A 57671-nucleotide genomic window follows, 5' to 3' on the forward strand; every position below is an offset into this window, starting at 1 on the left:
GACGCGGTGATCACGCCGCGCCCGAGCGCCTCGGCCGGAATATGCGCCATCTTGTTGTACGCGCCGCGCAGCTTGAACGAGAACACCGGCTGGTTGTCCTCGCGCTTCAGGTACACCGGATTGCGCAGCCGCGTCGACAGGTTCGGCGCGTGTTCGAGTTCGGTCTCGCGCGCCACGTCGTAGACGCGCGCGGTCAGGGTCTTTTTCAGGTAGTCGTGGGAAAGCGCGACGCGCTCGGCCGCTGCGGCGGCCACTTCGAGTTCGTTCAACAGCAAGGCAGGCTCCTCGGTGGCAACAACGAATCAACTGCGATCGATAGCAACTGATAGCGATCGGCAGCAAGTTCGCCAGGAGGCAGGAAAGCGGACATAAAAAAACCCGCCTCGTGTGGCGGGTTAGTTTGATACTGCGTTTGTCTCTGCGATCCGACGTGCGCTAACCCACCATTCGATGAATGATGCTAATAATCAGCGCAATACGGATGTCGAGGCAGTTCATGGAGACGATCTTCGTCGAGTTGGCGGGCTTTGTCAATCATTGAAGGCCGCGCGTGTTGGGCGCAAATGAAATGTCCGGTTCACCGACTGCAGCAGACCGGTGAAGTCAAACGGGCGAAAACACGCGACAAACATCGCAAGAAGCTCGAGCGTGGGCCAGACGATTGCTCGTCACGGCCTGTTCTGCGCGCTGTACACCGATCGCGGCAGCCATCACTTCCATACGCGGCGCAGGCCGGCGGCAAGGTCGACTGGTCCAACCCGACGCAGTTCGGCCGGGCGCTGGCGTAACCAGGTATCGAACACATCGCGACGTACTCGCCCGAGGCGCGTGGACGCTCGGAGCACCAGGAAAATGTCTGGTCGATCACCCGACCACGCTTTAAGTCTCGCGAGCAAGCCGAGCCAGAGCCTTGAGCGCAGATTCGATGCGTGCATCGAACGGCATGCCGTAACTGAGTCGCAGGCAATCGGTAAACTTGTTCGTGTTCGAGAAGATCGAACCCGGACAGATCCGAATGCCTTCGCACAACGCGCTTTCGAACAACCTGTCGGCGTTCAGCTCGCCGGGTAAGCGTATCCACACCAGTAGCCCCGCTTCGGGCCGTGTCACTTCGGTGCCGGCGGGGAAATGCTTGAGTATGGCTTCGACGAACTGCGTGCGCTGCTGTGTCAACAACGCGTTCAACCGTCGCATGTGCCGGTGGAATGCACTACCGGCCATGAAGTCCGCCACGACCAGTTGCGACATTTCTTCTCGATGGCGCGACACTGCATACATCAGCATTTCGATCTTCTTGTGCCATTTCCCGCCAATTAGCCATCCAACTCGCAAGCCAGGTGAAAGAGATTTATTGAGCGAGCTGCAATAGATCACATTGCCGCTCTTATCCCATGCCTTAACGGGCTTTGAATTCGCCGGACTCGGCAAAAACGCGCCATATGTGTCATCTTCAATTACGGCGATATCATGCTTTTCACATAGCTCGGCCAGCTTCGCTTTCATCGCATCCGGCATTACGCTGCCGAGCGGATTTTGCACGGATGGCATGCATACGACCGCCTGAATGCTGCCCATGTGCGTAATCGCAAATTCGAGCGCGTCAACTGATATACCGGTGTGAGGATGCGTGGGAATCTCGATCGCTTTCAAACCGAGAGATTCGATTACCTGAAGTATCCCGAAATAGGTCGGAGATTCGATTGCGATCACGTCACCCGGTCCGGCGACCGCCCTTAAGGCAAGCGAAAGTGCCTCGCTGCAACCGTGCGTGACCAGGATCGCATCCGAGTCGACGTGCATTCCGCGGCTCACCGAAAAACGCGAGATCGCCTCCTTCAGTTTGCGCACGCCATCCGGTCGCGGGGCGGAATCGTACAAGCTCGACCTCGCGCGGAGGATGCGCAACATGTTGTCGCGCAACGCAGCGCCTGGATACAGAGCGGGCGCACATACCGCCCCAGCCAGATCGACTTTCAGGGGATTCTGAAGACCCCGGGCGAGCGTGACCGAAATGCGTTCATGCACTCCGACATAGTCCGCCGGATCGATTCGCTGACCGGTTTCGTGCGCGTCCTTTTCTAGTACTCCTCTCACCCGCGATTGTGCTTGCATTGGACCGCGAACGAAATAGCCGACTCGCGGCTTCGCTTCAACATAGCCCAGTTTTTCGAGCACCCGACACGCCTCGACCGCCGTTGAAATGGAGACGCGATGCAGAGTCATGATATCTCTCAACGAAGGCATTCTCGCCCCTTCTCCAAGAGAGCCGCTGGTGATGGCTTTCACATAATGTTCTGCAATCAACCGATATTTCTTGTCCACGTTCTATATCTCAAAATAACAAATGCAGTTCACGCTAACTATACCGGAGCAGCCGTTCAGAATCAGGCACTGTACCTATCGATTTTCTAATTTCTTGTGTCTATCAAACAGAAAGAAAAACTACGACCATGATGAACTCATTTGACACAAGGGGAACCAGGATGTGCAAGTCTTTGCAGAACCCCGCGTGATATGGCCTTCGTTTCTATGCGAGGTACCACGCTGGACAGAATGAACGTCCGAATTCGCCCGCGACGAAGACGCGTTTTCGGATCAGGCAGTTGCCGCTGCCTGATGCCGCTCGACCGGGTAGGTAGCGCCCTCTTCGTCTAATGGTAGTCAGGTTCTGTACTCGTCGGCACTCTGTTGCTGAGCGGTCATGGGGTGAGGTTCAAACGCGAGTCGACACGACTGCGTGGAATGCAACGACGCTCGACAAACGCGGCCAGATTGTTCACAACTGCCGAGAGCGGCGCTCACAAAAGTTAGAGAACCGAATTGTCTATATCTGGAGGAATTTTGGACGCAGAGAAATTCAAAGCCTATAACGCCAAGTCGATTGCCAGTTCTCCGTATTGGTCGCGTGTTCCGCAGGACGTAAAAGACGCACTCGCATCGGTATCTAAAGTGTTACCGTTCAGAACAAACGAATACGTATTGCGCGAATTGATCGACTGGGACCGCGTGCCGGACGATCCAGTGTTCCGTCTGACGTTTCCGCACCCCGACATGCTGCCGCCCGAGGACTACCGCAGGCTGTGCCAACTATTGTCGAGTCCGTCGAGTGAAGCCGCCGCCGCTCAATTTATCGCCATGCTGCGTCACAGGATGAATCCCCATCCGGCCGGGCAGATGACGCACAACGTGCCGACGCTCGACGGCCGGCCGCTACCGGGGCTTCAACACAAATACGAAGAGACCGTACTGTTCTTCCCCGCAGCCGGTCAGACCTGTCACGCTTACTGCACCTTTTGTTTCCGCTGGCCGCAATTCATCGGCTCGGAAAATATGAAGTTCAATACGCGCGAGTCGGCCGAGCTGAGCCAGTATCTCTTGCGCCATCCAGAGGTCACCGATGTGCTGATCACCGGCGGCGATCCGATGGTGATGAATGCCGAATCGCTAGCCAGTTATATCGAGCCGCTACTGGCGATCCCTCACCTGCAGAACATCCGGATCGGAACGAAGTCGGTGTCGTACTGGCCGCAGCGCTTCGTGACCGATAAGGACTCCGATGCGGTTCTGGGTCTATTCGAACGTATCGTCGGTCACGGCAAGAACCTGTCGATCATGGCGCACTACAACCATCCGGCAGAGCTACGTCCTGAAATCGCCCGGCGCGCTGTGAAACGGATCACTGGAACTGGCGCGACGGTGCGGATTCAATCACCAATCGTGCGTCACATCAACGATTCGCCCGAATCTTGGCAGGAATTGTGGACGACAGGCGTGCGTCTCGGCGCGATTCCATACTACATGTTCGTTGAACGCGACACGGGTCCACAGCGTTATTTTGAGCTACCGCTCGCCGAGACCTACGACATCTTCAAGGCGGCGTATCAAGGCGTGTCCGGGCTGTCGCGCACGGTGCGTGGACCGTCTATGAGCACGCTATACGGGAAGGTGTTGATCGACGGCGTCGCGACGATCGCGAACGAAAAGGTGTTCGTTCTGCAGTTCCTGCAGGCGCGCGATCCAGACTGGGTCCGCAAGCCGTTTTTTGCGAAATTCGACCCAGTCGCGGTGTGGTTCGACGATCTCCAGCCGGCTTTCGGCGATTCCACTTTCTTCTTCCAGGACAAGGATGAATCGGTGTCGCGAAAACCGATCTATCTGCGCCGCGAAAATCCATCCGAACACCAACTCGTTACTGCGAGCTAACACGATGAATAAATCCGTCCAGGCGGAACTGCTCTATGAGCTCTGCGAAAGAGCCGCGGTCGAACGCGGTCTGAACGAACAGCATGCGATCTGGTTCGCACAAGGGCTGATCCGCACGTCGCTGATGGGGATCGACACGCACGGCGTGCGGCTGCTGCCGCTCTATCTGCGCGAGCTCGACGAAGGTCGCAGCAACGTACGTCCGAAAATACAGACGATCCAGCAGTTTCACGGGACAGCGCTCGTCGACGCGGATTCGGCTCTCGGCGTCGTCGCCGGCGCATATGCCGCCAACCTCGCGAATGAACTCGCACGTGAGTATGGGGTCAGCGTGGTCGCCGTCGCGAATTCGAATCACTTCGGTGCGGCGTCTGTGTACGGCGAGCGGATCGCGTCGCAAGGGTTGGTCGGTATCGTAACGACGAGCGCCGCCGCGCGGATGGCGCCCTTCAACGCGAAGCGCGCAATGTTCGGCACCAACCCGATCTGCTTCGCCGCTCCGGCACGCGGCACCGACCTGTACCTTCTCGACATGGCGACGAGCCAGATCTCGTACTCACAGGTCAAGCACTTCCGCCGCAACGGAGTCGAGCTACCGCCCGGTTGGGCGCTCGACCGCAACGGCCGGCAGGTCAGCGACCCCGCGCTCGTCGAATCGCTCGCGACGCTCGGCGGCTACAAGGGCCAGGGCCTCGCGATGATGGTGCAGATCCTCAGTTGCCTGCTGACGTCGATGCCGTTCGATCACCGGCTGTCGCATCTGGATGCCGAACCGTATGACCGTGGTCGCCAGATCGGCCATTGCCTGATCGCGATCGATCCGGCGCGCTTCGGCTCGCTCGACGACTTCACCGCCGGCGTATCCGAGCTCATGCAGACGATCCGTGAGACGCCCGCCGTCGACGGCGAGTGCGTGCAGGTCGCCGGCGATCCGCAGAAGGCGTCGATCGCCCGCCGCACTCAGGAAGGTATTCCACTGAACGACGACGAGTTGCACGGCCTGTCCCAGGAAGCACAGCGTCTTGGCCTCACCCACATTTTTCCGCGCGACGAAGCGCTGTATAAGGAGTTCGCATGACAGGCACCCTAACCGTTCCGTTCGACCAACGCGAAGGACATATCTGGCTCGACGGAGAGTTCGTCGAATGGAAGGACGCGAAGATCCACGTACTCACACACGGGCTGCACTACGCGAGTTGTGTGTATGAAGGCGAGCGAGTCTATTCCGGCAACGTGTTCCGGCTGCGCGAGCACACGGACCGCTTGTATCGCTCTGCGCAGATTCTCGACTTCGATATACCGTATTCGAAGGACGAACTCGAATCGGCGACAACCAGGCTGATCGAACTGAACGGCATTGTCGACGGCTATGTGCGGCCGGTCGCATGGCGCGGTTCCGAACAGATCTCGACCTCGGCACGTGCGAGCCGCATCCATGTCGCGCTCGCGTGCTGGAGTTGGCCGAGCTACTTCGATCCTGCAGCGAAGAAGCGCGGTATCACGCTCGAAACCGCGTCGTGGCGCCGCCCGCCGCCTTCATCGAGCCCATATCAGGCGAAAGCGTCGAGCCATTACATGATCGCGACGCTGAGCAAGCACCACGCGGAAGCGAACGGCTATCAGGATGCGCTGATGCTCGACTGGCGTGGCTGGATCGCCGAAGCGACAAGCGCGAACGTTTTCTTCGCGCGCGATGGCGAACTGCATACGCCGACGCCCGACTGCTTCCTCGACGGCATCACGCGGCAGACGGTAATCGAACTCGCCCGCGAACAGAATATCAAGGTGGTCGAACGCGCGATCATGCCCGACGAGTTGGACTCGTTCAAAGAGTGCTTCGTGACCGGCACCGCGGCCGAGGTGTGCCCGGTAAGCCGTATTGATCAGCACGCTTTCACGCCGTCGGCGATCACGTTCGATCTGATGAGCGCGTATTCGGACCTCGTACGCAATTTTCAGGGAGCCTCCATCCATGAGTAACGCGATTGCTTTCGATATGGCCGATACCGCCTCGCTGTTTGACGCGACCTGCGACGAACTGGACCGGCAAGGGTGGACCGTGCTACCGCCGCAGGCGCTCGGCAACGGTGTGAGGGTTGCACTCGAACGGTTCGGCAAGATCGTTCCGCAGTACAACGGCGAGGACACCTGGGAGGTGAAGGTGAAACCCGGCTTCGAGAAGGTGCCGTATTCGCAGAGCCGGAACGGCATCGGTCCGCACACCGAAGTACCGGTCGGCTCGCCACCTCCGCGTTACCTTGCGCTGCACTGCCACCGCCAGGCGCGCTGTGGACAGGGCCATACGCGTCTCGCGGACGGAGTCGCGTTCTGTCGCTCGCTTGACGCGGAGTTGCAGCGATACATCCACGAGGTACCGGTACGGTTCGCCGCCACGCTGGTGCCCGGCGCGACGTCCCGGCAGACGCTGTCCGTGCCGATCCTGAGCGACGAGAACGGCCGATCGATCTTCCGCTTCAGCTACAACCAGTTCCTTTACGGTGACGTGAATCCGTCGGAGGCCGCGTTGAACGACGCATCGGGGCAGTTCGACCCGAACGATCCGCTCGCGCGTCTCGCGACGCTCGCGGCCGCCTATTTCGAATCGGACGCCGCGCCCGTGCTGATACCGGACGGCCATCTGCTGGTTTGGGACAACCACCGCATGATTCACTCACGGAGCACGTTTTCGGACCACGCACGCCATCTGACACGCTACTGGGTGCAATCAAGCTAATTGAAGGACCGTGCAATGACGAATGCAAACAAGGCGCTGATCGCGCAACTGAACAACGCCTGGCCCCGCCGCGCAACTGTCTGCGACATGGAGAGATTCCGCGTGGACGGCGAGTTCGACGCCGGCAGGCCGGATTATCCGGTCACGCTCGTGCCGTTCTTCACGCACGAAGGCGTCCAGCGGCTCGACGATCCCGTGAAGCAGGACATTCTCACATGGGGCTGGATCGGCTATAACCGCCGCACGGTCGCAGCCGAAGACCATGTGGTGAATCCGGCGCTGAACTATCTGGCAAGCGACATCCTGCCCGGCGAAGACTGGATCTTCACCGAATCGATCCGGCAGACTCTGATCGATGAGCACTATCACACGCTGATGCACCTGAACGCGATCCAGCGTACGCGACGCCAGCGTCGGATCGACGTCGACATGGAGCTGCCCATGTCGGTCACCTACCGCGAACTCGAGAAGCTGAAGCAGCAACTAGTCGAGCCTTGGGAAAAGCAGCTCGCGGCGGTCGCGTTCGCGACGGTCGCGGAGATCAGCGTCAACGCTTTCCTTGACATCCTCGCCGACGACCAGACGATCCAGCCACAGAATCGCAGCGTCGCGCAGTTGCACAACCGCGACGAGTACGCGCACAGCAAGACGCTCGGTGAGATCGGCAAGGTCGTATTCCATCGTCTTACGCCAAGTCAGAAGACTTTTTTCGTCACTACGCTGCCGGTCGCGCTGCGCGCGTTCGTCGCGCAGGACTTCTCGATGTGGGAAGCGATTCTGCGGCAATTGAATGTGCCGAACGCGGCCAACATCATTCGGGACTGCCAGCAATCCGGCAAGGGAAGCGCGCTGACCCGCGATTACAGCGGGTTGCGCCGGCTCGCGGACGAGCTCGGCATTCTCTGCGAACTGGACTTCGATTTCAGCGACAGCACGACGAGCACGGGCCGTGCGACAACCGCCGCGAACACTGTAGCCGCACAACACGCGCATTGACACCAGCATCGCCCAATCTCTTTCGGAAATCTATACATGACCGACATGGCAACGCCGCTGTACGAGGTGTACGCGCTTCGTATCGGCAGCAACGCGCAGCGCACAGCACGCGAAAATTTCTTCTTCGACGCTTGTTGCGGCCCGCCCGACGCGTCGATGCCGCTCGACTACTTCTTCTGGGTGATCCGCGACGGTACGCGCACGGTCGTCATCGACACCGCGTTTCCAGTGTCGACAGGCGTGCGCAGAGAACGGCAGATGGTCCGCTCGACCGCCGACGCGTTGGCTGGGTTGAATATCGATCCAGCGAAGGTGACCGACGTGATCGTCACTCATCTGCACTGGGACCACGCGGGCAACCTCGACCTGTTTCCGAATGCGCGCGTCCACTTGCAGGGTGCCGAACTACGCTTCTGTACCGGCGCGGATATGCAGCATAAGCAGTTGCGCAAGATCTACGAGCGCGACGACGTGATGCAGGCCGTCGCCATCCTGTACGACGGCCGGCTCGTTGTGCACGAAGGCACGACGACGTTCGCACCGGGCATCGAGATGTGCCTCGTCGGCGGTCATACCCCAGGCAGCCAGGTGGTTCGCGTCGCAACGCGACGCGGCAATCTGGTGCTCGCCGCCGATGCCGCGCATTTGTGGGCAAATGTGCGCGGACGGCGCCCATTCCCAATCTTGCACGACCTCGCGAAGATGCTCGACGCGTTCGAAACGATCGACGCGCTCGCCGACAGTCCCGACCACGTGATCCCTGGTCACGATCCGCTCGTCGCGACAGCGTTTCCGCGTTTTGGCAACGATCCGAACACGTTCTGCCTGCACGAGGATCCGCTCCCCGGCAGCGGCGCCCGATCGGTGCGGAGGGACAACTGACATGACCGATACCGTCATCCGCGGCCAACTGTTCGATTACAGTCGATACCGAGGCCATTTCGCCGCCGTTTCGGAGGAAGCGGTCGCGTGGTCGTGGCCCGACATCGCCGCTGAACTCGCCTCGACACAACACGGAGAGCGAGGCACGTTCACGCTGTCGAAGGACGGCGCAGCGGCCGGCTGCGAGATCCTGCCCGGCATGGCCGTCAACGTTCAGGTCGTTCAGGCCGGCGCATCGACGCGGCCGCATGCGCATGCATGGTGGCATCTGTTCGTCGTGCAGTCCGGCAGCGGTACCGCCTACCTCGGTCCTGACCGCGACCCGGTGCGGCTCGCCTCGCGTGACCTGCTGCTCGTGCCTGCGTGGTGCGAACATGCATTTCACTGCGATCCGGACGATACGCTGATCCTGTTCAGCGCCAGCAACCTGCCGCAGCAAACCAGGCTCGGTAACCAGATTGCCAGCGAGCCCATAGGCGAACCGTCGCGCACAGGACACCACTCATGAGCGTAACAAATCATTCGCCCATCGATCTGCCACGGAACCGCAGCAACAGGTACCGCTGGGTCGTGCTTGGCGTTGCCGCGCTCGCGCAGACGACAGCGTCGATTACCGCGCAAGGCATTTACACGCTGATTCCGTCCCTCCAAAACGCGTTTCGTCTGTCCGAGGCAACCGCGGCTCTGGCGGTCTCTGCGCTGAACGGTGGCCAGGTTGTAACGATGCTGATGCTCGGCTGGCTGATCGATCGTTTCGGAGAGCGTTACGTCGTCGCATTCACGATGGTACTGATGGGCGGCGCGGCGCTCGCCGGTTCTGTCATATCGACGAGCTTCCCGGTATTGCTGCTGTTCTTCGTCCTGGTCGGTACCTCGTATGCGTCGGTGCAGCCGGGCGGCACGCGGGCGATCGTCCGCTGGTTTCCGCCGCACGAGCGCGGTATGGCGACCGGCGTGCGACAGGCTGGCCTGCCGCTCGGCACCGCGGTTGCCGCGATGGCGCTGCCGCTGATCGCGACAACGTACAGTTGGAGCGCCGCGCTTGCGGTGCAGGGCGCGGTCGGCATCGCCGGTGGCATCCTGTTCGGCCTTATGCATCGTGACGAGCGGGGCATGCAGGGCCTGCCCGCCTCTGCGCCGCCGAATCTCGTGAAGGCCGTCAAGCTCGTTGCCGGATATTCGGCACTGTGGCCGGTGATGCTGGCCGGTGCGGTGATGGTCACGTTCCAGTACACGTTCGCGACGCATGCGATTCCGTTCGTCGCCGCGCGCTTCCACTACTCGGTCGTCACCGCCGCACTGCTATTCTCAGCGTCGCAATGGCTCGGCATTCTAGGACGCGTCGGTCTCGCGTGGATCAGCGACCGTTTTTGGCCGAATCGCCGAGTACGCTCGCTTGGTTTCAGCATGGCCATTTGCGTCGCCGCGACGATATCGCTGCTGGTATTGCCGACCAGCACGACGAACGCCGCACTAACCGCAATCTTCTGCGTGATCGGACTGTTCGGCGTCGGCTGGTATCCGCTGTATCTGCTGCAGATCGCGGAGATGGCACCGAAGTCGGCGGTCGCTTCGACGATTAGCTTCTCGATGACGATCAACATGATCTCAATCTGCATCATGCCGCCGCTCTTTGGCGTGATCGTTGACCGCTTCGGCTACAGCCCTGCGTGGATCGTGCTTACGCTGCTGGTTGTAACCGGTATCCTGGTCCTGTGGAAAGGCGCGGCACATGCGGAACGCGCTCGCGCAAATAACTGAACCTCGACGAAGCACGGACGTTCCATCAACTGCGGACGGCCCCCGCTTTGTCGTACATGAGTACTTCTATTCCAACCGCTTTGAGGGAACGGGAATGAGCCTGAATCCGATCTATCTGTACGTCGGCGCCGATTACGTCAGCGCGTTCGCAATGTCCGCTTTCGTCGCACTGAAAGAGAAGGGCCTCCGCTTCGAACTGCGCACCGTCGATCTGAAGAACAAGGAGCAGCATAGCTCCGCATATCGCGAGATCTCGATAACACGCCGCATACCAACGCTGCTGCACGGCGACTTCGCGTTGTCCGAGTCGTCGGCGATCGCCGAGTATCTGGACGAAGTCTATCCCACGCCGAAGCACGCAACGGTCTTGCCGGCGGACCGTGAGATGCGTGCGCTAGCGCGCCAGCTTCAGGCATGGATCCGTAGCGATTTCATGCCGCTAAAAAGTGAGCGACAAGCCGACCGGATCTATTTTCCGGAGTCAGTCAAACCATTGTCAGAGCCGGCCCAACTGGCGTGCGACAAGCTGCTCGCGGCGGCGGACCAGTTGATCCGCGACGATCGCTATGGCGTGTTCGGCGACTGGTGCATCGCAGATACCGATTTCGCGCTGATGCTGAACCGACTCGTGGCGTGTGGCGACCCGGTGCCACCGAAGATCGTCCGCTACATCGAGCGTCAATGGTCGCGGTCGAGCGTACAGCAGTGGGTCAATCAGGTGCGAGGCTGAAAAGCGGGTTGGATAGCACCACGCAATGACGAACCACATCGACATCAATGAGTTAAACCTGCTTCGACACCGGCGTTTCCTGCGCGATCGGCCGTCCCTCGAACGATTGATGGACCGGCACCGCGAACTTCTCGCACCGAGATTCGGCTTGGTGAAGACGATTTTCCGCAACGTGTTTCGCGGCCGTGACGACAGATATTACGCTTTCACGATCGACACAGAGTCTCCGACATAATCTGTAGTGCTCGTCGGAACGCTGATGCGTGTCGACGATTCTCAGCGCGCTTTTCGCAAGGCCGCGCTCGTGCGGTTCATAATCATGCGACGTGCGAACCACGTGCGCAACCACACGATAAAGGGCACGGCGCTAGCGATTTGAATATGGACCAACGCAACAGCAGAAGATGCACCGGATACTGTCGCATAGCACGAACGCTCTATCACGTATGAATCGCCCTCGTACAGTTTCAGCCTGTTGACTGGCGCCGCTTCGCCGAGCCAGTCCAACGTCGGGTCGAGAAACGCAAGCTCCACGCCCCCTTCCGCGGCAATAACGCGTGCGTTGCGGGGCAACGAAACGGTAAGCGCCTGGTTGGTGTGTAGTCTTACGGTCGATAACGTCGAACCACAACGCGCGACTGGATCGTGCTTCATTATGCTCCCTCCGTGGTGACGGGAGTTACGCCCCCGTTCAGGCAGGGTAGCCTCCGCGCGCACACAAAAACAGCAACAAGAAAGCCCGATTTCTTCCGATACAGATGGCAGCGAACACTCCGTCGGTCACTGTTAGCCCGAGCCATTTCGTTCGAGAGCGACCTTACGCTGGTGACAATGCGCAGCGGCAACGAGAATTCCGACGTGATGAGTTACCCGCTCAACACAGTCTATCTGCAGTGCCCTCTTCACGAGGCGTGACCAGCAAGCGTTCAGTCGAGGCACATCGACTGAGCGCCGCACGTGCGCGTCTCAATCGCTTCATCGTCAACGAAGAGATTCCACCTCAGGAGCGATCTGAACCCGCAGAATTCACAATCAAGGCATCGGCCGCACAACTGGTTGGCAGTTTTTCTGGGCCATCGAATTTATCTGTGAGCCGCACCGGCAATGGATTCACGATCGGCGAAGGCTGATCGGTTGGAGTCCAGATTTCTCGATTCAGCAAACCGTGCCCGACATCACTGAAGGCCGCGCACCCTGGCGCGAAAACAGCGCCGCGTTTATTCCTGCACGCCGCTCTGCTTCCTGAACGCTGTGAGAATGCGCTGTTCGAGCGAGCTATAGTTGCCGCCGAAGTGATGGTCGCCCGAGGTGCGAATCACATCGATGCCGGTTTTATCGAGCGCTGGGCACAACGTGTCCTTTTCGCTTTCGCCATAGAAGCATTGCACGATCGACGGCGGCAGATGCGCGAGTTCAGGCCGCACCTTGAGCGCGTTGTCGCTCGCGGGCATGCCGAGCCAGCCGCCCACGCGGATCTGGAAATCGGCATCGGGTGCGAAGCCGAGCAGCGAGATCAGCGCTACCTTATCGCGCTGCGCCTGCGGCAGCCGGTTATACGCGAACGGCATCACGTCGGCGCCGAACGAATAGCCGACGAGCGCAATGTGCTGCGCATGCCAGCGCGCGCCGTAGGTTTGCATCACGCGTGCGAGGTCGCGGCTCGTTTGCGCGGGCGGCTTCTCGCTCCAGAAATAACGCAGACTGTCCCAGCCGATCACCGACACGCCGTCTTTCTGCAACGCCTGCGCGATCGTCTTGTCGAGATCGCGCCAGCCGCCGTCGCCGGAAATCACGATCGCCATCAGGCCGTTCGGATGAGCGGCCGGCAATTCGATAAGCGGCAGATCGGACACGTCGTCGTCGCTCGCCGATACCGTCTGCAAATGCGGCGTAACGAGCGAGACGAGCCGCGCATGATCGGCATTGCCCGTGCTCGCCTTTTCGACGAAGCCGGGCACCTTGTCGCGAATCACGGTCGGGTCGGGCGGGCACGGCTGGAAGCGTGCGTCGAGCGTGCGCTCGGCATCGACCGACACGGCGCCGGCAATCGTATTCGACGGCGCCTGCTCGAGCACGTGCATCGCGAGTGTCGCGCCCTGCCCCGTTCCCGCGACGATCGGCGCGAAGTATTGATTCGACTGCGATTGCCGTTCGAGTTGATGGCTCAACGCTTCGGCATCGCCCACGAGCTGATGGCAGGTTTCCTTCTTCGCGCTCAGGTTGGCGACGTAGCGCGCGGTATCCACGCCAACGGTCAATGCCCCAGCCTTTGCGAGCGCGTCGGCGCTTTGCTGGTCGGCCGCGCTCCAGCCGCTTGCCTGCGAATACAGCACGACGAAGCCGCGCAACGGCCCATCGGGCCGCGTGACCGTGACGTCGCCATAGCGGCCGCCGGGCACGGTGGTGGTGGCCGCATGCGCGAGCGCGCCGCAGGTGAGAACGCTCGCCGCGACGGCGAGCCGGAAAAACGGATACAAGGTCATGAACGCCGGCCTCCTGCCAGCAGCGAGAGGTCCGCGAGCGTGAAGAACACGCCCACCGAACCCGATGCCGCGAGATAACGCGGCTCCCAGCGCGGCTGGAACTTGCTCTTGAAAGCACGCAGGCCGCGGAAGTTATAGAAGCGGCCGCCAAAGCGCCACACGATGCCCGCAAGCCGATGCCAGCGCGACGCGAGCGGTGTCGGCTGAACGCCCGAAAGCGGCGCGATGCCGAGACTCAGCGAGCGGAACCCGGCCTGTTTCAGATGTAGCGCGAGCTGCGTGAACAGATATTCCATCGCATACGGCGATGCGCTTTCCACGTGACGCATCACGCCGACGGTCGCCTCGGTATTCAGATCGGTCGTCATGAAAGTCACGAACGCGACCGGCTCGCCGTTCTGGCGCACCAGCATCACCGATTGCGCGGCGAGGTATTCGTCATGGAAAGCGGCGACCGAGAAGCTTTTCTCGCGCGCGTCGCGACTGTCGAGCCAGCCGTCGGAAATTTCGCGCAGCGTTTCGAGAGACGCCGGCACGTTGACCTGATCGATCACTTCGACCATGAAGCCATCGCGCTCGCCACGCTTTAACGCATAGCGCAGATGCGCGCGATGCGAGCCCTTCAGATCGAAATCGTCGAGCACGACGTGCGCTTCCTCGCCGAGCTTCATCAGCGTGAGGCCCGCGTCGAGATAAAGCGGCAGCGCGTTGGCGCGAACCTGATAGAACGCGGCGCGCCCGCCGTGCGCATGCGCGAGCGCGACGAACTTGCTGATGAGACCGGCCCACTCCTCGCGCGGACCCACCGGATCGTGCAGCGCAGCCCACGTGCGGCCGTATTTCGCGTACATCAGGAACGCCTCGCGCGATTCCGAGAACAGGAAACTCTTGTCGCCCATCAGCGCGAGACCGGCGTCGCTACGCTCCTGCGCGCGCACGATGCGCGCGGCGTCGTGCAGGTCTGCGAGGGCCGGTTTGACGAAGCGGCCCGGCGCCGGACGCAGTAATTGCCAGAATGAAAAAGTCGCGGCGAACAGGCTCGCGGCAAGCGTGGCGCGCAGCGCGCGCGGCGCGCGCTCGTCGAATGCGAACTGCCACCAGAGATCGCGCGTGTACGGTACGTCGCGGAAGGCGAACAGCATGACCCACGTCGCGAGCATCAGCACCATCGCCACCGAGACGAGCCAGCCCGCCGTGAAGCGCTCGGCGAACAACGACGAATGGCGGTTGAAGCGCTTGCGCGTTGCGAGCAACAGCACGATCAGCGTGCCGAGCACGCCGGCCTCGACGAACGCGAGACCCTTGGTGAGCGACAACGCGAGGCTCAGCACCGTGAGTGCGAGCGTCATCCACCATGCGGCGTCGAGCCGCCGCAGCAAGCCGCGCGCGACGAACAACAGCAGCACGCCGAGCACGCTGCACAACATCTGCGAGCTTTCGAGCACCCACAGCGGCACCAGATCGCGCAGGATATGAATGCGCTGCCAGAACGCGGGCGTGGCGCTCGAAATCACGAGCATGCCGCCAACCACGAACGTGACGAGGCTCAGAAACAGCGGCGCGAGTTCCGATACGCGCTGCGCCTGCAGCAGCGACAGACGGTTCTTCAGCACCCGACCTTCGAAGCCCGCGAGCAACGCGGCGGAAACGATCAACGGGACACCGAAGTAAATCGCGCGGTAGGCCAGCAGCGCGGCGACCATCTGATGCATCTGCACGCTGCCGCTCAATGTGAACACCATCGCCGCTTCGAACACGCCGACGCCGCCGGGTGTATGGCCGATCATGCCGAGCAGCATCGCGGCCGCATAGACGGTGATGAAGCCGACGAAGCTCACGTTCGCATGCGGCAGCAGCGCCCACAATGCGAGGCCCGCGGCGATGACGTCGAGCACGGCAAGCGCAATCTGCGCGAGCAGATCACGGCGCGCGGGGATATCGAACGAAAGCCACTGCCAGCGCGTGCGCACCGGCCGCGTTTCGCGGCGGCACGCGGCGGCGGCCAGCGCCAGCGCGAGCAGCAACGCCGCGCCGCTCCAGCGCAGCGCGAACGGCGTGAGGTGCAGCATCGGCGCGAGCTGGCCGGCCATGCAGACCATGCCGAGCGCGGTCATCAGCACGAGCGCGAGCGCCAGCGACACGCTCGTGAACACCGTCATGCGGCCGATCTGGGCGGGTGTGATGTTCGCGACGCCGTAGACGCGCGCGCGCACCGCGCCTCCCGTCAGCGCGCCGAAGCCGGTCGCATTGCCGAGCGCGGAGCCCGCGGTCGCGCCGACCCACAACGCCGCGCGCGGCACGCTCGTGCCGAGGTAGCGCAAGCCGACCGCGTCGCGCCCGACGAGCGCCACATAGCTGAGCGCGGTCGCGCCGAGCGCGCCGATCCACTCGTGCGCCGACAGATTGCGCAGCTGGCGGATCACCGAGCGGTAGTCGACCGCCTCCGACAGATGCTGCAGCACGACCAGCAGCAGCCCGCAAATGACGAGCGCGAGCACGGGCGACAGAAGTCCCCGGCTGCCAAGCGCTTTCGCTGCCCGGCCGAGCAGCGCGCCGAGCCGGTCGAATCTGTGGTGAAGTCGATGAAACATGGTCAATGCGGACCTTGCGAGGAGCGGTCGCGGCGACGGGTCGTCGTGCGCGGTATTGCCTGTTTCGGCAATTACAAAGAGATAACGGCAAAGCGTGCAAAAGGTTGACAGCATTAGCTATTTCGCTGTCAGTTCACTTGCACGACGAGCCCGGCAAGGGGTGGGATGGCGAGGCTTCAGGCGCTTCAGGCGCGGCATCGGGTCGTTCGCTTCGCATGCCGCGTAGCCGGGGAACAGGGGCGCGCAGCAAGGCGCGGCAAGACAGAAAGGGGGCCAGAAAGCACGATGCCCGCTACTCGAGCGGGCACGTACATCATCAAGAGGCGCTTTGCGCGCCCGGCTGACCTTACTGCGGGCGGCGATGCGCTTCAGCCATCACAGCGCAGTTCTGCAGATGCAGGTTCAGCGCGTGCAGCGCCAGAGCGCGCAACTTGCCGAACAGCGTGGTAGCAGCGGGGGTGGAACGGGCGACATTCGATGCGGTGTTCATGGCAGGCTCCTTATAAGGGTTTATACCTAAGCAATAACCCGATTATAGTCTTCTCATGGCGCACCGCAACAAAAATCGACAACCCGAGCCACGAGATAACCCCCATCCCGCCAGAAATTGAAAAAAATCGAAAAAGGGCGGCACCAGAAGAGGTGGTATTAACAATCCGCACCGTACAGGTGCAATAATGACCGCTTTACCTGCGACGCTCTGCCGCAGCCCTCCTCCGCCGTCATGACCGTCGCCCAGAAAGCTCTGATTGCGCCCCTTATCGTCGCGTGCGCGATGTTTATGGAAAGCGTCGACGCGAACGTGATCGTCACCGCGCTGCCGGCGATGGCGCGCGATTTCGGGCGCGATCCGGTCACGCTGAAAATCGCGGTGACGAGCTACGTGCTGGGTCTCGGCGTGTTCATTCCCGTCTGCGGCTGGCTCGCCGACAAATTCGGCGCGCGTACGGTCTTTCGCACGGCTATCGGCATCTTCGTGACGGGCTCGCTGCTGTGCGCCGCGTCGGATTCGCTGGCGACCTTCACGATCGCCCGCTTCATTCAGGGCGTCGGCGGCGCGATGATGGTGCCGGTCGGGCGCATCATCATCTTTCGCGTCGTGGAAAAAGCCGATTTCATCCGCGCGATGAACTATCTGAGCGTGCCCGCGATGCTCGGCCCCGCGGCCGGCCCGCTGCTCGGCGGCTTCATCACGACCTATCTGCACTGGCGGCTGATTTTTTTCATCAACGTGCCGATCGGTCTACTCGGCATCTATCTGACCAACCGCTACATCGCGAACACGCGCGAGCCCGACCCGGGGCCGCTCGACTGGATCGGCTTCATCCTGTCCGCGGCGGGCGCGGTGCTGCTACTGCTGGGGCTTTCGCTCGTCGGCGGCGAGATGATCTCGAACGCGAATGCGTTCGGCATGTGCGCGGTCGGCGCGGTGCTGCTCGCGATATACGTCGCGTACGCACAGCGCGTTCCTCTGCCGCTGCTCGATCTGCGCTTTTTCAAGGTGCCGACCTTCCAGGCGAGCGTGCTCGGCGGGTCGCTCTTTCGCATCGGTCTTGGCGCGCTGCCGTTCCTCCTGCCGCTGCTGCTGCAGGAAGGCCACGGGATGAGCGCGTTCGAATCCGGCCTGATTACCTGCGCGTCCGCGTTCGGCGGCATGTTCATGCGCACGATCGCGTCGCGCGTGCTGCGCCGCTTCGGCTTCCGTTCGGTGCTCGTGTTCAACGCCGCACTGTCGGGCATTTCGATCGCCGCGTGCGGGCTCTTTTTCCCGCACACGCCGACGTGGATCATCTGGGTGGTCGTGCTGCTCGGCGGCTTCTTCCCCGCGCTGCAGTTCACGAGCCTGAACTCGCTCACCTACGCGGAAATCGCGAGCCGCGACGTCGGCCGCGCGACGAGCCTCGGCAGCGTCGTGCAGCAGATGTCGCTCGGCCTCGGCGTGACGGTCGGCGGTATCGTGCTGCAGATTTCGCGCGTGCTGCATGGGCACCCGAGCATTACGTGGTCGGATTTCTGGCCCGCGTTCCTCGTAGTCGGGCTGTGCTCGTTCGCCTCGATTCCGGTCACGCGGCGCTTGCCGCATGGCGCAGGCGAAGAGATTTCGCGAGGCGTGCGGGGCTAGGCACCCGCCTGCGCGAGCAGCGTATCGAGCGTCGCCATCTCCACCGGCTTCACGAGATGCGTATGGAAACCCGCTTCGCGGGTACGTTCGAGATCGCTGGCATGACCAAAGCCGGTCATCGCGGCGAACCTCGTGCGGCTCAGTTCCGGCATCGCGCGCAGCGCCGCGAGCGTCGCATAGCCGTCCATCTTCGGCATCGCGATGTCGATCAGCGCAAGATGCGGCGCGAAGCGCGGCGCAATCTGCAGCGCCTGTTCGCCCTCGTACGCGATGCGCACCTCGTGGCCCTTGAGTTCGAGCAGCATCGCGAGGCTGTCAGCCGAATCGCGGTTGTCGTCGACGAGCAGAATCCGCAACGGCTGCGCCACGGGCGCGGCCGTGCTCGCGCGCTCATCCGCGGCCTCGGCTTGTGCAACGGCAAGCGGCAGACTCAGCGTGAACGTGCTGCCGAGTCCCTGCCCTTCACTGCTCGCGACGATGCTGCCGCCGTGCATTTCGACGAGCGACTTGCACAGCGTGAGGCCGATGCCGAGGCCGCCCTCACCCTCGCTCTGGCTATCCTTTTCCTGCGCGAACAGCTCGAAAATCTTGTCGAGCGAGCGCACCGGAATGCCACAGCCCGGGTCGCGTACTTCGAGCACGGCCATCTGAAAGTCGATGCGGCCCACCACGTCGAGACAACTGCCCTGTGGCGAGAATTTCGACGCGTTATGCAGCAGGTTCTGCAGCACCTGCACGAGCCGCGTCATGTCGCCGCGAATGATGACCGGCTCGGCCGGCACATGCGCGGCGACGCGTTGCTCGCGCGAGTCGATGAACGGTCGCGCCGCCTCGATCGCGCGCGCCACGAGTTCGCCGAGATCGACGCGTGCGGTGCGCAGCTCGACCTTGCCGGACATGATGCGGCCGATGTCGAGCAGATCGTCGACGAGCCGCGTGAGGTGCGTGACCTGACGATCGATCAGATCGCGCGCGCGAACGAGCACCGGGCTCAGGCCGGTTTCGAGCTGCATCACGCCGACCGCGTTGCGTACCGGGGCGAGCGGATTGCGCAGCTCGTGCGCGAGCGTTGCGAGAAACTCGCGCATGCGCGCGCCCGAACGCTCGAGCTCCTCGCGCTGGCGCCGCTCGGTCAGATCGCGCGTGATGTGCGCGAAGCCGCGCAGCCGCTTCGATTCATCGTAGACCGCCGCGATGATCGCGTTGGCCCAGAAGGTCGTGCCGTCCTTGCGCACGCGCCAGCCTTCGTCCTCGACGGTGCCGATCTGGCGAGCGATCGAGAGTTCGCGCGCGGGTTTGCCCGCGGCGGCCTCCTCGGGCAAATAGAACCGCGAGAAATGGCAGCCCATGATTTCGTCGTGCGTATAGCCCTTGATGCGCGCCGCGCCCGAATTCCAGCTGATGACGAGGCCTTGCGGATCGAGCATGAAAATCGCGTAGTCCTCGACGCTGTCGACGAGCAGACGGAAGCGCTCTTCGCTTTGCCGCAATGCCTCCAGATACTCGCGCTGCGCGGTCAGATCGCGCGTGATCTTCGCAAAGCCCGTGACCTCGCCTGCCCCGTTGCGGATCGCCGTGATCACGACGTTCGACCAGAACATCGTGCCGTCCTTGCGCACGCGCCAGCCTTCGTCCTCGAAACGGCCGGTCAGCGCGGCCTGTTGCAACTCGTAAGCAGGCCAGCCGCGTGTGACGGCTTCCTCGGCGTAAAAGCGCGAGAAATGCCGGCCGATAATTTCGCTTCCGGCATAGCCCGTCAGCTTTTGCGCACCGGCATTCCAGCTAACGATGTAGCCGCCCGCGTCGAGCAGAAAAATCGCGTAGTCCTCGATCGCCTGCACGAGCGACCAGTAATCGATACCGGTGGGCAGCGGTGCCGACGCTTCGGCCTGCAACTGGGCGGACTCGCCGTTTTCGCGAGGAGAAGGAACATCAAGCTCGGTCATGGCGTGCACGTAGAGGAGTTGTCGTCTCAAGCATACGCTGGGCCCGGGCGGTGGCGCTTTAGTTCGTCGGCTTATTCGCTGCGTCGTTCGTTTTCACCCGCGCCACGGCAAGCCTCTCACCCAGCCGAGCCGATCTTTTCCGCGAGCTTCGCGTCGTAACTCGAATGGACGTGCACACGCTTTTTGTCGGGATAGGCATAGACATAGGCCTTGCGCAACGCGAGCGACGCCTCGTGAAAGCCGGACAGAATCAGCTTCTGCTTGTTCGGATAGTTCGCGATGTCGCCGACCGCGAAGATGCCCGGCCGCGAACTCTCGTAGTTCGACGTATCCACGTCGATGCGTCCGCCGTGAATCGCCAGCCCCCACTGCGCGATCGGGCCGAGATCGGCGACGAGGCCGTAGAGCGCGATCAGGTGCTCGGCCTCGAGCTGCGTCTCGCCGTCGATATGCCTTAGCGTCAGCGACTTCAATACACCGTCTTCGACGCCGAGCGCCGCAATTGCACCGACGACGAAGTCCATCTCGCCTGCCTCGACCGCGCGCCGCATCTGCGCGACGCTCGAATCGGCCGCGCTGAAGCCGGCGCGCCGATGCACGAGCGTCACGCGCCGCGCGACCTGGCGCAGCGCGAGCGCCCAGTCGAGCGCGGAATCGCCGCCACCGGCGACGACCACGACCTTGCCGGCGAAGTCCGCGAGCCGCGGCACGCTGTAGTGCACGTGACGCTTCTCGAGCGGCGCGGCCTCGTCGAGCGTGAGTTTTTGCGGCACGAACGCGCCGTTGCCGGCGGCGAGCAGGATCGCGGCGACGTCGAAGACGAGGCCGCGATGCGTGCGCACGGTCCAGCGTCCGTCGTCGCGCTGCTCGACCGTCTCGACGCGCTGTTCGAGGTGGATCGGCACGTCGAACGGCTTCACCTGCGCCATCAGACGCTCGACCAGGTCGCGTGCGGTACAGGACGGAATCGCGGGGATGTCGTAGATCGGCTTGTCGGGATACAGCTCGATGCACTGGCCGCCGATCCTGCCGAGCACATCGACGATCTGGCACGTGAGGCCGATCACGCCTGCCTCGAATGCCGCGAAAAGACCCACGGGACCCGCGCCGACGATCAGGACGTCGGTGCGGATCGGCTGCGGCGACGGGTCGGCGGTGGTGGTCATGAGCGGGTTCTCCGTAGGGCGTGGTGGACGTGATGGACAATAAGGACGGCTGCGAGGACGGCCCCAGGCGCGCGGCAAATAGCACGACACGGGCACAACCAAGGCGCGGCAAGGGCCAAACAAAGGAACGACAAGGAAGCGACGAAAGCCCCAATACGACGCCGATAACCCACCATACCGAATCGTCCCGAGCGCGGCAACGATGCCATTGCCGGCGGTAAGGATGCTCGGCACGCTTGGTCAACGCCGCAAAGTGGTTACCTGAAAATAACCGGAATCGGTCATTTTTCGAATCCATTCGCGGGACTAAGCTGAACCCTGTCCGATCCAACGCATGCAGCACGGCATGCACCGAACCCACCACGGAGCACACCATGGAACAACGTCTCGACTTCTACAAAGCCAACCCCGCCGTCATCAAGGCCATGCTCGGCCTCGAGGAGTGCCTCGGCAAATCGGCGCTCGAAAAATCGCTGACCGAACTCGTGCGGCTGCGCGCATCGCAGATCAACGGTTGTGCGTTCTGCGTCGACATGCACACGAGCGACGCGCGCAAGGGCGGCGAAACCGACCGGCGTCTCGCCACTGTCGTCGCATGGCGCGAAACGCCGTTTTTCACGGACCGCGAACGCGCGGCGCTCGAATGGACCGAAGCGCTCACGCTCGTGTCGCACGATCACGTGCCCGACGCGGTATGGAACGCGGTGCGCCCGCATTTCAGCGACCAGGAACTGGCCGACCTCACACTGCTCGTCTCGACGATCAACGCGTGGAACCGCTTTGCGATCGCGTTTCGCAAGATGCCGGCGTGAGTGACGCGGCGCAGCGCGCCGCGGTCACCCGCATCCGCGTAACGCCGCGCCCGTTATCGATCGATGCATCGCTCGATCATTCTCCGACCCATGAGCCGCGCAGATCGCTCTCGTGCAGCAATTGCAGCAGCGTGCCCGCCGGGCGGCTCAGGCGCTTCGCCGCGAGCGCGATGAATTCCACCGATGGCAGCACCGGCAGCCCGGCCACATTCAACGGCGGCGCGAGCCCTCGCGCGGCCAGATATTGCGGACGCACCGTGATGCCGAGCCCGCCGCGCGCGGCCGCGATGCAACCCGAGTGACTGCTGCTCGTGCAGACCACCTGCCAGCTCGCCCCCACTTCGGCCAGCGCATCGAGCACGACCGCGCGCGTCACGCTCGGCTCGGCGACGAGGATCAGCGGCAGCGGCTGGCTCAGATCGACGAGCGTGCCCGTGCGCGCGAGCCATTCGAGGCGCCCGGTGAAAAGCGGCACGCCGCGGCGGTCGCCGAGCCGGCGCTTGCCGACCAGCAGATCGATCGCGCCGGCGTCGAGCAACTCGTACAGCTTGCCGGTCATGCCGATCGTGATTTCGAGCTCGACATCGGGATGCGCGTTGCGAAACGCTGCGAGCACGGTGGGCAGCGGGCCGAGCGCGATGTCGTCCGAGGAGCCGAGACGCACACGCCCTTTGAGACGCGGCGCGCGAAACTGCGATTCCGCGCGCGACAGCGCCTGCAGGATCACGCTCGCATGCGCGAGCATGGCTTCGCCGTCGGGTGTCATGGCGAGCGAATGGGTGTCGCGCACGAACAGGCGCCGGCCCACGCTCTGTTCGAGCCGCCGGATATGTTCGCTCACGCTCGACTGCGTGAGATTGAGCCGGCGCCCCGCCTCGGTAAAGCTATGGCACGCGGCGACGGTCGAGAAGGTTTTAAGCCAGATCGGGTTGAGCATGCGCCATTGTCGCGCTGCTTATCGCGAAAGTCGATAACAGTCAGCGAACCTAGTGGGGTTCCCGATTGACGAGGATGTCAATAAGATGACGGAATTCCCGCTTGCCCCGCGCGGGCGGCGCTGTGGCTGGCCGCACCGGCCGCTCATGCCACCGCACCGCCGCGCCGCTGTTGAAAAATGACCAAGGATTCCACCCACACCGCGCTGCTCTGGATCGTCGCCGGCGGCTTCTTCATGCAGTCGCTCGACACGACGATCGTCAACACCGCGCTGCCTTCGATCGCGAACAGCCTGCACGTCGCGCCGCTCGCGATGCAGCCGATCGTCGTCGCCTACACGCTGACGATGGCCATGCTCACGCCCGCCTCGGGCTGGCTCGCCGACCGCTTCGGCTCGCGCCGCGTCTACTTCGCCGCGATTCTCGTGTTCGTGCTCGGCTCGCTTTGCTGCGCGAGTGCGCACACGCTCGGCCAGCTCGTGCTCGCGCGCGTCCTGCAGGGCCTGGGCGGTTCGATGCTGCTGCCGATCGGCCGCCTCGCGGTGCTGCGCGCCGTGTCCGGCGAGCAATACGTCGCGGCGCTCGCGTTCGTTTCGATTGCGGGCCAGCTCGGGCCGATCGCCGGACCGACGCTCGGCGGCTGGTTCGTGCAGGCCATCACGTGGCACTGGATTTTTCTTATCAACGTGCCGATCGGCGTCGTGGGCCTGTATGCGGTGCAGCGCTTCCTGCCGTCGCATGACACCGCCAAGGCGCCGCCGTTCGACTTCGTCGGCTGCGCTCTGCTGTCGCTGTGCATGATCGCGTTTTCGCTCGCGATCGACGCGCCGGTCCCCTCGCATCGCGCGGCGTGGTCGGCGGGCCTGTTCGCGCTCGCCGTCGCCAGCGCGCTCGCCTACATTCCGTACGCGAAGCATCGGCGCGATCCGCTCTTCAAGCTCTCGTTATTCGGCGAGCCGAATTTCAGCGTCGGGCTGATCGGCAATCTCGTGTGCCGCGTCGGCTCGAGCGCGGTGCCGTTTCTCGTGCCGCTCCTGCTGCAATTGCAGCTCGGCTATTCGCCGCTGCACTCCGGTCTGATGATGCTGCCCGCCGCGCTCGCCGGCACGCTCGCCAAGCGCTGGATCGCGCCGCTCGTGCGCCGTTACGGCTACGACACGTTCCTGCTCGTCAACACGCTCATCGTCGGCTCGTCGATCGTCGCGTTCTCGCTGATTTCGCGCGGCACGCCGCTCGTGATCGAAATCGTGATTCTCGCGGCGTTCGGCGCGGCCAACTCGATGCAGTTCGCGGCGATGAACAGTGTCACGCTGAAGGATCTCTCGCACGAAGACGCGGGCGCCGGCAACAGCCTCTTCTCGATGGTGCAGATGCTCGCGATCGGTCTTGGCGTGTCGATCGGCGGCGGCCTCGTGAACCTGTTCTCCACGCAATGGGGTTCGGCCACGCTCGGGTTCCGCATGAGCTTCGTGTGCGTCGGCGGAATTACGCTCATATCTGCGTGGATCTTCCGTCATCTCGACGACCCGTCCGGCACGCGCGTGATTCGCGGACAGGCCGCGCAAGGCGCGGGGCGCTGAGACGCTGGTGTTTGTCTCGGTTTGCCTGGGTTTGCCTGAGTTTGCCCTGTCCTTGCGCTGCGTTCGCCTCGCGTTGCGGCCCGCGCCTCTCTCCCGATTGGCGCCGCCGGCACGCTTGACGCCATAGCATGACTGTCGATCCCCTCATGCCATCCCTTCATCACCCGCGCGCGACGGGTGTCACATCCGCGCTTCAGCCCGTGAATTCAAACGGACGTTCGCGTTAGCATGTCGGGCATCAACGGATAGCGAGCAAGGAATTCAGATGCCATTTGACGAGCGCGTGCTGAACGGCATGGGCGTGCTGACGGCAATTGTCGATTGCGGCAGTTTCGCGGCCGCGGGCGAAGCGCTCGATATGTCGCAATCGGGCGTGAGCCGCTCGGTTGCACGGCTCGAAGCACGCCTCGGCATCCGGCTCTTCGACCGCACCACGCGCTCGGTCACGCTGACCGACGAAGGCCGCCGCTTCTACGAGCAGATCGTGCCGCTCCTCGGCGGGCTCGAGGAGGCGGCGGCTTCCGCTTCCCAGGGCGCGAGCGCGGTGCGCGGACGTCTGCGCGTCAACATGGACCCGTTCTTTTCGCGGCTCGTGCTCGGGCAGAGGCTCGGCGGCTTTATCGAGAAGCACCACGAACTGCACCTCGAACTCGTCACGCGCGACCAGTTGGGCGATATGGTCGAGGACGGCTTCGATCTCGCGATCCGGTTCGGCGCCCCGCCTGTGTCGCCGCTCGTTGCCCGCAAGCTGCTCGATACGCGCATTCTGACCGTGGCCGCGCCGTCGTATCTGAAGAAGCATGGGCAGCCTGCGAATCCGGCCGAGCTCGAAAGCGGCAAGCACGTGTGCATCAAGTTTCGCGATCCGATCACGGGCTATCCGTTCGCCTGGGAATTCCACCGCGGCCGCAAGAAGCTCGCGATTACGCCGCAGGGACGCCTCACGATCAACGACGCGGGGACGTTGCATAGCGTGTGCATCGCGGGCCAGGGCATCGCGCAGATTCTCGGGCTCGGCTCGGAGTCGCTGCTCGCGAGCGGCAAGCTCGTCGAACTGTTTTCGGACTGGCGCGACGCCGTGTATCCGTTGTATGCGTTGTATCCGTCGCGGCATCATCCTCCGGCCAAGGTGCGGGCTTTTCTCGATTTCATCGTCTCGCTGACAGGCGGCGCGGCGCGCGAAGCGTCTGCGGGATAGCGATATCGTCACGCAACGGCGATGCGTGTTTGCGCGCGTGGTGCGCAAACCTTACTGCTGTGGGGAATTATTTTCTCCCCGGAAAAACGGCGATGAGCGAGATCGGGGAAAGGCCAAAGATAAAAGCGAAAAACAAGGGCCAAAGACAAACATCAAGGGCAAAGACAAGCCAGCAACCAGTTAGCGCGGGTTGAAGTCGGTTGAAATCTGTCGAAAAAAATAAAACCCAGGCTGGAAGCGGCTTTCCCGTATTTTGCAACTAAGCCGCATAAATTCCCTTCTTCCGCCGCTTTCTGTAAGCAAACATTTCTTCTCCATTTTTACCGATTATTTTTTCGGCGCCTTGGACTATTTTGCTGCTTGCGGCAAGGTGTGCGCCTAGCGAACCGGCCGCCGCTTCCGATTGACAAAAAAGGCGACGTCCATGTCCATACCGTCAAGCTCTCCGGCTGTTCCGCACGTGTCCATCTGCCTGCCCACGTGCAATCGTCCCGATCTGCTCGCCCATTGCATCGACTCCTGTCTCGCGCAGACCTACGGAAATTTCGAAATCGTGATCGGCGACGATTCGAAGGACACCCGCACCCAGCAGTTGATCGCCGGGCGTTATCGCGACGAGCCACGCGTGCGCTACGTGAAGAACGAGCCACCGCTCGGGCAGGCACGCAACGTCGCGAGCCTGTTCGAGCACGCGAGCGGCGACAAGATCCTGCTGATCCATGACGACGATCTGCTCACGGCCGACGCCGTCGAAAAACTCGTGTCGCTGTGGAAGCGGCATCCGCAACTCGATGCCGCGTTCGGCGACCAGTACGAAGCCGATCACGACGGCAAGATCGATGACGATGCGAGCCGCCGGCTGAACACGGCGTTCCGCCGCACGAAGGATGTCGAGGGCCTGCAGCCGCTCGCGGGCAGAACCGGTCTCATCCAGATGTTTCCGAATAACGGCTGGATGGCCGATGCCCGGCTCGTCAAGCGGATCGGCTACAAGGAACAGTACGGCATGTGCTGCGATTTCGTGTTCGGCACCGAGCTGTGTCTCGCCGCGCGCGAGGTGTTTTATCTGCACGACTACGTATCGGTGTACCGCAAGACGGCGGTGTCGATCTCGCACAGCACGCGCGGCACGACGACGGCGGCGCCGCTCAGCGCCTATGGGTTCGTGAAGGCGCTCGACTTGCCGCCGCGACTCGAGGCGTCGCGGCGGCTGGCGTTGCGGCGGCTCGTGCCGATCGTCGTATCGATTCACGCGAAAAACCGGCAGCCGCTCGCGGGATTGAAGGTCGCGCTCAGTCATCTGTTCGCGTATGACTACGGGCTGAGCGCGCGGCTTTACTACCATCTGCTGATGCTTGCGCGCGCAACGCTACATGCACGTCAACCGGCGGCCAGCGCAGCGGCCAGTGCGGCCAGCGCGGCGGCGGCAGCAGTCGCCGCTGTCGCTGCGGCCCCCGCCGTCGTGGCGGATCAGGCCGAGGCCGTGACGGAGTTCGTCAGCGAGCTGGTGAGCGATCGGTCCGAGCCGGTGTGAGGTCGAGTGCTGCTTGATTGCTGCTTGCGTGCTGCCCCCGGTGCCGCATAAGCGCCCATGCTGCGCGTGGTTGAATCGAGTCTGGATGCTCTTGTTGCGAAATGCAAAAAAACGCGTGGCCTGAATTCCGCGACGCACGTTTTCATACGCATTTTCAAGCGCGTTTGCTAAGCATTCCCTGCTTAGCAAACGCGTATTTGTTGCTTGGCCCCATGCGCGCCGCTGATTACGATGAACACGACCCGTCATCGCATCAGAGGTGATTCGCCATGTCAGACAATGCCTGTTTCAGGCCGCGCGTGATCGAACCGGTTCTCGACAATCAGCCTGAAGGCCTTGGGCTTGCCGTGGAGCTATGGCTCGCCCAGCCGATCGACGGTATCGCGGGCCGCGCGCTGCAAATTCATTTACGCGGCGACGCGAAAATGGAGCAGGCCGAAACATTGCGCGATCTGTTGCGTGCGTGGGGCACGCGGCTCGTCGTGAGTTGAGCGCGCGCCCTGCTCTCGTTGTCTGTGCACACGAACGTGTGTGAATGTCCGCGCAATGAAAAACGGCGGCCGGGACATCCCCAACCGCCGTTTCACGGCCGCACTTCGCGGCCAGATCCGAGCGTACTGCCGAACGTACTGCGCGAACGTACTACCCGCTCACGGTTCGTGACGCAGATACCCTTCCGCCGACGGATCGCGCATGCGCAGCGACACGAGGCCCGCGATCGCGCACATCGCCGTCACGTACCAGAAGAACATCGACTCGACGCCGGCCGACTTCAGCCACAGCGCGACGTATTCGGCGGAACCGCCGAAGATCGCATTCGCCACCGCATACGACAACCCCACGCCGAGCGCGCGCACTTGCGGCGGGAACATCTCCGCCTTGATGAGACCGCTGATCGACGTATAGAAGCTCACGATCGCGAGCGCCACGACGACGAGCGCGAACGCCGCATACGGATTCGCGACATCGTTCAACGCATGCAGCAGCGGCACCGTGCCGATGGTCGCGAAGAGACCGAAGCACAGCATCGAGCGGCGCCGGCCGATGCGGTCCGACAGCGCGCCGAACGCCGGCTGCATCAGCATGTAGACGAAGAGCGCGGCGGTCATCACCGTGCTCGCCGTCTTCGCGTGCATGCCGGCCGTGTTCACCAGATACTTCTGCATGTACGTCGTGAACGTGTAGAAGATCAACGAGCCACCGGCCGTGAAACCGAGCACCGTCATGAACGCGACCTTGTGCTCCCACAGCCCGCGCAGCGTGCCGGCTTCCTTGCGCTGACGCGTCGCGGCGGTCGTGGTTTCGTCGAGCGATTTACGCAGGTACAGCGAGATCAATGCCGCGAGCGCGCCGATCACGAACGGCACACGCCAGCCCCATGCCTTGAGTTCTTCTGTCGAGAGCGTCTGCTGCAGGACCACGAGCACGAGCAGCGCGCACAACTGGCCGCCGATCAGCGTCACGTACTGGAACGACGCGAAGAAACCGCGCCGCCCCTTCAACGCGACCTCGCTCATATAGGTCGCGCTCGTGCCGTATTCGCCGCCCACCGAGAGTCCCTGGAAGAGCCGCGCGAGCAGCAGCAGCGCCGGCGCGAGTGCGCCGATCTGCGCATACGTGGGCAGCATCGCGATCACGAGGGAGCCGCCGCACATCATGAACACCGACACCATCATCGCGGCGCGGCGGCCGCGCTTGTCTGCGAGCCGCCCGAAGAACCAGCCGCCGATCGGCCGCATCAGGAAGCCGGCGGCGAACACGCCGGCCGTGTTGAGCAACTGCGTGGTCGGGTTGCCGCTCGGGAAGAACGACGGCGCGAAGTACAGCGCCGTGAACGAATACACATAGAAGTCGAACCACTCGACGAGATTGCCCGATGACGCGCCGACGATCGCAAAGATGCGGCGGCGGGTGTCGTCGGCCGGAGCCACGATGGTTTGGTCGGTTAGATCATTCATGCTGGTGTCGGTCCTGGTTTGAAAAGGAGGACGGTCGTAGCGCCGCCTTGGTGACACGCAACCTCGCAGGCTGCACGGTCACATGTGCGCGAATTTTACATAAATGAAAGCAGAAGATGGGATTTTGTCAGGCGGGATGCATGAGCGCTCTGGGTGCAAACCCGGGGCGCGCTCAAGCGGAACGCGGGTTATCTGGGGTAAAGCGCTGGGAGTAAGGAAAGCGGGGAGAAAGGAAAAAGCCGCATCGCGTCCCGCTCTCAGCGGCGGCGCTCGCTACTTCATTATCGGTATTCGTCAATCTCAACCGTGCCGCCCATCGACTCAGCCATAGCACGAATGTCGGCAGGTACATCGGGCACGCGGTCGCCAGCTTCATTGTCCCAATAGCAGAAGAAGCGCATATGGGCGTTCGTGCGTTTCAGCATGTCGGGCAGGTCCGCGCGCGGCAATGCCAGACGCTCGACAAGATAGTGAAGATGAGGCGTCAGAAGATCACTCCGGACATACTTCTGGCTAGCCACGCTCCATACACCAATTCGAGCGGGGAACTTGCTAATGCGCCCAGAGGGTGTAATGCGGAATTGCCCCCGCACACTTTGGGTATCTGGCTCGACACCAAAATAGTCTGTCCAGAATTCAGGCGGTTCCTCGTCCTGGTAAATGGTGAAAGATGCGTGTGCAAGTTGATGAACGTTTGCCATGACATTCCTTAGCGGGCCCAGTTGTGCATGTTGTCGATAATCGTGCCGTTGAATTCAACGTCCCCATCGTCATGCCAGACGACGTTATCGTTGCCCCGCAATTCGTTGTAACGCTTCATGGCGTGAATCATGTCACCGAAAATCTTGCGGTTGTAGCCAAGCATTTTCGCCGCGTAGTTTTCGTTGTTCGTGCTGGCCGCCAGTTCCTGAACGTCATCGCTCAACACATCGGGCGCGTACTCGAACGGTTGTGCAACCAGCCATCGGTGTCGGGATTCCGGTCCCGTGTCCATTCGCGATGGTTCAGTGTGGCAATACTGAGAAATTCCCGGGTATCGGCTTTGGCCTTATCGATGTCGGCGGCCTTTTTCAGGCACGCCTTGTAGTGCCACTCATCGCAGATGACATAACGGGCACCCAGTGGCCTCTGGCAAAACATCTCCACGGAGTGCATCTCAAATACGGACAAGGACATAGGTATGTCGACGATCTATCTGAATTCGCTGCCAAGATTGGCAGCGAATTCAGATAATCCCAGTGCGACCGGTTGTCCGTATATGGGCGACAGCCCAAAATCTCCACGGCGTTCGACGAAACAGAGAAAAAGCGCTGTCCAACGGCGCCAGAGCCTGAAAGTGGCGTGTTGAAGCGCCCGCAAGAACATTGCGGTTTTTCAAGCGGGAAGGAACGAAACCCCCGCCAGCCGGAAGACTGACGGGGGCTTAGGGTCGAAACGGATGAATCAGCTGCGCTCAGGCGATCACATCCTCACCGCCGGCGGCACATACCGGCACTCGTAGCGCTTTCTCACGGTGCCGTTCTCGTCGACGCTTTCGAGGTACACGTCGAACTGCCACAAACGCGCCATGTGCTTGAGCACCTCGTCGCTATCGGACGACAGATGCCGGTTGTCGCTCATGAAATGCCGCAGTGTCAGACTGCGGTCGCCGCGCGTGTTGACAGCCCACACCTGGATGTTCGGCTCGCGATGATGCATGTCGTACTGCCGCGACAACGCCTGGCGCACGTACTGGTAGCCGCTGTCGTCGTGAATCGCCGACACTTCGAGCGCGTCGCGCATGTCGTCGTCGAGCACCGAGAAGAGGCGCATTTCGCGGATCAGATGCGGCGACAGATACTGCGCGACGAAGCTCTCGTCCTTGAAATTACGCATCGCGTAGTGCATCGCGGGCAGCCACGGACTGCCGGCCAGCTCCGGAAACCATCTGCGGTCTTCCTCGCTCGGCGCTTCGCAGATGCGGCGAATGTCGCTCATCATCGAAAAGCCGAGCGCATACGGATTGATGCCGCTGTAATACGGCTTCGTGACCGGCGGCTGATAGACGACGTTGCTGTGCGAATGGAGAAACTCCATCATGAAGCCGTCTTCGAGCTTGCCCTGGTTATACATCGTATTGAGCAGCGTGTAGTGCCAGAACGTCGCCCAGCCTTCGTTCATCACCTGGGTTTGCCGCTGCGGATAGAAATACTGGCCGATCTTGCGCACGATGCGAATGACCTCGCGCTCCCACGGTTCGAGCAGCGGTGCGTTTTTCTCCGCGAAGTACAGCAGGTTTTCCTGCGGCTCGGGCGGAAAGCGCTCCTCGACTTCCTCGGGCAACGGCGTATGGCGCGTGGGCAGCGTGCGCCACAGCTCATTGACCTGCGATTGCAGATAGGCCTCGCGTTCGCGGCGCGCGGCGAACTCCCTTTCGAGCGACAGCTTCTGCGGGCGCTTGTAGCGGTCCACGCCATAGTTCATGAGCGCGTGGCACGAATCGAGCAGTTCCTCGACGCGGTCGAGCCCATAGCGCTCCTCGCACTCGGCGATGTAGTTCTTCGCATAGACGAGGTAGTCGATGATCGCGTGCGCATCGGTCCAGAGCCGGAACAGATAGTTGCCCTTGAAGAACGAATTGTGCCCGTAGGCCGCATGCGCGATGACGAGCGCCTGCATCGTCATCGTGTTCTCTTCCATCAGATACGCGATGCAGGGGTTCGAGTTGATGACGATCTCGTACGCGAGCCCCATTTGCCCGCGGCGATAGCTCTTTTCAGTAGAAAGAAAGTGTTTGCCGAACGACCAGTGACGGTAGTTCACCGGCATGCCGACGGACGCGTACGCATCCATCATCTGTTCGGCGCTGATGAGTTCGAGCTGGATGGGGTACACGTCAAGCTCGTATTGCTCTGCAACACGGGCAATATGCGAGTCGTACTCTTCGATCAATTCGAAGGTCCAGTCGGACGGGCACGGCAGAGGCCGTCTATCGGCTACGTTCATACGGACTTCCCTTTGCCCTTTGATGGGCGTTCCGGTGTGTCCCGTGCTGCAGCATTGCGGACTGCTCCGGCTCGCGCGGCCTGCGTGTTGGCCGCGCTTGCCCCGGCATGCCCCGACTGTTGCTGCGGCACGCCTATGTTGCGCTGCGGCGCCATTTCATACGAGCTGTGCTGCGCTTCGTCGTATGATTCGCCGCCCGCTTCGTCGATCAGTTGCATCCTTCGCAACGAACCTTGCGTCACGAAGTCTCCACCTGCTTCTCGAACAGCTCGCGAAACACCGGATAAATATCGGCTGCGGTTTCGACCTTCTTCATCGCCATATGCGGCTGGCTCAGCGCCAGTTGCGCATATTCGAGCCACAGATTCTGCTCTTCGGGCGTCACCTGAATATACGCGAAATACCGCACCTTCTCCAGGATGTCGTCCGCGAGTATCTTGCGGCACTTCGGCGAGTCGTCGGTCCAGTTGTCGCCGTCCGACGCCTGCGCCCCGTAAATATTCCATTCAGTCGGCGAATAGCGTTCGTCCATGACCTTGCGCATCAGTTCGAGCGCACTAGACACCACCGTGCCGCCGCTTTCAGTCGAGTGAAAGAACGTGTCTTCGTCGACTTCCTCGGCGCGTGTATGGTGGCGAATGAACACCACTTCGATGCGCTCGTAGTTACGCTTGAGGAACAGGTACAACAGGATGAAGAAGCGCTTGGCGAGGTCCTTGCGCTGCTCGTCCATCGAGCCGGACACGTCCATCAGACAGAACATCACCGCCTGGCTCGATGGCGTGGGTTGCTTCACGCGATTCACGTAGCGCAGGTCGAACGGATCGATGAACGGAATTCGCCAGATGCGGCCACGCAAATGGTGAATCTCTTCTTCGAGCAGCTTGATCTCTTCGCGACGGTCGGCGGGATCGGCCTTCAGCACTTCGAGCTCGCGCTCCATCTCGTGCAACTGGTTGACGAGCGGCGCACCGAGCGCGATGCGCCGGCCGAGCGCACTGCGCAACGAACGGACCACGTCGATATTGTTCGGCGTGCCCTCGGCGGCCCAGCCCGCGCGGATGCTTTTCCACGTGGGCACGGCCATCAGATGGGTTTTGACGAGACGCGGCAGTTCGAGGTCGTCGAAGAAATACTGCATGAACTCTTCGCGGCTCAACTCGAACACGAAGTCGTCCTGACCTTCGCCTTCATTGCTGGCCTGACTGCCGCCACCGCCTCCACCGCCGCCTTGCGGACGCTGGATCTTGTCGCCGCGGATGTAGTCCGAGTTGCCGGGATGCACCATCTCGCGCTTGCCGCCGGGGCCGTGGCGGAACGACGGCTCCGCGATGTCCTTGCGCGGAATGGTGATGCTCTGGGTGTTCTGAATATCCTTGATGCTGCGGTCGCGCACTGCCTCCGAAACGGCGCGACGAATGTAGTTCTTGACGCGGCGCAAAAAACGCTCGCGATTCGCAATACTTTTGTTCTTGCCTGCCAACCTGCGGTCGATGATTTGATGAAGCACGCCAGGTCTCCTAAGGCACTGCTATGTCCATGCGGCTTGCGCCTCGCAGGGTGCCCGCGCGGCCGGACCGCGCGGGCCGTACGCCATACGTATCATGAGCGCGTCATGACGACTTGCGCACACGCAGATACCAGTCGCACAGCAAGCGCACCTGCTTTGGCGTATAGCCCTTCGTCACCATGCGATTGACGAAGTCTTCGTGCTTGCGTTGCTCTTCCGCCGAGCCCTTTGCGTTGAACGAGATCACCGGCAACAGTTCTTCCGTGTTCGAGAACATCTTCTTTTCGATCACGACGCGCAGCTTCTCGTAGCTGATCCACGCGGGATTCTTCCCCGCATTCGCAGCACGCGCGCGCAGCACGAAGTTCACAATCTCGTTGCGGAAGTCCTTCGGGTTGCTGATGCCCGCGGGTTTCTCGATCTTCTCCAGTTCAGCGTTGAGCGCCGCGCGGTCGAAACTCTCGCCGGTGTCGTGGTCGCGGAACTCCTGGTCCTGAATCCAGAAGTCGGCGTAGGTCACGTAGCGGTCGAAAATATTCTGACCATACTCCGAATACGACTCGAGATACGCGGTCTGAATTTCCTTGCCTATGAACTCCGCATAGCGTGAGGCGAGCACGTCTTTAACGAACGACAGATACTTCTGCTCGGTTTCCGGCGGGAACTGCTCGCGCTCGATCTGCTGTTCGAGCACGTACATCAGGTGCACCGGATTGGCCGCGACCTCGGTCGAGTCGAAGTTGAACACGCGCGACAGGATCTTGAACGCGAAGCGGGTCGACACGCCGGTCATGCCTTCGTCGACGCCCGCGAAGTCGCGGTATTCCTGATAAGACTTGGCCTTCGGGTCGGTGTCCTTCAGATTCTCGCCGTCGTAGACCTGCATCTTCGAGAAGAGGCTCGAATTCTCCGGCTCCTGCAGACGCGTGAGCACGGACATCTGCGCCATCATCTTCAACGTGCCCGGCGCGCACACCGCATTCGCGAGCGACGAATTGCGCAGCAGCTTCTCGTAGATCTTGATCTCTTCGCCATAGCGCAGGCAGTACGGCACCTTGACGACGAAGATCCGGTCGAGCAGTGCTTCGTTGTTGCGGTTGTTACGGAACGCCTTCCATTCCGACTCATTCGAGTGCGCGAGGATGATGCCGTCGAACGGAATGGCACCGAAACCTTCCGTGCCCTTGAAGTTGCCTTCCTGGGTCGCGGTAAGCAGCGGATGCAGCACCTTGATCGGCGCCTTGAACATTTCGACGAACTCGAGCAGCCCCTGATTCGCGAGGCACAGGCCGCCGGAGTAGCTGTACGCGTCCGCGTCGTCCTGCGCGTACTGTTCGAGCTTGCGGATATCGACCTTGCCGACGAGCGACGAGATGTCCTGATTGTTCTCGTCGCCCGGCTCGGTCTTCGCGATACCGACCTGGCGCAGGATGGAAGGATAGCGGCGCACCACGCGGAACTTGCGGATGTCGCCGTTGTATTCGTGCAGGCGCTTGACCGCCCACGGACTCAGGATGCTTTTCAGGTAGCGGCGTGGAATGCCATATTGCTCTTCGAGAATCGGGCCGTCTTCCTCGTAGTCGAACAGACCGAGCGGCGACTCGTTCACGGGCGAGCCCTTGATCGCGTAGAACGGCACGCGCTCCATGAGCTGCTTGAGACGCTCCGCGATCGACGACTTGCCGCCGCCGACCGGTCCCAACAGATACAGAATCTGCTTCTTTTCTTCGAGCCCCTGGGCCGAATGCCGGAAGTAGGCGACCACCTGCTCGATCACCTCTTCCATTCCGTAGAACTCACGGAATGCGGGGTATACCTTGATGACCTTGTTCGCGAAGATACGCGACAGGCGCGGATCGTTGCGAGTGTCGATCTGTTCCGGTTCTCCGATTGCCGTCAACATGCGTTCGCCAGCGGTGGCGTACGCGGCGGGATTGTCTTTGCAGAGCGCGAGATACTCCTCGAGCGAGAGTTCGTCCTCCCGTGTTTTCTCGAAGCGGGTCGCGAAACTGCTGTAGATATCCATGCTACCTCCTCGCCGAAGTCTGGGGCGATGTCGTGCGCGGCGCGCTATTCGGAAACGACATCGCTCGAATTCATCCTAAACCCTTTTAAATTTTTTTTCACGGACTACGTTACGAAAATCGTGCCGCACCCGCGTCCCGACATTCCTCACTTGGAAACCAGGTTTCAAGCACCTACAATTTTTCACTCGCGTTGCAGCGACCGCGGCTTGCTCCGTTGCACTGCTGCTTTCTTCAGCAACGCATCGCTATTCAGTGCTCCTGCACGACTTCATTGCACCGTTGCATGCTGCCCGTCTTCCCCTCAACGCACGGCACGGCTCGCTGGTCTACACGCACGCGCGGCTGTTACATGTCTCACGTACGCTTACGCACCTTCAGAGCGATTCGTCAGTGCGCGACAGGTTTGGTTCCACATGCCTGACGCATCTGACACATGAGCGCGGACTCATGAGCGGCGAATCGTCACGCGCGTCATCCGCATAACTGGTTCACGGCAGCGAATCGCGGCGCTTTCATAGGTGTATACGGAAAGCCGCGCCGCCGTTGCAACAAAGTCGCCTCGCGCAATCGATCATGCCGCCGCCCGAAACAAAAACGGCTGCCCTCGGACAGCCGTTTGAATGATGCGTCGAAAGCCACGGTGACAGGCAGGTCATCGCAATTCAGCTCAGTTCGATTTCCACTTCGCCGAGTCCGTCGATATGGCCGCGCACGATGCCGGGCTCTCCCACCTTGTGCGCACCGACGTACGAGCCGGTGGTCAGCGTCCAGTCGCGCTCGATCGTGATGCCCATGGCGGCGCAATGGTTGACGAACCACACGAGCAGCTCGCGCGGATCGCCCGCCGGATTGCCGCTCGCCTCCGGCATCAGCGAGCGGCCGTTGAAACTGAGCTCCAGTTCCGGCGACACGAAATCGAAGCCGCGCGCGAGCCCCGCGTAGGCGGCCGGGTGCCCGGTGATCAGCGCGCCGTTGTTCTGCGCGTCGGCCAGTTGCGCAAGCGGCGCGACGTTCGGCCACTCGGCAAAGCGGCTGTCGACGATCTCGATCGCGGGCAGCACGACGCCGACCTTCGACAGCACTTCATCGCGCGTATAGGCCTTGTTGCGCGGCTCGATCGTCTCGTCGAAACGGAACGCGATTTCGAGTTCGAGCAGCACGCGGAAGAACCCGCAATGCGCCAGCCGCGCGGGCGACGGCACCACGAGCGAGGCCGGAATCGGCGCGCCCGATGCGGCGCCGCCCGGCGTTTTCGCGCCGATCTTCCACGCGCCGGTCGACTCGCCGAGGCCCGCGATGACCGCCTGCTGGATCGCGTAGGCGGTTGCCGCATCGGGCGGCAGGCTGTCGGGTGCGGGCGCATCGATCGGGCGATGCTGGCGGCGTGCCTCGACGAGGCGTTGCGCAAGGTCGTATTGCGTCATCTCGGTCCTTTCTGGCTGGCGCATGGAACGGTTCATAGGGCGTCGCGGTGGTGTGGAAGGAAGCCTCGGGTGGCAGCGCCACACAGTGTGGCGCCGCCGGCTCAGATTGTGGCCGTGCCCGTCAATGTACCGGATCGCGGCGCGCGCCGGTGAACGCTCGCGCTCTGCAAACGTTAATTCATGCGCGCGTCATGAAAAAGACCGCGCATACGTGGCGCATGCGCGGTCTTTAGAGGTCTGGTCGCGAGGTCTGGTTACCTTTCTTTTGCCGCGCGCTTCGGTAAGGAAGCATGCGGTCGGGAATGGATGTTGCATTGTCTCAGCCCATGTCAAAGCGGAGAAAGGCCGGAACAATGCGAACGTAGTACCTGAGCTCAGAACGTTTCCCAATCCTGATCGCCGCCGGTGCCCGCAACGGCCCTGGCGGGCGCACGCGCGGACATGGCAGGCGCGTGCGGCGCCACGGCAGCAAGCGCTGCCGGTGCCTTTCCTGCCAGCGCCGCATGTGGACTTGCGTGCGTGAGCTTGCGCGCGCGCGCGGCGAGCGTCGAACCGCTCGACGCGGCACGCTTCGGCGCGCCAATGGCCGCCGCGCGGTGATCGTTCTGCGCGCTGTCGTCGATCTGGAACACCGCGACCGCGGTGCGCAAGCGCGCCGCCTGCTCCTCGAGCGATGATGCCGCGGCCGCCGCTTCCTCGACGAGCGCCGCATTCTGCTGCGTGGCCTCGTCCATCTGCGTGACAGCGCGCGCGACCTGGTCGATGCCGCCGCTCTGCTCCTGCGACGCCGCCGCGATCTCGCCCATGATGTCGGTCACGCGCTGCACTGCGCCGATGATCTCGGTCATCGTGCGGCCCGCTTCGTCGACGAGCGCGGAGCCTGACTGCACGCGTTCGACCGAGGTGTCGATCAGCGCCTTGATTTCCTTGGCCGCCGCCGACGAGCGCTGCGCGAGGCTGCGCACCTCGCCCGCGACGACCGCGAAGCCGCGCCCTTCCTCGCCGGCGCGAGCCGCTTCGACGGCCGCGTTGAGCGCAAGGATGTTGGTTTGGAACGCGATGCCCTCGATGATCGAGATGATGTCCGCGATCTTCGCCGAACTCTGGTTGATTTCGCCCATCGTGCCGACGACCTGGCCGACCACCGCGCTGCCCTTGCTGGCGATCTCCGACGCGCTGGCCGCGAGCGAACTGGCCTGGCGCGCGTTGTCGGCGTTCTGTTTGACCGTGCCCGTCAGCTGCTCCATGCTCGATGCGGTTTCCTGCAGCGCCGACGCCTGCTCCTCGGTGCGCGACGACAGGTCGATGTTGCCCGCCGCGATCTGGCGCGTCGCGGTCGCGATCGACTCGCTGCCGCTGCGCACGCTACGCACCGTTTCGGTGAGGCTGTGCTGCATTCTGGCGATTCCTTCGAGCAGTTGCCCCATTTCGTCGCGCGAGGTCACGATGACCGGACGGCGCAGATCGCCCGCCGCGATCGCGTCGAAGTGACCGAGCGCTGCGCCGAGCGGCCGCGCGATCGCGCGGCTCAGCGTCAGATACGACAGCACCGCCGCGATCACGCCGATCAGCAGCGCGCCGATGCTGACCATGCGGAACGTTTCGAAGCTGCCTTGCACCGCCTCATGACCTTGTCGCGCCGCGTCGAACTGGAATTTGCGCAGCGCGTCGTCGGCGAGCGCGAGGTCGTTGTAGCCCACCTGCAGGCTCTTCGCGTTCTCGACCAGCTTGCTCTGGTCGTTGGCCGTGACCATCGCCGAAAACACGTCCATCCGCCGGTGCAGCGCGTCGCGCTTCGCCGTCACGTCCTGTGCGAGCCGGTCTTCGTCGGCGTTGCGCGGCAGGTCGAGATACTTCTTCCACCACATGTCGGACGTGCCGCGCATCATGCGGGCACGCTCGAGCGTCGGCGCGGCTTCCGGCGTGCCGGCCATGAACGCGGCGCGGTCGAGCACGAGACGCTCGCGCGCCGCATACAGCTCGGCATTGCCGACGTCGACCGCGCTCGGCATCGCGTTGGTGAAGACGTCCTGATACGCATCGTTCGAACGGCTCATGCCGAGCAAACCGAAAGCGCCGGTCGCAACCAGCAGCGCGGCGAGAAAAGCCATCGTGAGGCCGATTCGCGCCTTGATCGTCATGCCCTTGTTCAACATGGTGTTCCTGTGGCTGTGCAAAGTGAAAGGCTGCATCCGCGGCGTTGGGTGGCGTTGAATCAGGTACCAGTGCTTTTTGGGGCCGCGCTCCAATCTCCGTTTACGGCAACGCTTTCGGATACTTGAAGCGTTTAAAAGGTGTGAAGAAAGAAGTTGAAAGAAATTGAAAGCAAATCGATCTTGGGCAGGGTCTTAGGCAAGGTCTCAGGCAGAGTCTTAGGCAGCGCGAATTTGCAGTGCGCGGATGGCGCTGGCTCGGCGCGTCGAGGCACGCGCTTTGAGCGTTTGAAAAGTAAGGAAACGGCGGGGAAACAGCGGAAAAACCGCAGGCGATCGGCGGCAGGATCGGGGACGCCGCTCGCGCTTCCAGTCGCTCGCGGCGAGCGACTGGAAGCGCGGAAATAGGACTTAGCGTGAGCCTGAGTGAAAGCGCCGCGCGTCATGAGCGGCCGGGGGCACGGCTTGACGGATTGCGCCGGATCAGACGAAAGCGTCGACTTCGGCGCGGGTCGGAATCGACGGCTGGGCGCCCGCGCGCGTCACCGAAAGCGCCGCGGCGCGCTGCGCGAAGCGGATCGCCGCGTCGACGCTCACGCCTTGCGCGAGTTGCGCCGCAAAGCCGCCGATGAACGTATCGCCGGCCGCGGTCGTATCGACCGCAGCCACTTTCGGCGCGTCGTAGAACGTGGCGTCCGCGCCCTCGAGCATCGCGCAGACACCGCGCGCGCCGAGCGTGACCAGCACGTTGCGCGCACCGGCTGCGCGCAGCGCGGCGGCGGCCCGCGCCGCGTCCTCGGGCGAGTCGACCGGCAGGCCGCTCAGCGCGGTGGCTTCGAGTTCGTTCGGAATCAGATAGTCGACGAGCGGCAGCCAGTCGGCCGGCAAAGCTCCGGTGGCGGGCGCGGGATTGAGAATCACGGTCTTGCCGAGCCGCCGCGCCGCGGCGAGTGCCGCGCGCACCGCCTGCGGCGGGGTTTCGAGCTGGCAGACCACGACGTCAGCATCGGAGAGTGCCGCTTCGTGGCGGGCAATCGTGTCGGGCGTCACCTCGCCGTTGCTGCCCGCGACGATCACGATCGCATTCTGGCTCGCATCGTCGACGGTGATGAGCGCGACGCCGCTCACCTGCGTGCCGGTTTCGAGCGCCGCGCAGTCGATGCCCTCCGCTTCGAGGCCCGCGCGCAGTTGTGCGCCGTTCGCGTCGGCGCCGATGCAGCCGAGCATCGACACCCGCGCGCCGAGCCGCGCCGCCGCGACCGCCTGGTTGCCGCCCTTGCCGCCCGCGACCTGCGCGAACGTGCGGCCGGCCAGCGTCTCGCCGGGATGCGGCAGACGCGGCGCGCGCACCACGAGATCCATGTTCAGACTGCCGACCACCGTCACGCGCGAGCGCGTTTCATTGCTTGCCACTTGCTTTGTCCTCTGTTGTGCGGCGGGTGGGGTTGTTAGCCCGCGCCTTCCCGCTATCGTGCGAGCCGCCCGTATTCCGGCGTATCCCCGCGCATCCCGCTCGTATCCCCGAGCATCCCTTCAAGCGGCCAGATCGCGCCGTGTCTCGCCGGCCCACGCCGCCGTGGATTCGCGCACGATCAGCCTCGGCGACACGACACGCCGGCGGCCCGGCGCACGCACGCCCTTGTTCGACGCCGCCTCGGCGATCCGCTCGATCAGCGTCTGCGCGGCCAGGTCGCCGAGCGCGCGCACCGATCGTCCGACCGTCGACAGCGAAGGAAACGTGAAGCGCCCGAATTCGATGTCGTCGAAACCGATGATCGAGCAGTCGCGCGGCACGCTGATGTTGCGCTCGGCCGCGGCACGCAGCGCGCCGATGCCCATCATGTCGTTGCCCGCGAAAATCGCCGTCGGCCGGACCGTCTCGAACAGTTGCGCGGCCGCGCGATGGCCGCCCGTGCCGGAAAAATCGCTCTCGACGATCGCATCGGGCACGATCTCGATGCCGCGCTCGGCCATCGCGCGAATGAAGCCGTGCACGCGCATCGCGCTGACCGCCGTTTGCACCGGCCCGGTAATGCAGCCGATGCGCACGTGCCCGAGTTCCAGCAGATGGCGCGTCGCGAGATAGGCGCCCTTTTCGTGATCGATCTGCACGAGGTCGGCGTTGAGCCCCTCGATGTTGCGATCCACCACCACGAGCGGCTCGCGCGCATCGGCAAGCGTCTGCGCGAGCACGGCGTCGTCGCCGGCCGAGGCGACGATCAGCCCGTCGATGCGCTTTTCCTGCAGCACGCGCAGGTAGTTGCGCTGCTTCGCCGGGTCGTCGTCGGAATTGCAGAAGAACACGCAGTAGCCGTTGCGCGCGCAGCCGTCCTCGATGCCGCGCGCGAGTTCCGCGAAATACGGGTTCGTGCTGTTCGGCACCACGAGTCCGATCGTCGCGGTCGCGCGCGCTTTCAGCGAACGCGCCACCGCCGACGGCACGTAGTGCAGTTGACGGATCGCGTGCTCGACTTTCGCGCGCACGTCGGCCGACACCGGGCGCGAGTTGTTCATCACGTGCGATACCGTCGTGAACGACACGCCCGCCACAGCCGCTACATCCTTGATCGTCGCCATAACCTGTTGCTCTCCTGCCTGTTTTTCCCACCGGCCGCGCCGTCTGGCGACCCGCCGGCCGTCTTCATCGAAGCCAGTCCTGATTCATCCACTATTCCATGCGAACGGCACGCAAGCCGCACGCCCGCATTACGTACATCACGCGCCTCATCATGCGCGCCTGCGGCGGCTGCGGTACGTATCGAGCACCACCGCCACCACGATCACCGCGCCGGTAATGATGCGCTTGGTCGGCTCGTTCGCGCCGATCTGCGCGAGCCCCGCCGCCAGCACCGAAATGATCAGCACGCCAAAAAACGTGCTGATGACCGAGCCGCGCCCGCCCATCAGGCTCGTGCCGCCGATCACGACCGCCGCGATCACCTGCAGCTCCATGCCGACGCCCGCGTTCGGGTCGGCCGCTTCGAGCCGCGAAATCTGGAACAGCGCGGCGAGCCCCGACAGCGCGCCCATCAGCGCGAACACGATCACCTTGTACGGCCGCGGATTGACGCCCGCGAGCCGCACCGCTTCCTCGTTCGTGCCGATGCCGACGAGATAGCGCCCGAACACCGTGCGCGTCAGCACCAGTTGCGCGATCACCATCACCGCGACCGCGATCAGGAACGCGGGCGAAATACCGAGCGCGATCGGGTTCGACAGGAAGTCGAACGCATCGCCGATATAGGCGGTGCGCGAATTGGTCATCTGATACGCGAGGCCGCGCGCGGCTTCGAGCACGCCGAGCGAGACGATGAACGATGGAATCCGCCAGGCCACCGTCACCCCGCCCGTGACCGTGCCGGTGAGCGCCGCCGCGGCGACGCCGAGCACGGCCGCGGGCAACGCGCCCCAGCCCCACTTGAGCGCAGCCACGCTCACGACCGACGCCCCTAGCGCAAGCACCGAACCGACCGACAGATCGATGCCCGCGATGATGAGCACGAAGGTCATGCCGACCGACATCACCACGAGATCGGGAATCTGGTTGGCGATCGTGCTGAACGTGTCGTAGGTCAGAAAGTGCGAACTCAACAGCGAGAACAGCACGATCATCGCGAGCAGCGCGCCCGCGAGGCCCAGGTAGTTCGAAAAGCCGAGCCGCGTGCCGGCCGGTTTGCCGCTCGCGAGCGGCGCCGACGCACTGGCGGGCGCGGCGGCGATGCCGGGCGCCGTGCCGGAAGCTGCACCAGAAGCGGCACCAGAAACCGCGCCCTGTGCGGTGCCCGGCGCGGCGTCCGCTGCGTCCTGCGCGCCGCCGGGCTTGCCGCCAGCCGTTTCGCGCCACGATCGATCGGTCATGACAGACTCCCTGCTTCGTTAGTGCCGTGGGTATGCAGCAGCGCCTCGCGGCTGCGGTAGCCGGCAAACGCGGCCGCGAGCAGCGCGTCCTGCGACCAGCTCGCGCGCTCGAACACACCCGTCATGCTGCCCGCCGACATCACGCCGATCCGGTCGCAGATCAGCATCAGCTCGCGCAGGTCGCTGGACACCACGACGAGCGCGCGTCCTTCGCGGGCGAGCGCGCCCATCAGGCCATAAATATCGAACTTCGCGCCGACGTCGATGCCGCGAGTGGGTTCGTCGAACAACAGCACGCGGCACTCGCGCGCGAGCCAGCGGCCGATCACGACCTTCTGCTGGTTGCCGCCCGACAGCTCGCCGACGATCTGTCCCGGCCCCGAACTGCGAATCCGCATCGCGTCGATCTGCCTCTGCGCGAGCGCGTTCTCGCGCTTCGCATCGACCACGCCATGCCGCGCGACGCTGCCGAGATTGCCGAGCGACACATTGGCCGCGATCGGCTGCGGCAACAGCAGGCCCTCGCCCTTGCGGTCCTCGGTGATCAGCGCGATGCCGGCGCGCACTGCGTCCGCCGGCGTGTCGATGTGCACCGGCGTGGGCGGAGCACCCGGCGTCGCGGCAAGCGACACCGTGCCGCCGTCCTTGCGGTCGGCGCCGTATATGAGCCGCATCAGCTCGGTGCGGCCCGCGCCGATCAGGCCGCTCACGCCGAAAATCTCGCCCGCGCGGACCTCGAACGACACGTCGCGCACGGCCTTACCGCGCGCGAGCCGCTCGACCTTCAGCAGCGGCGCGCCGATGCGGCGCTCGCCGAGGTCGATGCGCTCGCCGAGTTCGCGGCCGACCATCCACGTGACGATCTGCTCGCTCGTGAGGTTCGCCATCGCATCGACATGCACGAGGCGCCCGTCGCGCAGCACCGCGACCCGTTCGGCCACTCGCGCCAGCTCCTCGAGCCGGTGCGAGATATAGACGAGCGCGACGCCGCGCGCCTTGAGCCGCTCTATCTGTTCGAACAGCAGTTCGACTTCGCGCGCGGTCAGCATCGCGGTCGGCTCGTCGAGGATCAGCACGCGGCAATCGTCGATCAGATTGCGCGCGATCTCGACCATCTGCTGATGGCCGATGCCGAGTTCACCGACGGGCGTGCCGGGATCGATCGCGTCGAGCCCGACCTGGGCCATCGCCTCGCGCGCATCGTCGCGCAGCTTGCGGCGATCGATCCAGCCGAAGCTGAACGCGCCTACGCGCGGCAACCGGTTCAGGAACAGATTCTCCGCCACCGACAAGGTCGGCAGCAGGTTCAGCTCCTGCATCACCATGCGCACGCCGAGCGCCTCCGCCTCGGTGCGGCTCGTGGGCGCATACGGCGCATCGGCGAAGCGCATCGTGCCCGCGCTCGGCTCCACCAGCCCGCCGATAATCTTGGACAGCGTGCTCTTGCCCGCACCGTTCTCGCCGGTCAGCGCCAATACCTCGCCGGCGCGCAGCGACAACGAAACGTCGGCAAGCACCGGTTCAGCATAAGTCTTGCCGATGCCGCTGACGGACAGTACGACGGGCAAAGCGTCGTGGTCGGTTGAATCCATCGCGATCCCTGTTCCGTGGCGGTCTTGCGGCCTGTTGCGCTTCCCAGCAATGAAGCTGCGCCGCCCGCCACGAGTCATGCCGGCCCAATGCGCGCAATGCGCGAGGCGCTCTCAGCCACGCTGCCGCCGTCACGACACTTATCTCTGGATTTAACGGCAGCGCGGCGGGTTTCTTGAGCGCTTATTGAGCGTTTGTTGAATAAATGCGGACGTGGGCGGCGGCGTCTTTTCAGCGGTGCGTCGGTGGTGCTTCGGTGCTGTTTCGGCGCCCCATCAACCGCGCGCTCAACGCGCTCCCGGTGCCTACCCGACACCTTGCCCGGCGCAGCGCGCCATGCATCGCCCGGCCCACGCTTCAGGCCGGGCGCGCCGCGCTTACTTGAGAGTGTCCTTCGTCACGAGATCGACCGGCGTTTCCACCACGCCCGACAACTGCGACTGTTTCTTGTTGTGGCTCAGCGCATCGAGCGCCGTGTCGATGCCGAACACGGCCTGCTTCGCCGCGTACTGATCCGCCGTCGCGAGCACGCGGCCGTCCTTGAGCATCGGATGAATCGCGTTGATGTTGTCGTAGCCGACCACGAACACCTTGCCCTGCTTGCCGGCCGCGCGCACGGCCGAAACCGCGCCGATCGCCATGTTGTCGTTGCCGGCGAGCAGCGCCTTCAGATTCGGATACTCGTTGAGCATGGCCGAGGCGACCGCGTTGCCCTTGTCGATTTCCCACTCGCCGGATTGCACCGACACGACTTTCGCGCCGACCGTCTGCATCGCGTCCTTGAAGCCCGCGGTGCGCTGCTGCGCGTTCGTGGTGGTCGATACGCCTTCGATGATGCCGACCTCGTCGCCCGCCTTCAGCCGCCTGGCGAGGTAGTCGCCGATCTTCTGCGCGCCTTTGCGGTTATCCGGGCCGACGAACGGCACGTTGAGGTCTTTCGATTTCAGCACGTCCGGGTCGAGCCGGTTGTCGATATTGACGACGATGATGCCCGCGTCGACCGCCTTCTTGACGACCGGCACGAGCGCCTTCGAGTCGGCCGGCGCGAGCACGATCGCGTCGACCTTCGAGACGATCATCTGCTCGACGATGCGGATCTGGTTCGCGGTGTCGGTTTCGTCCTTGATGCCGTTGGTGACGAGGTCGAACTTGCCGGGGTTCTGTTTCTGGTAGTCCTTCGCGCCGGTCTCCATGGTCAGGAAGAACTCGTTGGCGAGCGACTTCATGACGAGCGCGACCTTAGGTTTATGAGCCGGCGCGTTTTGCGCATACGCGGAGGAAAACGGCAATGCGGCGGCGGCTGTGGCGAGAACTGCGGCGGCAAGCATGCGACGGCGGATTCGATGGCTCATGCATATCTCCAAGGTTGTCAGGCTCGCGAGCGAACCGTATTTTTTTGACGCGCAAACGTTTGCGAGGCCTATTCTCAGCGCAAGTCTTCGGGAATGTCAACGATTCGTGGTGCTGCATTGCATCGGCGCGCAACTTATGCGGCGATGCAATGCAACGGGCGGGCCGCTTATGCTGACCCTTTATTGCGCATGGTGCAAGCGAAACGGCGCGGGAATTGAACGACAAGGCCTGTTCTGGGCAAAGCGTGACAGGTACAGGCACCGGCACGAGCAAGGACACGGACAGAAACCGTTGCGCAAGCGCCCGCGCGTTCACCGCGCCACCGTCCTTTGGACCCAGGCCGGCTACAGCCAGCCGGCCTTGCGAAAACGCCGGTACAGCAGGAAGTCGATCGCCAGCATGACCACGAGAACGACCGGATACCCGTACTTGAAATGCAGTTCGGGAATCCGCTCGAAGTTCATCCCGTAGATGCCCGCGATCATCGTCGGCACGGCAAAGAGCGCCGCGAACGAGCCGAGCCGCTTGGTGATTTCGCTTTCCGCGAGCGAGATCATGCCGAGGTTGACCTGCACCGCGGTGACGACGATTTCGCGGCGCCCCTCGATGGTCCGGACGATGCGCTCGAGGTGGTCGTAGACGTCGCGGAAGTAAGCCTGCATCCCCGCGCACACGCTCGGAATACGGCCGCCCGTCAGCTTGCTGACCGCTTCCTGCAGCGGCACGATATGGTGCTGCAGGATCACGAGCCGGCGTTTCATCGAGTAGAGATCCTCCACGATCCCGCGCGACGCCGCCGAATCGTTCTTCTCGAAGATGCGGTCCTCGAGCGTTTCGAGTTCGGTGCTCATCGCCTCGATGACCGGGAAATAACGGTCGACCACGTCGTCGACGAGCGCATACAGCACGAACGCCGAGCCCTCTTTCAGCAGATGCGGCTCGCGCTCGCAGCGGGCGCGCACGTTCTGGAAGCCGGCCCGCGTGCCGCGGCGCACCGACAGCACATAGTTGTTGCCGACGAACACATCGACCTCGCCGATCAGCAACTCACCCTCGTCGTCCATTTCGACCGTGTGCATGACGGCGAACAGCGAATCGCCGTACTCCTCGATCTTGGGCCGCTGATGGCCGTTCTGCGCATCCTCGATCGCGAGTTCGTGCAGATGGAACTCGTCTTTCATCACCGCGAGTTCGTCGGGGGTCGGGTCTTTCAGCGCGACCCAGACGAAGCATTCGGGCCGCGCAACGTAGTCGCTGATGTTGTCGATATCGATGTCAGCGAGCTTCCGGCCGTCCTGATAGGCGGCGCAATTGATCAGCATGTTCGGATTACCTTGAAAACGAAGGCAGCCTCGCCCTTGTGCATAGGCGTTGCGCAAGTCTGGCTCAGGCATGCATTAACGGATACGCGCGGTTCGTGCAGCACCGGGTAGCCGTCACGAGAAACGCCAGCTCGACGACCGGATCGGACTGCGTCGATACGCCGATATGATGCACGCCGGGCGTGAGATAAAAAACCACGGGCTCGCCGTTCATCAGATCGGTGACACGCTTGCCGTCCACCTACACGAGCACATCGCGAAGGCGCGCGACTATATGCCGCGAGCGCTCGCATGACCGCCCTGCATGATAGCAACGCCCGGCCGTTGCGCCAGTCTGGCCGAACAACCGTGCGCCGCGCCTCTTGCGTCACACGGCGTTCTTCTTCATGATCGGTAGAAAGGTGGCCGCACAGGTGGCCGGTATGCCGGTTGCGCGCCGCGCCACCGGACGCACGCTCAAGGAGATTGCGATGTGGTATTTCACCTGGATTCTCGGCGTGGGCGTGGCCCTCGGCTTCGGTATCATCAACGTGATGTGGCTCGAGACCAACGGCAAGTTCGCACGCGACCCGCTCAACTCCGCCGCGCCTGAGGACTCGTCTTCGTGACATCGCTGGTTTTCTTTTGCGGTCATGCGGGCACGGGCAAGACCACCCTCGCGAAAAAGCTGATCGGCCCGTTGATGAAAGCGAGTGGCAAGCCCTTCTGCCTGCTCGACAAGGACACGCTATTCGGCGGCTACAGCGCCGCCGCGATGGCGATGCTGACCGGCGATCCGAACGACCGCGACAGCCCGCTTTTCCTGCAGCATCTGCGTGAGCCCGAGTATCGCGGCCTCATCGACACCGCCCGCGACAACCTCGAACTCGGCATCAGCACACTGGTGGTCGGGCCGCTGTCGCGCGAGGTGCGCGAGCGGCGCCTGTTCGATTACGCATGGCTCGGCATCGCGAGGGACGTCAGGCTACGCGTGGTGTGGGTCCATGTCGCGGAGGAGACGGCGCGGCAGCGGATCGTCGAGCGCGCGAATCCCAACGACGCCTACAAGCTCGCGCACTGGGACGAATACCGGCAGCGCCGCTTCGTGCCGAGCGGCGCAATCTGCGACGATCTGCTGATGTTCGACAACAGTGCGCCGACGCAAGCCGATTACGATGCGTTGCTGGCGCGGATCGTCGGCTAGTCGCCGATGGGCGGCGTCACCACTCACCGCTGCTTTGCCATTGGCCAGTCTCTCACCGGACTAGCAGCGCTCGCCCCGCATAGACAGATGCGTGGCATCCGTGATGCGACTACCTGTTGGCGCAAGTCAAGGAGGAGTGAAATCGCCCCCGTATTCCCTCGGAGGGCGATTTCAGGGACACGGGGGAAAGTAGAAAAACCGGAAATTCCCGAGAACGTCCAGCCCGCGCTGACATATGAATTCTGTCAGGGCTGAAGCCCTCCCCACCGTCCCCTGCCTCAAACAATCAAACCATCAACCCCTCAAACCGTCGCCATCGTCTCGATCGACTGCCCTTCATAGAGCTTGCCGAAGCGGTTCGCGAGGAAATCGGCCAGCGACACCTGCTCCTGACGCACGAAGCCCTTTTGCGGCAGCTTGCGCTCACGGAACAGATCGAGCACCGCGCACATCGCGCCGGCCGTCGTGATCTGGATCGCGCTCATCGGCACGCCGCAGACCGTCTTCGCGAAGATCTTGCGAGTGAACACTTCCTGCACGAGCTGGCCGTCACGCATGCCGCTCACCGTGATGAACACGAGCACGACGTCCTGCGCGGTAGACGGCACCGAGCGGCGCATGATGCTCTTGAGCGTGTCGCGGTCGCTCGACAGGCGCAAGTCTTCGAGCAGGAACTGCATCAGGTTGCGATGGCCCGGATAGCGCACCGACTTGTAGTCGAGCGATTCGACCCGGCCCGACAGCGTTTCGCACAACGTGCCGAGGCCGCCCGACGTGTTGAACGCTTCATACTCGGTGCCGTCGAGCGAAAAATGTTCGAGGCCCTCGAGCGGCTGCACCCACTGCGTGCGGCTGTCGCGAATCGCCTCGCAAGGCTGGCAATACTCGTTGATGAGACCGTCGACGCTCCACGTCAGGTTGTACTTCAGCGCGTTGGTCGGAAATTCCGGCAGCGCGCCCACGCGCATCTTCACGTCGCGGATTTCGCTGAAGCGGTTCGCGAGTTCATGCGCGGCAATGCCGATGAAACCCGGCGCGAGACCGCACTGCGGCATGAACGCGTGCTCCGAGTCTTCGGCGATCGCGCGGATCGCGTGGGTCGCGCGCACGTCCTCGGTCAGGTCGAAATAGTGCACGCCCGCGCCCTTCGCGGCCGACGCGACGTTCACCGCGAGGTAGTACGGCAGCGCGTTGATGAGCACGTCGAAGCCCTGGATCGCGGCGCGCAGCACGGCGGCGTCGGCGGAATCGACGCGGCGCGTCGGAATGCCCTGGGCGGCGAGCTTATCGAGTGCGAGCTGATCGCGGTCGAACGCGACGACTTCATAGTCGCCTGTCTCGCGCAGCATATGAGCAATGGTGTGACCGATCAGACCTGCGCCAACGATCGCTACTTTCATGTGCTTCTCCTTGTTATCCATGTGCCTGTCTCCAGCTTCAGAAGTGCGCCGCGTGCTACACGCGACGCCTGCGGGCCGAACCCTTGAGCAACAGTTTAAGAAGAAGCAAAAACAGTTCATACGCGCAAAATGCTGCGGTATGACCATGATGGTCGACGTTATGACGAACCCGTCAGTCGATTTGTCGAAAATCTATAAAAACCGTGTTAACGGACTACCTGAGGAAGCACCTGAGGGACTACGTGAGGAAGTGCCCGAAGGAGTACCCGGGCCATGCGGACTCACACCGTGCCGCGATCGACCTTGCGCGCGAGAATGATCGACGTCGTGGTCCGCTCGACACCCTCGAGGCCGCCAATCTGATCGAGCAGATCGTTGAGCCGCTCAGGCGAATCGGCGCGCAGCCACGCGACATAATCGAACTCGCCGCTCACCGCGCACAGCAGTTGCACCTCGGGCATTTTCGCGAGGCGCTTCTGCACGGCCGGCCCGTACTTCGGCGCGATGATGATGCCGACGTAGGCAACAATGCTCGAATCGAGCACGTCCTGGCCGAGCCGCACGCTATAGCCCGCGATTACGTTGCTGCGCTCGAGCCGCGCGATACGCGCGATCACGGTCGTGCGCGCGACCCCCAGCTGGCGCGCGAGATTGGCGACGCTTTCGCGGGCATTGGCTTGCAGGAGCGCAACGAGGTTGCGGTCGAGGTCGTCGAGCTGGTCGAGGCGCGGTGGTCTCATCGAGAGGAAAGGAAATAGGTGTGCGGTGCTGCGGATTATCGCGCGTCAGCGTCTCCCCCAGCCCGTTTCCCTTTCGTTTCGGTTGTAAGCGTTTGTCGCACAGGAATCGCATTGTAGGAATATCGTGTTACAAATAGCGGCGACGGGCCGATGCGGCAGCCGGTCGCCGTGCGCCGCTATTCGCCACTGGCACGTGGCAATCCGCTGCCGCGCGCCTTGTCCCAATACGAACAGACATCAGGAGTTTCGATGAAAAAAGCACTGGTTATGCTGGCTACCGCCATTTCCATGGGCGGCGCATTCGCTCAGACTTCCGCGCCGGCAGCGGCGCCGCAGAGCCCCGCTGCCGCTTCGGCCCCCTCAGCCAAGGCTGGGCACGAGCGCAACGTCGAAGACCGCATCGCCTATCTGCACTCGCAACTGAAGATCACCCCCGCGCAGGAAACCCAATGGAATGCATTCGCCGACGTGATGCGCAGCAACGGCGAAACGATGGGTCAGCTGTTCCAGCAGCGCAAGGCCGCGACGAACGTCACGGCGCTCGACGACATGAAGCAGTATGCGGAGATCGCGCAGGCGCATGCGGACGGCATGAAGAAGCTCGTCGACGCGTTCGACCCGCTGTATAGCAGCCTGTCGCCGGAGCAGAAGAAGCTCGCCGACGCAACGTTCCATCATGGCGGCACGGAAGGCGGCCACCATCATCGCGGTCACCACGGCAAGGGCAAGGCCGCGGAAGCGGCGAGCGACGCAACGGTGAAGCCGTAAGGCATCGGCGCACCTGCGGCGCGGCGTGCTGCGCCTTGGGGGTGAGGCGGGCGACAGGTCCGCCGCGCCGGGTAGCGTCAGCTTCGACACGCTTCTCTGTGTAGGACAGCGGCATGCGTGCGCCGGCGCAGTAAGCGGTTCGTCCCTTTACGCGAGGGAGCAGCCGCGAGCCCGGTGCGCGCTTTCTCACAAGGACGGAGGCGAATGCGGCCTTTGCGTCCACGTTCTTTCTCCAAAGACCAGCGGCTCCGCCAGCGTTCGCACCTGCCATCCTGCCATCTTTCCTCAGCATGGCTTTCCCCCGCCCGGAGCAGGCTTTCTCATCGCAATCAGCGCAAAACAGCCCGCGAGGCAAATGCATCTGGCATGATTCAGGGGCGCGGCGTGGGTCGGCATCGGCCAACCCCGCTGTAGCTCTGCCCTCACCCGACTCCAGCGTGCGACGCAAAGCCTTCGCGCCACGGCATCCCGCGCTTCACCCTCAACCACCCCACCCGCTTCATGACCGAACTCAGGAATCTCGATCTGCGTGACGATCCGCACGCCAAACGCGTCGTCAAGGACGAAACGGTAAGCGTCGAATTCGCTGCCGCCGAAGGCCAGTTGATGAGCCTCGAAGGCCCGAACCGCTACGTGCTTGGCGACGCGCTGATCACCGGCTCGACCGGGGACCGCTGGGTCGTGTCGCGCGAGCGCTTCGACGCCAAATATGTCCCCGCCGACGCCGCGCTCGCGCACGGCGAATCCGGCGCCTATCGCAACCGCCCGGCCGTCGTGCTGGCCCGCCGGATGAACGAAGCGTTCTCGCTCGCCCGCTCCGCAAGCGGCGGCGACGTGCTGCACGGCGCCGCCGGCGACTGGGTCATGCAATACGCGCCCGGCGACTACGGCGTCGTGCAGGCCGCGCGCTTCGCGAAGGTCTACCGGCTCGCCGATTGAGCGGGTTCAGTTGCGCCGCTTCAGTTGAACCGCGTCAGCGGCGCATCATCTGATGCATCGGATCAACATCAGGCGAACTCGTCGCCGAGGTCCACCGTGACATCGCGTGGCACCGCTTCGCCGTTCGCATAGACCTCTTCGAGCGAGCCGAGGCTCGCTTCGACATACGCGCGCAACACCGCGAAGCTGCGCCCGCGCAGCTTCGCCGGCAACGCGCGATAACGCGCAAGCGCGGCCGGCGCGATCACCACCGTCATGACGATACGGCGCGCGGTCGAGCCGAAGCGCATCGCCACCCAGTGAATCGCCAGCGTCGGCGTGCCGTCTTCGGCCGCACGCTCGATGAACTGCGTCTGCTCGGGAAACAGATCGCTGATGACGCGCGCAAGCTCCTCGAACTCGGGATTCGCGCAGTCGTATTGGTAAGCTTCCATGAAGGCCGCCGCAAAATCGGGGTACTGAAAAAGGTAGGCGCATTTTAGAGAAAGGCTCACGCGATAGCGAGGCGCTCTTCATCCGCGATGCAACGCCGCGTCGACAGACACGGCGCTCCCGCGCATCACGCCGCCGCCGGGCGCCGGTAGACGCGTATCAGCACCCCCACGACGATTACCGCTGCCACCGCATACACCGTATCCACCACCAGGAGCGGCACGAGCCGCGCCTGGAACAGCGCGGCAGGCACGTCGATCAGCGCATGCAGCACGATCGCGAGCGGCAGGATGCCGCGCCAGCCAGCCCGCACGCCGCGCCACATCAGCACCGACAGGCCGATCTGGAACACCAGCGCCGCCGCGCGTTCGATCGCGAAGACGCCGGCCATCTGCGGCGTGAGGCTCGCGAGAATCAGATGGATGCGCATCACCGATTCGCCCGGCAGATTACCGAGATATTCACCGAGCTCGCCGCGGTTTTCGAGAATCGCGAACAGGATCCACTGGACTTGCACGAGCACGCCGACCATCCACGCTTCCGCGCCGCCATGGCCGAGGCCGTAGCTGAGCGCGGCGCCGTCGTCCGCGCGCAATGCGGCCGTGCGCGCGCTGGTGCCTGCGCGGGTGCCTGCATTGGCGCTGGCGCTCACATTGCCGTTGACGCCCGTATCGCCGCCGGCATCCGTCCTGACGTTCACCTGCGTGCCTCTTTTCACCCCCGGCCTCGCCGCCGCCCGCTTCACGAGCAGGCGCATGCCGATGAACCGACCCACTTCCTCGCAGATACCCGCGGCCAGCGCGCCATACACGACGAAAGCCAGCGGATTCGACGCCAGGAACGCGGCCGTCGTCTCGTTGCCGCGCAGCACGTAGTCGTGCAGCCCGCGCTCGATCACCATCGCAAACAGCGCAAACACGGCGATGCCGGCGATCGCGTCGCGTGATTTCAGCGCGAGCGGCTGGCGCAACTGCCGGTAGATCAGGAACGGCAACGCGGAGACAACGAGCGTGGCGAGCACGAGGCTCGCGAGGGTAAGCGGTGCGACAACCATAGGTTTCCTTGCGATGACCGGCGCGCAACCGCTGCGCGCCGCAGCCCAAATGATCGCAGATCAGCGCGAAGTCGACGCGCGCACGATCAACTCGCCCGGCAGCAGGCAGTCGCGCGCGCGCGTTTGCACGCCCTCGATGCGCTCGTGCAGGAACTCGACCGCGCGGTAGCCGATCTCGTAGGTCGGCTGACGGATCGTCGTGATGCCGGCCAGTTCGGCCCAGTCGGGGTCGTCGATGGACAGGAGCGCGACGCGGGTCTGCCAGTGCGCGCCATAACGCGTTTTCAGATGCAGAGCAAGGCACAGCGCGACCGGCGCGTTGGCGGCGAATAGCGCGATGCGGGCGGGTTCGCCGGCGTTGTCGGCGGTGCGCTTGCTGTTGGCGCTGCCGCCATCGCGACCGTCATGGCGAGCGCCGCTCACCGCGTCGATCGCGCGGTCCAGCTCCGCGAGGCCGCGCTCGACCTCGGCCGGGTCCGCGAGATCGAGCACCAGCGTGTGGCCGCGCGCGCGGCCGTGCGCGCGCAGCGCGTCGTCGAACGCCTGCACGCGCAGATGCCGCGAGCTCACCCGCTCGAACGGCTGCACGACGAACCAGATGTGCTCGAAACCCTGCTCGAGCAGATGCCGCGCACCGAGTTCGGCGGCGGCGCGATTGTCGAGGCCGACCATATCGGCGACGAGCCCTTCCACCTGCCGGTCGACGAGCACCGCCGGAATCCCGCCACCGCCCACCGGCCGCAGCGTTTCCTCGCGCACGCCGAGCGCGTTGACGATCACGCCTTCCACGCGATACGTCGTGAGCAGTTGCAGATAGCGCCGCTCCATCTCGACTTCGTTCGCGGCGTGGCAAATGAGCGGCATCAGGCCGAGCGCATGGCAAGCCGCCTCGACGCCTTGCAGCACCTCGACCGAATACGGATTGGTCAGATCGGCGAGCAGCATGCCGATCAGCCGGTTGCGGCCGCGTTTGAGGCCGCGCGCCATCTGGTTCGGCTGATAGTCGAGCCGCGCGATCGCCGCTTCGATGCGCGCGCGCAGTTCGGGCGACAGCACGTTCATCTCGCCATTCAGATAGCGCGAGATGCTGGTCTTGCCGGTGCCGGCTTCACGCGCGACGTCGGTGATCGTCGCGCGGCGCGGCGTGGCAGGGGGCGTGCTCATCGGCTCATCGCTCCACCTCACTTCGCTAAAACCTCACGATTGACGATGTTCTTCGTCAACGTTCCGTCGAGCGCGGCGACGAGATTTTCCGCCGCGTCGAGCGCCATCGCATGACGCGTTTCGTGCGTCGCCGAGCCGATATGCGGCAGCGCGACGACGTTCGGCAGCTTCAGCAACGGCGAGTCGGCCGGCAGCGGTTCGGTGTCGAACACGTCGAGGCCCGCGCCGTGAATCGTGCCGTTTTGCAGCGCCTCGATCAGCGCCTGCTCGTCGACGGTCGCGCCGCGCGACGCGTTGATGAGGATCGCGCTCTTCTTCATCGCGCGCAACTCGGCCGCGCCGATCATATGCTGTGTCTGCGGCGTGAGCGGCACTTGCAGACAGACGAAGTCGGACTCGGCGAGCAACCCGGCCAGCTCGACGCGCCGCGCGCCGTATGCCTGCTCCGCGTGCGGGTTCGCGTGACGGTTCGTGTACAGCACCTTCATATTGAAGCCGAGCGCCGCGCGCCGCGCGACCGCGCCGCCGATCCGCCCGAGCCCGACGATGCCGAGCGCCTTGCCCTGCACGTCGAGCCCGAACTGCGCGGGTCCGATGCTCGCGCGCCACTGCCCCGCCTTCACCCACTCGGCCAGTTCGACCACGCGGCGGGCGCACGCGAGAATCAGCGAGAACACGGTGTCGGCGGTCGATTCGGTCAGCACGTCGGGCGTGTGCGCGAGCACGATGCCGCGGCGCGTGAGGTCGTCGACGTCGAACTGGTCGAAGCCGACCGAGATCGTCGACAGCGCCTTCAGGCGGCTCGCGCCTTCGAGCATCGCGGGCGTGATCTTCACGCTCGCGCCGATGCCGCCGTCGGCGTCGCGCAGCGCGGCGACGAACGCATCATGTTGTGATGGATCGACCTGCACGACCTGCGCATGCTGTTGCAGATACGCGAGCACATCCTCGGGCAGCGGCTTCCAGGCGACGATCTTCTTCATCAGCTTATTTTCCTTGCAATGGTGTGGCGAGCGCGGCCGCGTGGTTCAGCGGTTGCGGCTTGACGGCGAGCGTCAGGATCACCGCGGCGACGAGCGCCACGCTCATGAATGCATACGATGCCGCGGGCGTTCCGGTCGCGCCGTTCAGATAGCCGACCACATACGAGCCGACGAACGAGCCGAGCGCGCCCATGCTGTTGATGAGCGCCATCGCGCCGCCGGCGACGTTCTTCGGCAGCAGTTCCGGCACGATCGCGAAGAACGGGCCGTACGGCGCGTACATGGCGGCGCCCGCGATCACGAGCAACGCATACGAGCCCCAGAAGTGCGACGAGCCGAGCGCATACGACGCCGCGAACGCGATCGCGCCGATCAGCAGGAACGGCCACACGAACACCTTGCGGCGGTTGAGTTTATCCGATGCCCACGAAGCTGCAAGCATCGCGATGGTCGCGGCCAGATACGGCAGCGCCGACAGCCAGCCGGTTTCGACCATGCCGAGCGACGAACCGTTCTTGAGAATCGACGGCAGCCACAGCACGAAGCCATACACCCCGATGCTCCAGCAGAAATACTGCGCGCACAGCTTGATGACCGCGGGCGTGCGAAACGCCTCGCCGTAATTGCGCACCGGCTTGATCGCGGCCTGCTCGGCGCGCAGCGTCTGTTCGAGCAGATCCTTCTCCTGCTGCGTGAGCCACGAGACCTGCTGCGGCTTGTCCTGCACGAGGAACCACCAGCAGAACGCCCAGATGATCGCGGGCACGCCCTCGGCGATGAACATATGGCGCCAGCCGAACGAATGCACGAGATAGCCCGAGACGACCGACATCCACAGCACCGTGACCGGATTGCCGAGAATCAGGAACGTGTTGGCGCGCGAGCGCTCGCTCTTCGTGAACCAGTTGCTGATGAAGATCAGCATGGCCGGCATCACCGCGGCTTCGACGATGCCGAGCACGAAGCGGATCGCCATCAGCGACGGGATGTTGCTGACCATGCCGGTCAACGCCGCGCAGCCGCCCCACAGAACGAGGCTCCAGAACACGAGCTTCTTCACGCTGCGGCGCTCGGCGTAGATCGCGCCCGGAATCTGGAAGAAGAAGTAGCCGAGGAAGAACAGCGCGCCGATCAGCGACGCCAGCCCTTTGCTGA

General features: G+C 63.4%; 53 protein-coding genes (1 of these 53 running past the window's edge). 21 read left to right on the forward strand and 32 right to left on the reverse strand.

Annotated features, from left to right (window positions below; all coding sequences use genetic code 11):
* Together B9Z01_RS00005 and B9Z01_RS00010 are read right to left on the reverse strand one after the other, a co-directional pair.
* Window positions 1–275 (reverse strand): pyridoxal-phosphate dependent enzyme (locus B9Z01_RS00005; protein ID WP_143808755.1); only part of this gene is annotated, 275 nt, incomplete at its 3' end.
* A 604-nt stretch (window positions 276–879) separates the two neighbouring features.
* Window positions 880–2322: an aminotransferase-like domain-containing protein gene (locus B9Z01_RS00010; RefSeq protein ID WP_085480220.1), complete on the reverse strand. Its 1443-nt coding sequence runs from the start codon at window positions 2320–2322 to the stop codon at window positions 880–882.
* A 519-nt stretch (window positions 2323–2841) separates the two neighbouring features.
* On the opposite strand from B9Z01_RS00010, the gene B9Z01_RS00015 reads away from it, so the two are divergent.
* From B9Z01_RS00015 to B9Z01_RS00060, 10 genes are all read left to right on the forward strand, one after another.
* Window positions 2842–4203, forward strand: coding sequence for a KamA family radical SAM protein (locus tag B9Z01_RS00015; protein WP_085480221.1), 1362 nt, complete (start codon window positions 2842–2844; stop codon window positions 4201–4203).
* Between the two features lie 4 nt (window positions 4204–4207).
* Window positions 4208–5281 carry an Ldh family oxidoreductase gene (locus B9Z01_RS00020; RefSeq protein ID WP_085480222.1) on the forward strand — a complete coding sequence of 358 codons (1074 nt, stop codon included), beginning with the start codon at window positions 4208–4210 and terminating at the stop codon, window positions 5279–5281.
* On the forward strand, window positions 5278–6183 hold the full coding sequence (locus B9Z01_RS00025) for a branched-chain amino acid aminotransferase (RefSeq protein ID WP_085480223.1): 906 nt from the start codon (window positions 5278–5280) through the stop codon (window positions 6181–6183). Before B9Z01_RS00020 ends, B9Z01_RS00025 begins: the two co-directional genes overlap by 4 nt.
* Window positions 6176–6937 (forward strand): TauD/TfdA family dioxygenase, encoded by a 762-nt coding sequence (locus B9Z01_RS00030; RefSeq protein WP_085480224.1) that lies wholly within the window; start codon window positions 6176–6178, stop codon window positions 6935–6937. The genes B9Z01_RS00025 and B9Z01_RS00030 overlap by 8 nt, the downstream gene beginning before the upstream one ends.
* A gap of 15 nt (window positions 6938–6952) precedes the next feature.
* Complete coding sequence (locus B9Z01_RS00035; protein ID WP_085480225.1) at window positions 6953–7933, forward strand: diiron oxygenase; 981 nt, start codon at window positions 6953–6955, stop codon at window positions 7931–7933.
* Window positions 7934–7969: 36 nt separating this feature from the next.
* On the forward strand, window positions 7970–8815 hold the full coding sequence (locus B9Z01_RS00040; RefSeq protein ID WP_085480226.1) for an N-acyl homoserine lactonase family protein: 846 nt from the start codon (window positions 7970–7972) through the stop codon (window positions 8813–8815).
* A 1-nt stretch (window position 8816) separates the two neighbouring features.
* Window positions 8817–9323, forward strand: coding sequence for a cupin domain-containing protein (locus tag B9Z01_RS00045; RefSeq protein WP_085480227.1), 507 nt, complete (start codon window positions 8817–8819; stop codon window positions 9321–9323).
* Window positions 9320–10576: an MFS transporter gene (locus B9Z01_RS00050; RefSeq protein ID WP_085480228.1), complete on the forward strand. Its 1257-nt coding sequence runs from the start codon at window positions 9320–9322 to the stop codon at window positions 10574–10576. The genes B9Z01_RS00045 and B9Z01_RS00050 overlap by 4 nt, the downstream gene beginning before the upstream one ends.
* 94 nt (window positions 10577–10670) lie before the next feature.
* Window positions 10671–11306 (forward strand): glutathione transferase, encoded by a 636-nt coding sequence (yfcF, locus tag B9Z01_RS00055; RefSeq protein WP_085480229.1) that lies wholly within the window; start codon window positions 10671–10673, stop codon window positions 11304–11306.
* A 25-nt stretch (window positions 11307–11331) separates the two neighbouring features.
* Window positions 11332–11541: a hypothetical protein gene (locus B9Z01_RS00060; RefSeq protein WP_085480230.1), complete on the forward strand. Its 210-nt coding sequence runs from the start codon at window positions 11332–11334 to the stop codon at window positions 11539–11541.
* Between the two features lie 41 nt (window positions 11542–11582).
* Here B9Z01_RS00060 and B9Z01_RS00065 read toward each other — a convergent pair whose 3' ends face one another.
* Window positions 11583–11960, reverse strand: a complete 378-nt coding sequence (locus B9Z01_RS00065; protein ID WP_085480231.1) for a hypothetical protein — start codon at window positions 11958–11960, stop codon at window positions 11583–11585.
* A gap of 257 nt (window positions 11961–12217) precedes the next feature.
* Between B9Z01_RS00065 and B9Z01_RS34560 the strand changes: the two genes are divergently transcribed.
* A complete protein-coding gene (locus B9Z01_RS34560) occupies window positions 12218–12436 on the forward strand; it encodes a hypothetical protein (protein WP_143808757.1) in 219 nt (72 codons plus the stop codon).
* A gap of 87 nt (window positions 12437–12523) precedes the next feature.
* Here the strand turns inward: B9Z01_RS34560 and B9Z01_RS00070 are convergent, their stop codons facing one another.
* The 3 genes from B9Z01_RS00070 to B9Z01_RS35365 all read right to left on the reverse strand — a co-directional run bounded on the left by B9Z01_RS00070 (window position 12524) and on the right by B9Z01_RS35365 (window position 16870).
* Window positions 12524–13789, reverse strand: coding sequence for a virulence factor family protein (locus B9Z01_RS00070; protein WP_085480232.1), 1266 nt, complete (start codon window positions 13787–13789; stop codon window positions 12524–12526).
* Complete coding sequence (mprF, locus tag B9Z01_RS00075) at window positions 13786–16380, reverse strand: bifunctional lysylphosphatidylglycerol flippase/synthetase MprF (RefSeq protein WP_085480233.1); 2595 nt, start codon at window positions 16378–16380, stop codon at window positions 13786–13788. Before mprF ends, B9Z01_RS00070 begins: the two co-directional genes overlap by 4 nt.
* 346 nt (window positions 16381–16726) lie before the next feature.
* Window positions 16727–16870: a hypothetical protein gene (locus B9Z01_RS35365; protein ID WP_167387406.1), complete on the reverse strand. Its 144-nt coding sequence runs from the start codon at window positions 16868–16870 to the stop codon at window positions 16727–16729.
* 234 nt (window positions 16871–17104) lie between these two features.
* Between B9Z01_RS35365 and B9Z01_RS00080 the strand changes: the two genes are divergently transcribed.
* Window positions 17105–18502, forward strand: a complete 1398-nt coding sequence (locus tag B9Z01_RS00080) for an MFS transporter (protein ID WP_085480234.1) — start codon at window positions 17105–17107, stop codon at window positions 18500–18502.
* On the opposite strand, the gene B9Z01_RS00085 is transcribed toward B9Z01_RS00080, so the two are convergent.
* Complete coding sequence (locus B9Z01_RS00085; protein ID WP_085480235.1) at window positions 18499–20448, reverse strand: PAS domain-containing hybrid sensor histidine kinase/response regulator; 1950 nt, start codon at window positions 20446–20448, stop codon at window positions 18499–18501. The genes B9Z01_RS00080 and B9Z01_RS00085 overlap by 4 nt on opposite strands.
* Window positions 20449–20564: 116 nt before the next feature.
* Window positions 20565–21614, reverse strand: a complete 1050-nt coding sequence (locus tag B9Z01_RS00090; protein WP_085480236.1) for an NAD(P)/FAD-dependent oxidoreductase — start codon at window positions 21612–21614, stop codon at window positions 20565–20567.
* A gap of 374 nt (window positions 21615–21988) precedes the next feature.
* On the opposite strand from B9Z01_RS00090, the gene B9Z01_RS00095 reads away from it, so the two are divergent.
* On the forward strand, window positions 21989–22426 hold the full coding sequence (locus B9Z01_RS00095) for a carboxymuconolactone decarboxylase family protein (RefSeq protein ID WP_085480237.1): 438 nt from the start codon (window positions 21989–21991) through the stop codon (window positions 22424–22426).
* 76 nt (window positions 22427–22502) lie between these two features.
* Here the strand turns inward: B9Z01_RS00095 and B9Z01_RS00100 are convergent, their stop codons facing one another.
* Window positions 22503–23363 (reverse strand): LysR family transcriptional regulator, encoded by an 861-nt coding sequence (locus B9Z01_RS00100; protein WP_085480238.1) that lies wholly within the window; start codon window positions 23361–23363, stop codon window positions 22503–22505.
* 177 nt (window positions 23364–23540) lie between these two features.
* Here B9Z01_RS00100 and B9Z01_RS00105 point away from each other — a divergent pair, with 177 nt between their 5' ends.
* From B9Z01_RS00105 to B9Z01_RS00120, 4 genes are all read left to right on the forward strand, one after another.
* Entirely contained in the window at window positions 23541–24941 is a 1401-nt protein-coding gene (locus B9Z01_RS00105; protein ID WP_085480239.1) for a DHA2 family efflux MFS transporter permease subunit, read from the forward strand.
* A 265-nt stretch (window positions 24942–25206) separates the two neighbouring features.
* Window positions 25207–26139: a LysR family transcriptional regulator gene (locus B9Z01_RS00110; RefSeq protein WP_085480240.1), complete on the forward strand. Its 933-nt coding sequence runs from the start codon at window positions 25207–25209 to the stop codon at window positions 26137–26139.
* A gap of 424 nt (window positions 26140–26563) precedes the next feature.
* Window positions 26564–27673 carry a glycosyltransferase family 2 protein gene (locus B9Z01_RS00115; RefSeq protein WP_085480241.1) on the forward strand — a complete coding sequence of 370 codons (1110 nt, stop codon included), beginning with the start codon at window positions 26564–26566 and terminating at the stop codon, window positions 27671–27673.
* 269 nt (window positions 27674–27942) lie between these two features.
* Window positions 27943–28164, forward strand: coding sequence for a hypothetical protein (locus B9Z01_RS00120; RefSeq protein ID WP_085480242.1), 222 nt, complete (start codon window positions 27943–27945; stop codon window positions 28162–28164).
* A 159-nt stretch (window positions 28165–28323) separates the two neighbouring features.
* Here B9Z01_RS00120 and B9Z01_RS00125 read toward each other — a convergent pair whose 3' ends face one another.
* The 16 genes from B9Z01_RS00125 to B9Z01_RS34565 form a co-directional block, all read right to left on the reverse strand.
* Window positions 28324–29631: an MFS family transporter gene (locus B9Z01_RS00125; RefSeq protein WP_085480243.1), complete on the reverse strand. Its 1308-nt coding sequence runs from the start codon at window positions 29629–29631 to the stop codon at window positions 28324–28326.
* 281 nt (window positions 29632–29912) lie between these two features.
* Entirely contained in the window at window positions 29913–30332 is a 420-nt protein-coding gene (locus tag B9Z01_RS00130; RefSeq protein WP_085480244.1) for a DUF4279 domain-containing protein, read from the reverse strand.
* Window positions 30333–30340: 8 nt separating this feature from the next.
* On the reverse strand, window positions 30341–30625 hold the full coding sequence (locus B9Z01_RS36000; protein ID WP_244195889.1) for a hypothetical protein: 285 nt from the start codon (window positions 30623–30625) through the stop codon (window positions 30341–30343).
* Between the two features lie 467 nt (window positions 30626–31092).
* A complete protein-coding gene (locus tag B9Z01_RS00140; protein WP_085480245.1) occupies window positions 31093–32616 on the reverse strand; it encodes a SpoVR family protein in 1524 nt (507 codons plus the stop codon).
* Window positions 32613–32834 (reverse strand): hypothetical protein, encoded by a 222-nt coding sequence (locus B9Z01_RS00145; protein ID WP_085480246.1) that lies wholly within the window; start codon window positions 32832–32834, stop codon window positions 32613–32615. The genes B9Z01_RS00140 and B9Z01_RS00145 overlap by 4 nt, the downstream gene beginning before the upstream one ends.
* 20 nt (window positions 32835–32854) lie before the next feature.
* On the reverse strand, window positions 32855–34126 hold the full coding sequence (locus B9Z01_RS00150; protein ID WP_085480247.1) for a YeaH/YhbH family protein: 1272 nt from the start codon (window positions 34124–34126) through the stop codon (window positions 32855–32857).
* Between the two features lie 103 nt (window positions 34127–34229).
* A complete protein-coding gene (locus B9Z01_RS00155) occupies window positions 34230–36152 on the reverse strand; it encodes a PrkA family serine protein kinase (protein ID WP_085480248.1) in 1923 nt (640 codons plus the stop codon).
* 663 nt (window positions 36153–36815) lie between these two features.
* Entirely contained in the window at window positions 36816–37577 is a 762-nt protein-coding gene (locus tag B9Z01_RS00165) for a 2-keto-4-pentenoate hydratase (RefSeq protein ID WP_085480250.1), read from the reverse strand.
* A 374-nt stretch (window positions 37578–37951) separates the two neighbouring features.
* A complete protein-coding gene (locus tag B9Z01_RS00170; RefSeq protein ID WP_085480251.1) occupies window positions 37952–39733 on the reverse strand; it encodes a methyl-accepting chemotaxis protein in 1782 nt (593 codons plus the stop codon).
* 480 nt (window positions 39734–40213) lie between these two features.
* Window positions 40214–41143: a ribokinase gene (rbsK, locus tag B9Z01_RS00175; RefSeq protein ID WP_085480252.1), complete on the reverse strand. Its 930-nt coding sequence runs from the start codon at window positions 41141–41143 to the stop codon at window positions 40214–40216.
* 120 nt (window positions 41144–41263) lie between these two features.
* Complete coding sequence (locus tag B9Z01_RS00180) at window positions 41264–42307, reverse strand: LacI family DNA-binding transcriptional regulator (protein ID WP_085480253.1); 1044 nt, start codon at window positions 42305–42307, stop codon at window positions 41264–41266.
* A 150-nt stretch (window positions 42308–42457) separates the two neighbouring features.
* Complete coding sequence (locus B9Z01_RS00185; protein WP_085480254.1) at window positions 42458–43588, reverse strand: ABC transporter permease; 1131 nt, start codon at window positions 43586–43588, stop codon at window positions 42458–42460.
* The gene (locus B9Z01_RS00190) at window positions 43585–45180 is read right to left on the reverse strand and encodes a sugar ABC transporter ATP-binding protein (RefSeq protein ID WP_085480255.1); all 1596 of its coding nucleotides are present in this window, start codon (window positions 45178–45180) and stop codon (window positions 43585–43587) included. Before B9Z01_RS00190 ends, B9Z01_RS00185 begins: the two co-directional genes overlap by 4 nt.
* A gap of 375 nt (window positions 45181–45555) precedes the next feature.
* Complete coding sequence (locus B9Z01_RS00195; protein WP_085480256.1) at window positions 45556–46530, reverse strand: sugar ABC transporter substrate-binding protein; 975 nt, start codon at window positions 46528–46530, stop codon at window positions 45556–45558.
* Between the two features lie 345 nt (window positions 46531–46875).
* Window positions 46876–47853: a magnesium/cobalt transporter CorA gene (corA, locus tag B9Z01_RS00200; RefSeq protein WP_085480257.1), complete on the reverse strand. Its 978-nt coding sequence runs from the start codon at window positions 47851–47853 to the stop codon at window positions 46876–46878.
* Between the two features lie 64 nt (window positions 47854–47917).
* Window positions 47918–48094, reverse strand: coding sequence for a hypothetical protein (locus B9Z01_RS34565; protein ID WP_208625827.1), 177 nt, complete (start codon window positions 48092–48094; stop codon window positions 47918–47920).
* Between the two features lie 229 nt (window positions 48095–48323).
* On the opposite strand from B9Z01_RS34565, the gene cydX reads away from it, so the two are divergent.
* Both cydX and B9Z01_RS00210 read left to right on the forward strand, forming a co-directional pair.
* The gene (cydX, locus tag B9Z01_RS00205) at window positions 48324–48461 is read left to right on the forward strand and encodes a cytochrome bd-I oxidase subunit CydX (protein WP_085481125.1); all 138 of its coding nucleotides are present in this window, start codon (window positions 48324–48326) and stop codon (window positions 48459–48461) included.
* Window positions 48458–49036, forward strand: coding sequence for a P-loop nucleotide/nucleoside kinase family protein (locus tag B9Z01_RS00210; protein WP_085480258.1), 579 nt, complete (start codon window positions 48458–48460; stop codon window positions 49034–49036). Before cydX ends, B9Z01_RS00210 begins: the two co-directional genes overlap by 4 nt.
* A gap of 302 nt (window positions 49037–49338) precedes the next feature.
* On the opposite strand, the gene B9Z01_RS00215 is transcribed toward B9Z01_RS00210, so the two are convergent.
* Together B9Z01_RS00215 and B9Z01_RS00220 are read right to left on the reverse strand one after the other, a co-directional pair.
* Window positions 49339–50436, reverse strand: a complete 1098-nt coding sequence (locus tag B9Z01_RS00215) for a saccharopine dehydrogenase family protein (protein WP_085481126.1) — start codon at window positions 50434–50436, stop codon at window positions 49339–49341.
* A gap of 281 nt (window positions 50437–50717) precedes the next feature.
* The gene (locus tag B9Z01_RS00220; RefSeq protein ID WP_085480259.1) at window positions 50718–51176 is read right to left on the reverse strand and encodes an Lrp/AsnC family transcriptional regulator; all 459 of its coding nucleotides are present in this window, start codon (window positions 51174–51176) and stop codon (window positions 50718–50720) included.
* A gap of 249 nt (window positions 51177–51425) precedes the next feature.
* On the opposite strand from B9Z01_RS00220, the gene B9Z01_RS00225 reads away from it, so the two are divergent.
* Together B9Z01_RS00225 and B9Z01_RS00230 are read left to right on the forward strand one after the other, a co-directional pair.
* Window positions 51426–51944 (forward strand): Spy/CpxP family protein refolding chaperone, encoded by a 519-nt coding sequence (locus B9Z01_RS00225; protein WP_085481127.1) that lies wholly within the window; start codon window positions 51426–51428, stop codon window positions 51942–51944.
* A gap of 501 nt (window positions 51945–52445) precedes the next feature.
* Entirely contained in the window at window positions 52446–52883 is a 438-nt protein-coding gene (locus B9Z01_RS00230; protein WP_085480260.1) for a PGDYG domain-containing protein, read from the forward strand.
* A gap of 68 nt (window positions 52884–52951) precedes the next feature.
* Here the strand turns inward: B9Z01_RS00230 and B9Z01_RS00235 are convergent, their stop codons facing one another.
* From B9Z01_RS00235 to B9Z01_RS00255, 5 genes are all read right to left on the reverse strand, one after another.
* Window positions 52952–53317: a DUF3022 domain-containing protein gene (locus B9Z01_RS00235; RefSeq protein WP_085480261.1), complete on the reverse strand. Its 366-nt coding sequence runs from the start codon at window positions 53315–53317 to the stop codon at window positions 52952–52954.
* 125 nt (window positions 53318–53442) lie between these two features.
* Complete coding sequence (locus B9Z01_RS00240) at window positions 53443–54369, reverse strand: YhfC family intramembrane metalloprotease (RefSeq protein ID WP_085480262.1); 927 nt, start codon at window positions 54367–54369, stop codon at window positions 53443–53445.
* Window positions 54370–54429: 60 nt separating this feature from the next.
* The gene (locus tag B9Z01_RS00245) at window positions 54430–55533 is read right to left on the reverse strand and encodes a LacI family DNA-binding transcriptional regulator (protein WP_085480263.1); all 1104 of its coding nucleotides are present in this window, start codon (window positions 55531–55533) and stop codon (window positions 54430–54432) included.
* 17 nt (window positions 55534–55550) lie between these two features.
* A complete protein-coding gene (locus B9Z01_RS00250) occupies window positions 55551–56516 on the reverse strand; it encodes an NAD(P)-dependent oxidoreductase (RefSeq protein WP_085480264.1) in 966 nt (321 codons plus the stop codon).
* 4 nt (window positions 56517–56520) lie between these two features.
* Window positions 56521–57671: the 3' portion of an MFS transporter gene (locus B9Z01_RS00255; RefSeq protein ID WP_085480265.1), read on the reverse strand. The gene runs 133 nt beyond the window's last position; the window shows 1151 of its 1284 coding nt (coding positions 134–1284); its start codon lies off the right edge, out of view; the stop codon is at window positions 56521–56523.

This window comes from Paraburkholderia susongensis (genome assembly GCF_900177725.1).
GTDB lineage: Bacteria > Pseudomonadota > Gammaproteobacteria > Burkholderiales > Burkholderiaceae > Paraburkholderia > Paraburkholderia susongensis.

Excerpts from the sequence above, each read along its gene's own strand:
- B9Z01_RS00020 (WP_085480222.1), top strand. The coding sequence starts at position 4,208 with ATGAATAAATCCGTCCAGGCGGAACTGCTCTATGAGCTCTGCGAAAGA.
- B9Z01_RS00025 (WP_085480223.1), top strand. The coding sequence starts at position 5,278 with ATGACAGGCACCCTAACCGTTCCGTTCGACCAACGCGAAGGACATATC.
- B9Z01_RS00030 (WP_085480224.1), top strand. The coding sequence starts at position 6,176 with ATGAGTAACGCGATTGCTTTCGATATGGCCGATACCGCCTCGCTGTTT.
- B9Z01_RS00035 (WP_085480225.1), top strand. The coding sequence starts at position 6,953 with ATGACGAATGCAAACAAGGCGCTGATCGCGCAACTGAACAACGCCTGG.
- B9Z01_RS00040 (WP_085480226.1), top strand. The coding sequence starts at position 7,970 with ATGACCGACATGGCAACGCCGCTGTACGAGGTGTACGCGCTTCGTATC.
- B9Z01_RS00045 (WP_085480227.1), top strand. The coding sequence starts at position 8,817 with ATGACCGATACCGTCATCCGCGGCCAACTGTTCGATTACAGTCGATAC.
- B9Z01_RS00050 (WP_085480228.1), top strand. The coding sequence starts at position 9,320 with ATGAGCGTAACAAATCATTCGCCCATCGATCTGCCACGGAACCGCAGC.
- yfcF (WP_085480229.1), top strand. The coding sequence starts at position 10,671 with ATGAGCCTGAATCCGATCTATCTGTACGTCGGCGCCGATTACGTCAGC.
- B9Z01_RS00060 (WP_085480230.1), top strand. The coding sequence starts at position 11,332 with ATGACGAACCACATCGACATCAATGAGTTAAACCTGCTTCGACACCGG.
- B9Z01_RS00065 (WP_085480231.1), bottom strand. The coding sequence starts at position 11,960 with ATGAAGCACGATCCAGTCGCGCGTTGTGGTTCGACGTTATCGACCGTA.
- B9Z01_RS00070 (WP_085480232.1), bottom strand. The coding sequence starts at position 13,789 with ATGACCTTGTATCCGTTTTTCCGGCTCGCCGTCGCGGCGAGCGTTCTC.
- mprF (WP_085480233.1), bottom strand. The coding sequence starts at position 16,380 with ATGTTTCATCGACTTCACCACAGATTCGACCGGCTCGGCGCGCTGCTC.
- B9Z01_RS35365 (WP_167387406.1), bottom strand. The coding sequence starts at position 16,870 with ATGAACACCGCATCGAATGTCGCCCGTTCCACCCCCGCTGCTACCACG.
- B9Z01_RS00080 (WP_085480234.1), top strand. The coding sequence starts at position 17,105 with ATGACCGTCGCCCAGAAAGCTCTGATTGCGCCCCTTATCGTCGCGTGC.
- B9Z01_RS00085 (WP_085480235.1), bottom strand. The coding sequence starts at position 20,448 with ATGACCGAGCTTGATGTTCCTTCTCCTCGCGAAAACGGCGAGTCCGCC.
- B9Z01_RS00090 (WP_085480236.1), bottom strand. The coding sequence starts at position 21,614 with ATGACCACCACCGCCGACCCGTCGCCGCAGCCGATCCGCACCGACGTC.
- B9Z01_RS00095 (WP_085480237.1), top strand. The coding sequence starts at position 21,989 with ATGGAACAACGTCTCGACTTCTACAAAGCCAACCCCGCCGTCATCAAG.
- B9Z01_RS00100 (WP_085480238.1), bottom strand. The coding sequence starts at position 23,363 with ATGCTCAACCCGATCTGGCTTAAAACCTTCTCGACCGTCGCCGCGTGC.
- B9Z01_RS00105 (WP_085480239.1), top strand. The coding sequence starts at position 23,541 with ATGACCAAGGATTCCACCCACACCGCGCTGCTCTGGATCGTCGCCGGC.
- B9Z01_RS00110 (WP_085480240.1), top strand. The coding sequence starts at position 25,207 with ATGCCATTTGACGAGCGCGTGCTGAACGGCATGGGCGTGCTGACGGCA.
- B9Z01_RS00115 (WP_085480241.1), top strand. The coding sequence starts at position 26,564 with ATGTCCATACCGTCAAGCTCTCCGGCTGTTCCGCACGTGTCCATCTGC.
- B9Z01_RS00120 (WP_085480242.1), top strand. The coding sequence starts at position 27,943 with ATGTCAGACAATGCCTGTTTCAGGCCGCGCGTGATCGAACCGGTTCTC.
- B9Z01_RS00125 (WP_085480243.1), bottom strand. The coding sequence starts at position 29,631 with ATGAATGATCTAACCGACCAAACCATCGTGGCTCCGGCCGACGACACC.
- B9Z01_RS00130 (WP_085480244.1), bottom strand. The coding sequence starts at position 30,332 with ATGGCAAACGTTCATCAACTTGCACACGCATCTTTCACCATTTACCAG.
- B9Z01_RS36000 (WP_244195889.1), bottom strand. The coding sequence starts at position 30,625 with ATGGACACGGGACCGGAATCCCGACACCGATGGCTGGTTGCACAACCG.
- B9Z01_RS00140 (WP_085480245.1), bottom strand. The coding sequence starts at position 32,616 with ATGAACGTAGCCGATAGACGGCCTCTGCCGTGCCCGTCCGACTGGACC.
- B9Z01_RS00145 (WP_085480246.1), bottom strand. The coding sequence starts at position 32,834 with ATGCAACTGATCGACGAAGCGGGCGGCGAATCATACGACGAAGCGCAG.
- B9Z01_RS00155 (WP_085480248.1), bottom strand. The coding sequence starts at position 36,152 with ATGGATATCTACAGCAGTTTCGCGACCCGCTTCGAGAAAACACGGGAG.
- B9Z01_RS00165 (WP_085480250.1), bottom strand. The coding sequence starts at position 37,577 with ATGACGCAATACGACCTTGCGCAACGCCTCGTCGAGGCACGCCGCCAG.
- B9Z01_RS00170 (WP_085480251.1), bottom strand. The coding sequence starts at position 39,733 with ATGTTGAACAAGGGCATGACGATCAAGGCGCGAATCGGCCTCACGATG.
- B9Z01_RS00180 (WP_085480253.1), bottom strand. The coding sequence starts at position 42,307 with ATGGCGACGATCAAGGATGTAGCGGCTGTGGCGGGCGTGTCGTTCACG.
- B9Z01_RS00185 (WP_085480254.1), bottom strand. The coding sequence starts at position 43,588 with ATGACCGATCGATCGTGGCGCGAAACGGCTGGCGGCAAGCCCGGCGGC.
- B9Z01_RS00190 (WP_085480255.1), bottom strand. The coding sequence starts at position 45,180 with ATGGATTCAACCGACCACGACGCTTTGCCCGTCGTACTGTCCGTCAGC.
- B9Z01_RS00195 (WP_085480256.1), bottom strand. The coding sequence starts at position 46,530 with ATGAGCCATCGAATCCGCCGTCGCATGCTTGCCGCCGCAGTTCTCGCC.
- corA (WP_085480257.1), bottom strand. The coding sequence starts at position 47,853 with ATGCTGATCAATTGCGCCGCCTATCAGGACGGCCGGAAGCTCGCTGAC.
- cydX (WP_085481125.1), top strand. The coding sequence starts at position 48,324 with ATGTGGTATTTCACCTGGATTCTCGGCGTGGGCGTGGCCCTCGGCTTC.
- B9Z01_RS00215 (WP_085481126.1), bottom strand. The coding sequence starts at position 50,436 with ATGAAAGTAGCGATCGTTGGCGCAGGTCTGATCGGTCACACCATTGCT.
- B9Z01_RS00220 (WP_085480259.1), bottom strand. The coding sequence starts at position 51,176 with ATGAGACCACCGCGCCTCGACCAGCTCGACGACCTCGACCGCAACCTC.
- B9Z01_RS00225 (WP_085481127.1), top strand. The coding sequence starts at position 51,426 with ATGAAAAAAGCACTGGTTATGCTGGCTACCGCCATTTCCATGGGCGGC.
- B9Z01_RS00230 (WP_085480260.1), top strand. The coding sequence starts at position 52,446 with ATGACCGAACTCAGGAATCTCGATCTGCGTGACGATCCGCACGCCAAA.
- B9Z01_RS00235 (WP_085480261.1), bottom strand. The coding sequence starts at position 53,317 with ATGGAAGCTTACCAATACGACTGCGCGAATCCCGAGTTCGAGGAGCTT.
- B9Z01_RS00240 (WP_085480262.1), bottom strand. The coding sequence starts at position 54,369 with ATGGTTGTCGCACCGCTTACCCTCGCGAGCCTCGTGCTCGCCACGCTC.
- B9Z01_RS00245 (WP_085480263.1), bottom strand. The coding sequence starts at position 55,533 with ATGAGCACGCCCCCTGCCACGCCGCGCCGCGCGACGATCACCGACGTC.
- B9Z01_RS00250 (WP_085480264.1), bottom strand. The coding sequence starts at position 56,516 with ATGAAGAAGATCGTCGCCTGGAAGCCGCTGCCCGAGGATGTGCTCGCG.